We start from the raw sequence: 57,671 nt of genomic DNA, 5'->3' as shown, positions 1-57,671 counted from the left end.
AGGCCGCGCCGGCGACGCCGGCGATACCGCACCCCAGGGCAAAGGTGATCCGGTCCACTTTGCCGGTATCGATCCCCACCGCTTCCGCCATGGGCCGGTTCTGCACCACCGCGCGCACCTGCCGCCCCCAGCCGGAACGGAACATCAACAGATAGACCAGAGTGGCGATGACCAGCGTCAGCACCATCACGATCAATCCGTTGATGGGAATTTCCACCAGGTCGGTGACGGCGATGGAGCCCATCATCCAATCCGGCAGACTCACGCCCACTTCCCGGGCGCCGAAGATCGATCGGTAGGCCTGCTGCAGAATCAGGCTCAGCCCCCAGGTGGCCAACAGCGTATCCAACGGCCGATGATACAGATGACGTATCATCAACCATTCCACCAGCATGCCGAGCAAAGCGCTGGCAATGAACGCGAGGAACATGGCGACAAAGAAATAAATGCCGTACAGACCGGGCATCACATTTTCAAACAGGCCGGCGGTCAGGTAAGTGGTGTAGGCCCCCAGAATCATGAACTCACCGTGGGCCATGTTGATGACGCCCATCTGGCCGAAAATAATCGCCAGCCCCAAGGCCATCAGCACGAAGATGGAAAACAACGACAAGCCGGCAAAGCCTTGCATGGCGAAAATCGACATCAGCTCCGGCATGGAATAATCAGCGAACATGGCGTTCTCCCGGGCAACCTTTCGCGTCGAATCGGGCCGGCACCCTCACGGGTGCCGGCGGTCTGCTTACTTGTAGCCTTCGGGGAACGGATCCGGCTCCATCAGATCCTCGGTCTCGTACACCACTTTGTACTGACCGTCTTTTTGCGCCTGGCCGATGCGTGCCTTGGACCACAGGTGATGGTTCTCGTGGATGCGGACATAACCTTCCGGTGCCGTTTTCAGTTCGATGCCCGGGAATACTTCGCGGATCTTGTCGACGTCGAAGGAACCAGCCTTCTCCACCGCCGCTTTCCACAGCCAGGGGCCGAGATAAGCCGCCTGGGTCACGTCGCCGATCACGATGTCATCGCCCCAGCGTTCCTTGAACGCCTTCACGAAGGCTTCGTTGTTCGGGTTGTCCAGACTCTGGAAGTACTTCATGGAAGCATAGGCGCCCTCCACGTTCTCGCCGCCGATGCCCAGGATTTCATCCTCGGTGACGGAGATCGTCAGCAGCAGCGGCTTTTCCTTGGTCAGATCAATGCCGGCGGCTTTGAGCTGCTTGTAGAAGGCCACGTTGGAACCGCCCACCACGGAAGCAAAGATGACGTCCGGCTTACGCAGCTTGATCTTGTTGATCACCGAGTTGAACTGAGTGTGGCCCAGCGGGTAGTACTCCTCCCCCACCACTTTCAGACCTTTCTTCTCGATATGCTTGCGGGCGATCTTGTTGGAGGTGCGCGGCCAGATGTAGTCGGAGCCGAGCAGATAGAAGGTCTTGGCGCCCTTCTCCTTCACCACCCAGTCGATGCTGGCGAGGATCTGTTGCGTCGCTTCCTGGCCGGTGTAGATCACATTGGGCGATTGCTCCAGCCCTTCATAGAAGGTCGGGTAATAGAGCATGCCGTTGTATTGCTCGAACACCGGCAGGACCGCCTTGCGGGAAGCGGAAGTCCAGCACCCGAACACCGTCGCCACTTTGTCGTTGACCAGCAACTTGCGTGCTTTCTCGGCGAAGGTGGGCCAGTCGCTGGCGCCGTCTTCCTGGATATACTCGATTTTGCGTCCAAGCACGCCGCCCTGGGCGTTGATCTGCTCGATGGCGAGTTTTTCCGCCTGCACCGAACCGGTTTCACTGATCGCCATGGTGCCGGTGATGGAATGCAGGATCCCCACTTTGACGGTGTCCTCGGTCACCGCCAGGCCGGTGCTGTTGACGTCATCGGCCGCACTTATCCCGGGCAACCCCAAGGTGGCCCAGGCCAGCAGACCGGCCCACCCCAATCGCCGCTTCAACCCCGGCGCCGTTACCTTTGCTCTCGTCATGGTCTTCCCCTCGTCAGCGGTTCGGACCGACCGGCCCCAGGACCGGCGGTCATTGGCAACGAGTATGGGAAGGGGCCGGCGGGCGGCCCATTCGGTGATTGGGTCAGGTCCCTACGTCATTCTCCCCATAGGCGGCCCGTCACTCGGAGGGTACCGTCAGGCCCGGGGAATAAAGACAGCCCATGATCAAAAGTTGGGCACGAATCCTGCTTCTTTCTGTTTGAAGAACGTTGATTCAAAGAGGCTTTGACGCTGTGCACGGTGTTTCGGAACCGCGCACCACTTCCATTCGGGTGGGTGAACGACGCTGACATGCAGCAACGAATCTTTCCGGTGCGGCGCAATTACAACCAATGGGTCGCCAACCAGACTCTGGAAGACTACGCCCTGCGGTTCACCGCCAAGTCCGCCCGGCGCTGGTCACCGGGCAGAGTGGCACTGACCGCCCTGGGCGCGATTTCGTTTCTTGCCCTGGAGGCCATTGGCGCCGCCATCACCCTGAACTATGGTTTCACCAACGCCGCCTGGGCCATCGCCGTATTCAGCGTCACCATCTTCCTGCTCGGCATCCCGGTCAGTTACTACGCCGCCCGCGACGGCGTCGACATTGATCTGCTCACCCGCGGCGCCGGCTTCGGCTACCTGGGCTCGACCATCGCCTCGCTGATCTACGCATCCTTCACTTTCATCTTCTTCGCCCTGGAATCGGCCATCATGGCGATGGCCCTGGAAGTCCTGTTCGGCCTGCCGCTGACGCTGGGCTACGTAGTCAGCTCCGTGGTGGTGATTCCACTGGTGACCCACGGCATCACCCAGTTGACCCGGTTCCAGGCCTGGACCCAGCCATTCTGGGTGATCCTGCAGCTGCTGCCGTTCGTGTTCATTCTCTGGCAGGACCCGCAATCCCTGGACCGCTGGTTCCAGTTCCCCGGGGGCGATACCCGCCATGGCGGTTTTGACCTGTTGCTGTTCGGCGCCGCCTCCACGGTGTTGTTCTCGCTGGTGGCGCAGATCGGCGAGCAAGTGGATTTTCTGCGTTTCATGCCGGAGAAGACCCCCGCCACCCGGGTCCGCTGGTGGGCGGCCATGCTCGCTGGCGGCCCCGGCTGGATCGTGGTCGGCGCCCTCAAGGCACTGGCCGGTTCCTTTCTGGTGGTATTGGCGATTCATCACGGCCTGCCGCAAAGCCAGGCCCAGGAACCGATGCACATGTACCTGATGGCGTTTGCCCACGTCACCAGCCATCCGGCCACCCTGCTGGCACTGGCCGGTATTTTCGTGGTGCTGTCGCAGTTGAAGATCAACGTCACCAACGCCTACGCCGGCTCCATCGCCTGGTCCAATTTCTTCTCGCGCCTGACCCACAGCCACCCCGGCCGGGTGGTCTGGCTGGTATTCAACGTGATGATCGCTTTACTGCTGATGGAGATCGGTATTTACCGGGCGTTCGAGTCGATTCTGAGCAGTTACGCCATGGTGGCGGTGGCCTGGATCGGCGCCCTGGTGGCGGACCTGGTGATCAACAAACCGCTCGGTCTGAGCCCCAGGCACATCGAGTTCAAACGCGCCTATCTGTATGACCTCAACCCGGTGGGCTGCGGTGCCATGCTGCTGGCCACCCTGGTGGGCCTGGCCTGCAAGGCCGGCGTGCTGGGCGCCGCCAGCGAGGCGCTGGCCTCGTTCATCACCTTGTTCGCCGCCTTCGTCTTCGCGCCGCTGATCGCCGTGGCCACCGGAGGGCGCTACTACATCGCCCGGCCGCCGTCACGGCCGGAGTCGGTGGAGGGCAAACCCTGTTGTATCTGCGAACACGCCTTCGACCAGGAAGACATGGCGTTCTGCCCCGCCTACAACGGGCCGATCTGTTCGCTGTGCTGTTCCCTGGACGCCCGCTGCCACGACAGCTGCAAGCAGGATGCCCGCTTCCAGCAGCAACTGATGGGCTGGCTCGCGGGCATCCTGCCGGATCGTGCCCTCAACCACCTGCGCACCCGCATAGGGCATTTTCTCGGGCTGTTGCTGGTGGTGACGTCACTGCTGGCCGCCTTTCTGACGCTGGTCTACTACCAGGCCGCCGCCGGCGAACCGCCGGCACGGGCGGTGCTGGCCGCCACCCTGGCCAAGCTGTTCGTGATTCTGGTGATCATGAGCGGTGTGGTGGCGTGGCTGTTCGTGCTCGCCCACGAAAGCCGCCGGGTGGCGGAAGAAGAAACCCAGAAGCAAACCCGCGCCCTAATGGCGGAGATCAAGGCCCACGAGAAGACCGACCGCGAACTGCAGAAGGCCAAGGAACTGGCGGAAGCCGCCAATCAGGCCAAGAGCCGCTATCTCACCGGCCTCAGCCACGAGCTGCGCTCACCCTTGAACGCCGCCTATGGCTACGCCCAGTTGCTGGAGCACGACCCAGCCATCCCGGACAGCCGCCGCGAGGCCATCGTCGCCATCCGCCGCAGCACCGGTCATCTCTCCGATCTGATCGAAGGGCTGTTGGAGATCTCCAAGATCGAGGCCGGCAGACTGGAGCTGTACCGCAATCGGGTGCGGGTACCGGCGTTGATCGACGAACTGGTGACCATGTTCCGGCTGCAGGCGGAGGACAAGGGCATCGGCTTCGAGTTCATGCCACAAGGGCGCATTCCGGAATGGGTGGCCACCGATGAGAAACGATTGCGCCAGATCCTGATCAATCTGTTATCCAACGCCATCAAGTTCACCGACCGGGGCCGGGTCACTCTGCACTTCCGCTATCGCTCGCAAGTGGCGGAGTTCACCGTGCGCGACACCGGCGTCGGCATCGCCGAGGAAGATCAGGCGCGCATCTTCCGGCCGTTCGAACGGGTGCGCAAACCGGGCATGCCGGTGGTTCACGGCACCGGTCTGGGCCTGACCATCACCAAGCTGCTCGCCGATATCATGGGCGGAGACATCCAGGTCAGCAGCATCCCGGGACAAGGCAGCGAATTCCGGCTCTCGGTCATGCTCTCCAGCCTCGAGCACGGCAACAGCCAGGACCGCGAACCAACCCGTCCGGTGCACGGTTACCGGGGCCCACGCCGGACCTTGCTGGTGGTGGACGACGATCCCTCCCATCGAGGCTTGATCAGCGATCTGCTGACGCCACTGGGCTTTCAGGTGCTGGAGGCGCCGGACGGCCGCACCGCCCTGGCGATGCAAGCCCAGAGCACACCGGATCTGATTCTGATGGACGTGGCCATGCCCGGGCTGAACGGCTGGCAAACCACCCAGGCTCTGCGCCAGGCCGGCTGCCAGGCGCCGATCGTGATGCTGTCCGCCAACGCCCGCGAAGCCGCCCGCGCCAACACCTTCAACGACGGTCCGCACGACGACTATCTGGTGAAACCGTTCAAACTGAGCACGCTGTTGGAAATCCTGGCCCGCCACCTCCGTCTGGACTGGGAACACCGCCCGCCGGCGGCACCGGCCGGGGATGCCCCCGCGCCGCCGTTGGACAAGGCACTGCGTGACGAGCTGGTGGCCCTGGCGGAAATCGGTCACTTGCGGGGGCTGCGGGAACGTCTGGAACGCGCCCGCCGGGACCGGCATCTGCCGGCGCCCCTGGCCGAGACTCTGACTGCCTCCCTGCGCCGCTTCGATTTCCATCAGGTGATACAAGTGCTGGAGCGCGCGCCATGAGCCAACCCGATCGCAAGGACCTGGTTCTGGTGGTGGACGATTCCCCGGACTCCCTGGGCATGATCCACCAGGCCCTGGAACAGGCGGACCTGACCGCCCTGCTCGCCCTGGACGGCCAGCAAGCGCTCAACATCGCCGAAAAGATGGTGCCGGATCTGATCCTGCTGGACGCGATGATGCCGCGGATGGACGGCTTCGAGACCTGCCGGCAACTGAAAAACCGGCCGCCGCTGGCGCCCATTCCTGTGATTTTCATGACCGGGCTCAGCGATGCCGAGGACGTGGTGCGGGGGCTCGAGGCCGGCGGCGTGGACTATGTCACCAAACCGGTGCGCCCCTCGGAGCTGATCGCCCGCATTCGCGTGCATCTGACCAATGCCCGCCAGACTCAGAGCGCCCGCAGCGCCCTGGACCGCTTCGCCCAGGCCGCCTTCTCCACCGGCCGCGACGGCCGCTGGCAGTGGGCCACCCCCCAAGCGGAGCAGTTGCTTAATGACGACACCGGCAATCGCGACAAACGGCTGGCGCTGCTCGCCCGGCACATCGAAGACTGGCTGGCCCGGGCGCCGCAACCGTCGGATCTGCACACCGTCAGTGATGGCGACACCGCCTTTCGCCTGCGTTTTCTGGGCGAGGTCACCGCCGGCGAGTTCCTGTTCCGTATCCATCAGCACGACGAGGAGGAAGGCGCGGAACGCCTGCGCGCCCAGTTGCGGCTGACACCCCGGGAAGCCCAGGTGCTGCTGTGGATCGCCCAGGGCAAGACCAACCGGGAAATCGGCCAGATCCTGACCCTGAGCCCGCGTACCGTGAACAAGCACCTGGAGCAGGTGTTCCGCAAACTGGGGGTGGAAAACCGCACCTCGGCGGCGGCCATGGCGCTGGGGTGCCTGGGGGTGTAGGCGCCTCTTGCAGACCTGGATGCAGAGATGTCTACAAGGCCGCTGTGGGAGCTTGCCTGCAAGCGAATGGGCTTCCGGACCCCAAGATTCGCTTGCAGGCAAGCTCCCACAGCGGCTTCGTAGTCCAGGCGGCGCGTTAGCGGTTCAGCACCTCCGGCATGAACGCCGCCAGCGTCATGTAGGTGAGAATCAGCAGGGAGAACGCCAGCGCCAGCCCCAGCAGCGGGCTGACATCCAGGGAACGGTGATAGATAAAGCTCTGCACCGCCAGTTGCCAGCTCACCAGCATGAAGTAGAGGCCGTCGATGATCGGAATCGGCTGCGCCGCGGCCATGTTGACGATCAGCAGCGGCAGCGCCACCAGGGACAACAACAGGTCCAGCCCCAGCAGCGCCATCATGGTCTGCACCCAACGTGTCAGCAAACCCTTGAAGGCCAGCGCGGCGGTGGTCACGGCGGTGACCAGCGACAGCGAAATCCACTGCACGGCGATCAACTGGCCGGCGGGCAGGCTAGTCTGCAGATTGGCACTGAGCCCTTGCATGATCAGCCAGGCCACCAGCAGGATCACAAGCAGCGGCGGCGTATAGGGCATATCCTCCGGCCCCTTGCGAAACAGACTCAGGCGCCAGAACAGGCGAATCAAAGCGTTCATATCTCCTCCCGGAGCGCTATTGTTCCAGAGCCGGCAGCCGGACACCATCCTGGGGAGCAACCCGGGGGACAGGCCGGTGCCTTTTCCGCTAGAATGCGCGCGATTTCAACGGTAGGCCGCCGCGCCGGCGCGGCCAGCTCAGGGAGTTTGCAATGGGGTCCAGAAACGCCTTTTACGCACAGTCCGGCGGAGTTACCGCCGTGATCAATGCCTCCGCGGCGGGAGTGATCGAAACCGCCCGCGCCCACAAAGACGTGATCGGCAAGGTCTATGCCGGTCGTAACGGCATCATCGGTGCCCTCACCGAGGATCTGATCGACACCAGCAAGGAAAGCAAAAGCGCCATCGCCGCGCTCAAGCACACCCCCGGCGGCGCCTTCGGTTCCTGCCGCTACAAGCTGAAGGACCTGAAAACCTCCCAGCGCGAATACGAGCGTCTGATCGAGGTGTTCAAGGCCCACGACATCGGCTACTTCTTCTATAACGGCGGTGGTGACTCCGCCGATACCTGTCTGAAGATTTCGCAGCTGTCCAAGACCATGGGGTATCCGATCCAGGCGATTCACGTACCGAAAACCGTGGACAACGACCTGCCGATCACCGACGTCAGCCCGGGCTTCGGCTCCGTCGCCAAGTACACCGCGGTGAGCTGCCGCGAGGCGGCCCTGGACGTGGCCAGCATGTGCGCCACCTCCACCAAGGTATTCGTGATGGAAGTGATGGGCCGCCACGCCGGCTGGATCGCCGCCGCCGCCGGTCTCGCCAAGGAACAGAACGAGGACGCCCCGCATCTGATCCTGTTCCCGGAAATCGCCTTCGACCAGCAGGCGTTCCTGAAGAAAGTGGACGAGACGGTGAAGAAGGTAGGCTACTGCGTCATCGTCGTCTCGGAAGGGGCCCGCACCGCCGACGGTACCTTCCTGGCGGACGCCGGCACCACCGATGCCTTCGGCCACAAACAGCTGGGTGGCGTGGCGCCGGTGCTGGCGCAGATGGTGAAGAACGAGCTGGGCTACAAATACCACTGGGCGGTCAGTGATTATCTGCAGCGGGCGGCGCGTCATATCGCCTCCGCCACTGATGTGGAGCAGGCCTACGCGGTGGGCCGCGCGGCGGTGGAATTCGCCGTGGCCGGCAAGAACGCGGTGATGCCCACCATTGAGCGCAAGAAAACCAAGAAGTACGGCTGGACCATCGGTGAGGCGCCGCTGAAGAAGGTGGCCAACGTGGAAAAGAAAATGCCGCGTAAATTCATCACCAAGGACGGTTTCGGCATCACCCCCTCCGCCCGCGACTATCTGGCGCCGCTGATCGAGGGCGAGTCCTACCCGCCTTACAAGAACGGCCTGCCGCAATTCGCCAAGCTGAAACTGGCCGCGGTGGCGAAAAAGCTGAACGATAAGTTCGAGGTATAAGCCGTCTCGAAGAGATCGTGGTCCACGGACCGCTTTGGCTCGCTTGACCTGTATTCGCACAATATTCGCCGCCAAGGCAGCTCCCACAGCGGCTTCGTGGTTCCTCTGTGGGAAGCTGGCTTGCCAGCGAATTACGGGGCAACAGTGCTCCAGGGGCGGCGATATTCTTGGTGACCGGCTCGCCACTAAAGCAAACCATTCTCATTATTGCTACAATTCCCCTGCTCACCTGGACAACCAACCATAACGGGGATCACCATGCGACCAACCACTTTGCGGCTTTCCTCCCTCTCATTGTCCCTGCTTGCCATCGGCGCCTTCCCCACAGCACAGGCGCAAACCTCGGATGAAGACGGCGGCAGCCCCCATCTGCTGGCGCCAGTGGAAGTACAATCCAGCGCCGACGCTTCCGCCGAGGGCCTGAGCAAGGCGTACGCGGGCGGCCAGGTGGCGGAAGGCGGCTCCGTCGGTATTCTCGGCAGCCAGTCGGTGATGGAGACGCCGTACAGCTTCACCAGCTACACCGAGCAATTGATCGAGGACCAGCAGGCCGCCAGTGTCGGCGAGATACTGCTCAACGATCCGGCGGTGCGGGTGGCCCGGGGCTTCGGCAATTACCAGCAGGTGTATCTGGTGCGCGGCCTGCCGGTGTATTCCGATGACATGACCTACAACGGCCTGTACGGTCTGCTGCCGCGCCAGTACCTGGCGTCGGAATTCGTCGAGCGGGTGCAGGTGTTCCGTGGCGCCAATACCTTCCTCAAAGGCGCCGCTCCCGGTGGCAGTGGCCTTGGCGGCGGCGTCAACGTGCTGCCCAAACGCGCCCCCAACGAGCCGATCAACCAGATCACGCTGGGAGTACAGAGCGGCGGTCAAGCCATGGTTGCCGCCGATGTGGCCAACCGCTCCGACGACGGCCGCTTCGGCATTCGTGTGAACGCCGCCCGCCGTGACGGTGACACCGCCGTGGACGGCGAGGAATCGGAGCTGTCCATGGCCCATATCGGCCTGGATTATCGCGGTGACGCCCTGCGCGTCTCCGCCGACCTGGGTTTCCAGAAGCATCGTATCGACGGTGGGCAACCGAATGTCACCTTCGCCCCTGGTGTACCGATTCTGGATGCCCCGGACGCCGACGAATCCCTCGGCCAGTCCTGGACCTATTCGGACTCCAACGACTTATTCGGCACCTTGCGCGCCGAATATGACTTCGCCGATAACATCACCGCCTGGGCCGCACTCGGTGCCCGGCAGGGCGAAGAGAATTCCACCTTCGCCAATCCCACGGTTAACAACACCAGTGGCAACTATACGGCAAGCCGATTCGATACGGCCCGGGAAGATAGCGTCATCACCGGCGAAACGGGAGTGCGTTTCACCTTCAATACGGGAGCGATCGGCCATACCGTCAGCGTGTCCGGCTCCACTTATGAATTGAAGTCGAAGAACGCCTACGCTATGTCAGACGCCAGCGTACCCGGCAATATTTATCAGCCCTCCGATGTCGCCCGTCCGCCTGCTGATTCCTTCTCTGGCGGCGACCTCGACAGTCCCGGCCGCACCATCAAAACCCGCTTCCAGAGCATCGCCATCGCCGACCAGCTATCGATGCTGAACGAACGCCTGCTGGTCACCCTTGGTGGCCGCTATCAAACACTCAAGGACTATAGCTACGACTACGACAGCGGCGATCGCCTCGCTAACGCCAGCTACGACGACAGCACCTTTACCCCATCGGCCGGTGTGCTGTACAAACTCACGCCGTCCGTTTCGCTCTACGCCAGCTACATCGAAGGCCTGCAAAAAGGCGGGCGCGCGGGCATCAACAGTGGCGCGGTGAACACCGGCGAAGCACTGGAACCCTATGAAACCAAACAGCAGGAAGTGGGGGTCAAATTTGATCGCGACCGCCTGGGAGGCAGTGTCACGGTTTTCCGCAGCCGCATCCCCATAGCCGGTCTCAACTCCGCCAATGTCTATGAGATCGTCGACCACCAGGAAAATACGGGCGTGGAATTGATGGCCTATGGCAATCTCACCCGCGATCTCAGCGTACTCGGCGGCGTCAGCTTCCTGGACGCGGATGTGGACGGCAACGACGCCATCGGTTCACCGGAAACCCAGGCCAACCTGAATCTGGAATACCGGGTTCCACAACTGCCGGATCTGGCGTTGGACGGCCGGGTGATCTACACCAGCTCGCAGTATGCGGACGAGGCCAACACCCAGAAAGTCGACTCCTGGACCCGCCTGGATCTGGGCGCCCGTTATCTGATCGCCCTCAGCGACTCCATGTTCCTGACCCTGCGTGGACGGGTGGAGAACGTCACTGGCGAGGACTATTGGGCATCGGCGGGTGGCTTCCCGGGCTACGGCTACCTGACCGTCGGCGCACCCCGCACGGTCCTGCTGTCGGCGACCCTCGACTACTAACCCGACAACCCAGGCGCCCCGCCCCGGGCGCCCAGGCAGCTCTCCGCTATGAAACAGAAAACCCTGACGCTCTGGTCCGCCATCCACAAGTGGACCAGCCTGATCTGCACCGCCTTCATGCTGATGCTGTGCCTCACCGGCCTGCCGTTGATTTTTCATGATGAGATCGACGCCCTGACGGACAGCGGCGATTGGCAACCCGCCAATCCGGACGGTCCCCTACTGTCTCTGGATCAGTTACTCGACGCCGCCCTCGCCCACCGCCCTGGCGAAGTGCCCCTGTTCATGAGCTTCGATACCGACCGGCCGGTGGTCAACGTCACCACCGGCCCCACCCCGGACGCCGCCGCCGGCGACATGCATTTCGCTTCCTTCGACCGCACCAGCGGCGAGGTGGTGCCCGGGCACGAAGGCGGTATCATGGATTTCATTCTGCAGTTGCACACCGATTTGTTCCTGGGCCTGCCCGGCATGTTATTCCTGGGCGCCATGGGGGTACTGCTGGTGCTCGCCATCGTTTCCGGCGTGGTGCTCTACGCCCCGTTCATGCGCAAACTGGACTTCGGCACGCTGCGATACAACCGCTCAAAGCGGCTTAAATGGCTGGACTATCACAACCTGCTCGGCATCGTTACCGTGGCCTGGCTCACCGTGGTGGGCCTCACTGGCGTGGTCAACACCCTTGCCACCCCGATCCTGGAAACCTGGCAGAACCGGTCCCTGGCCGATCTCACCGCCGGCTATCAGGGCGCTACCGTGCCCACTCCCCAGGAGATGGCTTCCCTGGACGACGCCGTGGCCCAGGCTCAGGAAGCCGCCATGAACATGACCTTGCAGTTCGTGGCTTTCCCCGGCGGCGATTGGTCCACGGACTATCACTACGCGGTGTTTCTGCACGGCAACACACCGCTGACCTCTCACATCGTCACGCCGGCACTGGTGGACGCCCGCACCGGAGCGTTCGCGGCCATGCGCGAAATGCCCTGGTACAACAAAACCCTGGCACTGTCCGGACCGCTGCATTTCGGTGATTACGGCGGTTTGCCGCTGAAAATCCTCTGGGCGCTGCTCGACGTGATCACCATCGTGGTGCTGATCAGTGGCCTTTACTTATGGCTCGCCCGCCGCTCCCCCGTCGCGGGCGCGGCACACCGCCAGACACAAGCGTCCCCCACGGGAGGCGCCTCATGAGCCGGCTGTCACCCAACCGGCGCCACAATACGCCGGCGCGCATTTTCGCGGTGCCTGTGCTGATCGCCCTCACCAGCCTGATCGGCCTGGTCGCGGCGCTACTGGGAGATGGCGTCCTGGATGTGGTGTCGTGGGTGGGGTTGGCGGTGCCGGTGGTGATGATCGGATGGGCGATGAAAAGACGGCGCTGACCGCGCCAGGCAGCCGCTGTGGGAACCTGCCGAAGGGCGGCCCTTTGTGTGGAACAAGGGCCGCGATTCCGGCGGGAAGGGCTTCAATTAGTTGAAAACGGTGAAGCTTTCCGCGTTCAGCCACAGGTGAGCGAGCACACTGGCGATATAGCCCAGTGCAATCACCGGGCTCCACTTCAGGTGTCCCATGAAAGTGTAAAGGCCTCGTGCCTGCCCCATCAGCGCCACCCCGGCGGCGGAACCGATGGACAGCAGGCTGCCACCCACGCCCGCGGTGAGGGTGATCAGCAACCAGTGGCCGTGGGACATTTCCGGCTCCATGGTCAGCACCGCGAACATCACCGGAATATTGTCCACCACCGCGGAAATAAGGCCCAAAGCGATATTGGCCCAGGTCGCGTTCCAGCCGGTATAGAGAGCCTCGGATAACATGCCCAGGTAACCCATGAAGCCCAGGCCGCCCACGCACATCACCACGCCATAGAAGAACAGCAAGGTGTCCCACTCCGCCCGCGCCACACGATTGAACACATCAAAAGGCACGATGCTGCCCAGTTGAGACAGGCGTTTGTCATCACCACGGCGCAGGTAATGGCGGCGCTTCTTCTCCAAGGAGCGCGGCAGGGTCCGGCGCAGGAAATAACCGAAGAATTGCAGATAGCCCAGACCGGTCATCATCCCCAGCACCGGCGGCAGATGCAGCACGGAGTGACAGGCCACCGCGGTGGCCACGGTGAGCAGGAACAGAGCGATGATACGACGGGCACCGCGCTTGAGCTCGACCTCTTCCTTCACGCCGCTGGGCTTACGGCTCTTGATGAACAGGCTCATTACCACCGCCGGGATCAGATAGTTGATCAGCGACGGGATCAGCAGATCGAAGAATTCAGTGAAATGAATCAGGCCCGCCTGCCACACCATCAGAGTGGTGATATCGCCGAACGGACTGAAGGCGCCACCGGCGTTGGCGGCCACCACGATATTGATACAAGCCACGTTGATGAAGGGTTTGTCCCCTTCCGCCACCTTCGTCACCACCGCGCACATCAACAGCGCGGTGGTCAGGTTATCGGCGACCGGCGAGATCAGAAAGGCCAGGATACCGGTGATCCAGAACAGTTGCCGGTAGCTGAACCCCTTGCGCACCATCCAGGCACGCAGGGCATCAAACACCCGGCGCTCGTCCATGGCGTTGATGTAGGTCATCGCCACCAGCAGGAACAGCATCAGTTCGGTGAATTCGAGCAGGGTATGGCGGAACGCATGCTCGGCCTCATCGGGCATGCCGGACTGGACGTAAACCCAGCCGATCAACGCCCAGATAATACCGGCGGCCACCAGTACCGGCTTGGACTTGCGCATGTGCAGCTTTTCTTCGGCCATCACCAGGGCATAGGCGAGGACGAAGATGGTGAGGGCAATGAACCCGGCCACCGAGCCGGTCAGATCAAGGCCGCCAGTGGCGGCCAGGGCACCGGGAGCAAACAGCAGAGCCAGGATGGCGAACAGGATCCGGCCTGCTCCGCCGGGAAGGAATCGATATTGGGAGATGTCCAGAGGTCTCAACATGACAAGCCTTTCTGAATCAGAGATACGCGCACGGAAACAAAGCGGGGCGATGCTACCATGGATTGGTGTCTTCCAGTATTGATATGGGACCGTTCCGTAACGGAACCCGCCAGATCATGAAGCTCTTGTTGGCGACTGTCTTGCTGATCCTTGCCGTGCCGGCGGCCCACGCCGACCACGCAGAACCTCTGCTGGTGGTGCGGCACCGCTGGCATACCGGTCTGGTGGTACCCGCTGACAAGCTCGACCCTCATCTGCGGTTTCTGCGCGATCATCTGCCGGATACCGGCTATTACGAGTTCGGTTGGGGCGACGCCGACTTCTACCAACACAACGACAGTGTTCCGCGTCTGCTCAAAGCCCTGTTCTGGCCCACCGACAGCGTGCTGCACGTGGTGGCTCTGGAACGGCATCCGGCGCAACTGCCGCACAAGGATCTGGCCGCCCTGTGCCCGTCACCGGATCACTGGCACCGCCTGACCCGGGCACTGGCGGCGGACTTTCAGCGGAACACGGACGGAACGGTACGTACGGAGGGTCCCGGCTTATACGGCGCCAGCCTGTTCTTCCATGCCGAGGGCACCTTCTGGCTCGGCCGCACCTGCAATCGCTGGAGCTCGCAACGGCTGCGGCAAGCCGGAGCGCCAATACGCGGGACCCTCACCGCTGGCGGCCTGATGCGTCAGCTCAAAGCACTGCCGGCGACCTGTGATGCGGGCCACCGAAACGGCCGGCGCCTTCCTGAAAATAATTAACCTTTTGGTTGACAATTAAAACACCCATCCCCATATTCAACCACATGGTTAACAATAATCCCGACACACTCGATGCCGTTTTCCAGGCCCTGGCCGACCCCACCCGCCGCGCCATGCTGGCACTGCTCGCTGATGGTGAGCGCAAGGTGGGAGAGCTGGCGGCGCCTTTCTCCATGAGCCTGGCCGGTGCCTCAAAGCACATCAAAGCGCTGGAACAGGCGGGACTGCTGACCCGGGAAAAGCAAGGGCGCGTCCACGTCTGCCGGCTGAATGCCGCTCCCATGGCCGGGGCCATGGACTGGCTACGCCATTATCAGGCGTTCTGGAGCGAACGGCTGGACGCTCTGGAACAGGCCCTGCGCCAGGGCGATTGACCTTCAACCCGACCCGGGCCCCACTCTTCAGGAGAACACCATGGATGATTACGCCAAGCTGACCAAACCCGACACTCTGACACTGGAGCGGCTGCTGCCGGGCCCGGTGGAACGGATCTGGGCCTTTCTGACCGAGTCCGAAAAACGCGCCCGCTGGCTGGCCGCCGGCCCCATGGGACTGTTCGCCGGCGGCGCGGTCACCCTGGAATTTCATCATAATGAACTGTCGGAACCCGGCGATACCGCCCCCGAATACCATGCCGACGCCGAGGGCGCGGTGCTGAAAGGCACGGTTACCCGCTGTGAGGCCCCGCATCTTCTGGCATTCACCTGGGGAGAAGGCGGTTCGGAAGTGACCTTCGAGCTGACCCCCGAAGACAACCAGGTGCGCTTGCGGATTACCCATCAACGCTTGACTGGCATGCAAAAAACCAGCGTGGCGACGGGCTGGCATACCCATCTGGCGATTTTGGTGGCGGAGCTGAACGAGATCACACCGCCATCATTCTGGGCGTTGCACACTGAACTGGAAGCCCATTACCGGAAGCAGTTGTCGACCAATTGATTCCAGCGCGGACACCGCCATGGATTCAGCGGTCAAGTGCCGGCGCCTCCTGGCCTTTGACTCGGGCGCGGATCCGTTTGGACCGGGTGCGCGCCCGGCCGGCCAATTGCCGGGCCAGCTTCTCGCAATCGCCCAGATACTGTTCCGGCTGCAAAGCGGCACCAAGCCGCTCCGCCTGAATCACGCCGGCAACACCAGGCACCTCCGCCAGAACCTGGTCCAACGGACGGCCATCACGCAGGGACTCGAGCGATGCCGCGTGCACCAGATCATGGGCCCGCTGGCGCCCCATGCCATGACGCGCCAGTTCCATCATCACGTTCTCACTGTTGATCAGGCCACCGGTCAGCGCCAGGTTCCGTCGCATTTTTTCCGGAACGGTACGCAGTTTGTCCAGCAGTTCCACCAGTGACGCCATCATTTCCAGTGCCAGGGGACAGGCCGTTTCCAGAGAGGTGTACAGCATTTTGCTGGAAGCCGCGTCCCCTTCATGACTGACCTGAACCGCATCCAGCGCCAGGCTGACCTGAGCCCGTAACTGGGCGGCAACGGCGATCACGTTAACGGAAATTTTCGGATTGACCTTCTGTGGCATGGTGCTGCTGCCCACCACCAGATCGCCCAGTTCCTCGTAAACCTCGCCATATTCCTCCGACATCAGGACAAACAGCTCCTGAGCAATCTTGGAACAGGTCGCCGCCAGCAATGCCAGCAGCAATACATACTCCACCATGTGGTCGTTCACTGACCGGCTCGGCACTTCGAAGCAGCCCAGGCCCAACTGTCCGGCAAGGCGCCGGCCGAGTGCTTCCCCTTCGTCGCCAAACGAATGCCTCGCCCCGACCGCGCCCCCGAACACCAGGGTGAACACTCTGGGCTCAGCGGCGCGCAGGCGCTCCTCGTGCCGGAGCAGCTCATCAATCCAGGTCGCCACCTTGAAACCGAAAGTGATCGGCAGAGCATGCCGACGCTGGGTACGGCCCGCCATCACCTGCGCGGCACCGTTATCCGCCAGCCCCGCCAGGGAATCCAGACAGGTGGCCAATCGCGTCAGCAACCGACCGTGCGCTTCGCGTACCAGCAGGACTTCCCCGGCCTGCATGACATTCTGGGTGGTGGCGCCCCAATGCACATAATCTCCCGCATCGCCGTCACAGGCCGCGGCCAGAAAGCGCACCAGGGAAACAATCGGTGCTTTGGTCCGCGCCATGTCCCGGAGTAGCGCATCCAGGTCGATGCAACCAAGATCGCCCTTGCGCGCGATTTCCTCGGCGGCCGATGGCGGGATCATGCCCAGATCCGCCTGGCTGCGAGCCAGCGCCACTTCAATGTCCAACCACGCCTGAATTTTCCGTGGCATGGCGAACAGCGCCTCGGGGCTCTCGCGTTCTTCCTGATTCGCCTGGGTCATACTCTCAGCCCTTCTCTCAGCCCTTCATCGCTATTTACCCGCTGGCGTCACGCCGCAGCAGGAAATCGGTCAGCGCCGCGTTATAGCGGCGGCGATCTTCCATATAAGGGGCATGGCCGAGCCCGTCCAGGGCCAGGTGGCGTACATCGGCGATGCCGTTCAACAGTGGCTCGGCCTTGCTCAGCGGCGCCACCCTGTCCTGATCGCCGGTGATCACCAGCGATGGCGCGAGGATGCGGCTCAACTCCGCCTGCAGACTGGCGCGCTGAATCGCCAGGGCGGCCCGGCCCATGCCTTCCGGCCGGGACTGAGCGGCGATCCGCGCCACTTCCCGGAATACCGCCGGATCAGCGTTGGCCGGCAACATGCCCCGGGCGCGGCGTTCCCCATAAACCGGGCCGGGCAATTCCTGAAGTTCCCGCAGCCGTCGCTGGTAGCGCTGGTCGGAGGCAGCCGCGCCGCTCAGGCCGTGTCCCGGATGCGTACAGGACAGCACCAACCGCCGCACCAGGCCGGGTTCCAGCATGGCCACACGCATCGCCACCAACCCGCCCATGGAGTGTCCCACCAGATTCACCGGCCCCGATGCGATCCGCTTGATGAACCCGATAGCAACGCGGGCCAGATCGTCCAGGGTTTCGCCGGCGATGTCGGAATCGCCGTAACCGGGGGCATCCCAGGCCCACATTTCCAGCTCACCGGCCAGGTCGTGCAACTGATATCGCCAGCTTTCCGCATTGCCGTTGAGGCCATGGAATAGCACCACCGGCGCGCCCCTGCCGGCATGCAGAAAGCTCAGTTCCCCATGTTCCAGGCGGAGGCTGCTTCGCCTTTCGCCATGATCCACCTTGCTCATAATGCCTCTCGCCATAAAACGGTCATGTTCAGAACGGCGACACTTCGCCGTCACCGGAGCCGCGTAGCAGATCCCTGGATTTTTCCGAGCCATCCCGGCGCTCCCCGTCACGGCCCTGCCCGGTGGTTTCATCACGCCGCAAGGGAAACAGTGGCTCTTCCGCCTTGCCCGCCAGCAGATAGCGGGCACCCGGTTCGGACATCTTGCGGCCGCTATGACCGATGTCGTACACCGTGCGTAACTCCCAGTTGTAGGGCACCCCCAGCTTTTCCGCCTGACGCTGGTTGGCGGCATGGAAGTTCTTGCCTTTGGCCAAGCGATGGGCGCCCTGGGCCAGGGCGATATCGAGCTGACTGAGCAGCCGGTGCGAGGGGTCGTTATCGGCGGTGCCCAGCATGATGACCAGGTGATGGGCATACGCCGCCGCCAGATCCTCCGGCCCGACACCGGTGTTCTTGAGCCCATAGCGCAGTGGCAGACTCCAATCCGGAAAAGTATAGGTGCCGGAGTTGGCGGCCACCGCCGTGCGCACCTTGGCCTGCGGATACAGCATGATCATTCTCGCCACGAACTGGGCGCCGCTGCCGTGCCCCCAGATGTCGTATTCGGTGGCGTTCAACCCGAACCGTTCGCACAACCGATCAAAGGCACGATTGACGGCGGCGAAGGAGGATTGCTCCGGCGGATTCCGGTGCCCCTTGCCGGCGTCCACCGAGGAAGAGTCCGGCGAAACCCAGTTGCCGGCCTGATACCCCCAACCGGTGGGAAAGTCCTTTTGCGATACTTCCGGTGCCACCACCAGAACATTGTATTTGTTGGCGTAAGGCCCCCAGAAATCCCGATAGTTGTCCGCGTCACGACGGCCGCCGTGCATCACCAGCACCACCGGCGTGTCCGCCGTGACCCGATCCGGCCGTGCATACCAGAGCCGCATGTTCACCGGTTTTTCCGCCGTACCCGCCGGCACCACGATGGAACCGTAACGCTCGAACGTTTCCGGTTGCACGCTCTCCTGCTCGGTGTTCTCCGAGTACACCATTGGTGCCGGAGGCGTCGACTGGCAGGCGGCAAGCAGAGCTATCAATCCGAGGGTCAATATCAGCCTTTTCTTCATGGCGCGGATTCCTCTTTATTTATTTTTGGGGGGTCTGGCCAGTTTTCGGGGGTCTGGCCAGCGGAGAGCTGGGAGAAAGCGCCGGCAGCGTCTCCGGCCCTCCAGCATTTCACCAGAGTGCCGTCGGCCGCCCACTCCACTTCCGGCGCACGGCTGCGGCATTGCGCATCGGCAAGCGGACAACGTGGATGGAACGGGCATCCGGCCGGCCGGTTCATGGGATTGGGGAAATCGCCGGTCAGACGCGGCTCGGGGACGTCCAGCTCCGGCGCGATACTCAGGGCCGAGTCCAACAGAGCCCGGGTATAGGGGTGTTTCGGATGGGTCAGCACCGTATCGCGATCGCCGCATTCGACGATCTCGCCCAGATACATCACCGCCACCCGGTCGGCCAGATGAGCGACCACGGAAAGATCGTGGGTCACGAACAAATAGGTCAGATCCAGTTCATCACGCAGGTCCAGCAGCAAATTCAGAATCTGCGCCTGCACCGATACATCCAGCGCCGAAGTGGGCTCGTCGCAAATGACGATCTCCGGATCCAGAATCAAGGCCCGGGCAATGGCCACGCGCTGGCGCTGGCCGCCGGACAGTTGATCCGGAAAACTGTTGAACACCCGTGCCGGCAGCCCCACCAATTCCATCATGCGCCGCACCCGGGTTCGTTGTTCCGCCTTGGCACCCAACTGGTTCACCTGCAACGGCCGGCCGATAATGTTGCCAATGGTCTTGCGTGGATTCAGTGACGAATAAGGGTCCTGAAAAACAGGCTGGATCATGCGCGCCCGTTGCCGTGGCGGCAGCGCGCCAACAGGCCTGCCGGCCAGGGTCACGGTGCCGCTGTCCGGTGTTTCCAGACCCAGGATGGTGCGGGTCAGAGTGCTTTTGCCGCAGCCGGACTCCCCCACCAATGCCAGCACTTCGCCTTTACGGATCTCCAGACTGATATTGTCCAGCGCCCGCAACGACTTGCGTTTGCCAAACATTCCCCGGCGTACCGAGAAGGTGCGGCTGACGCCGGCCACTTTGAGCACGCTCTCCTTGGCCGGCTTATTGACCGGCGTTTGCTCCCGGTCGTGCCCTTCCAGCAACGAACGACTCCGGGTTTCCTCCGGATCGTGACACACATAGGTCCGCGCCGGCCCCAGGGGCCGGGTGGGCGGCGAATCGATGAAACACTCTTCCGCCGCGCGAGGGCAGCGCGCGGCAAAAGCGCAGCCGCGAATGTCCCCCGTCATGGAAGGCACCACCCCTGGGATCGATCCAAGCCGGTGCGCCGACGCTTCGCGGTAGCCCGGCACGCACTCCAGCAGGCCGCGGGTATAAGGGTGGCGGGGATCATTGAGCACCTGTGCGGTGGTGCCGGTTTCGACGATGTCACCGGCGTACATCACGGCGATGCGATCGGCGGCCCGGGACACCACACCCAGATCGTGGGTGATCAGGATCATCGACATGCCCAGCTCCGTTTGCAGCCCGCGAAGCAGATGCAGAATCTGAGCCTGAATAGTCACGTCCAGTGCCGTGGTAGGCTCGTCGGCGATCAGCAGTTCCGGTTCGTTCATCAATGCCATGGCGATCATTACGCGCTGGCGCTGGCCGCCGGACAGCTCGTGAGGGTACTGCTTGAGGCGACTGGCCGGATCCGGCAGCCCCACTTTCTCCAGCAACTGAATCGCACGCCGCCGCGCCTGCGCGGCGGACACCTCACCGTGCAGGGTCATCGCCTCGGTCAGTTGGCGCCCGATGGAGTAGACCGGGTTGAGGCTGGTCATCGGCTCCTGAAAGATCATGCCGATCTTGCGGCCGCGTACCTGTCCGGCCAGTTCCTTTTCGCTGACCGTGCTCAGATCGGTGCCGGCGAAGTTGACGCACGCCGCCGAGCGTCGCGCCGCCGGCGGCAGCAGGTTCATCAGCGCCAGCGCCGTCATCGATTTGCCGGAACCGGACTCTCCGACAATGCCGAGGGTTTCGCCCCGACGCAGCTCCAGGTCCACTCCCCGTACCGCCCTGAGCGTGCTGGTCTCAGTGGGAATTGCCACCGACAGATCGCGAATCTCCAATAAGGATTCCGTGCTCATCTCAGCTTCTCCGATTGGTCACGGTGACATCGCGAACGCCATCACCAAGCAGGTTGATGGCAATCACCAGCACAAACAGAGCAATGCCGGGCAGGATCACCAGCCAGGGTTGGAAGAACATGGCGGTCTTGCCTTCGGCGATCATCAACCCCCAGGACGGGGTCGGTGACGGCACCCCCAGCCCCAGGAACGACAGCGTCGCCTCATTGAGAATCGCCACTGCCACTTCCAGGGTGAAGATCACCAGGATCTGGTTGAGCAGGTTGGGCAGGATTTCCTTAACCGCGATCTGCAGCCGGCTACAGCCCATGGCACTGGCGGCGGCGACGAAATCCAGCTCGCGAATACGCAACGTGGCGGAGCGCGTCACCACCAGATAGAACACCCAGTGGGTGGCGCCTATCACGAAGATCACCACAGTGATCGATTGGCCGATCACGAACACCAGCGCCATGATCAGCAGCAGGCTGGGCACCGCCAATTGGCAAGTCACCAGAAAGTTCACCGCCTGATCCAGCCAGCCGCCGAAGTAACCGGCGATCACGCCGAGCGTGACACCGATGATCGCGCCGATAGTGGCGGCGCCGATGCCGATCATCATGGAAATACGCGCGCCATAAATGATGCGGCTAAGGTAGTCCCGGCCAAGGTGGTCGGTACCCAGTAGATGGCTCCATTGCCCGCCCTCGACCCAGGCCGGTGGCAGCAGGCGCAAGGACAGGTTCTGCAGATAGGGATCGTGAGGCGCCAGCCAGGGTGCCAGCACGGCGAACAGCGCCATCACCAGCAGAATGCCAAAGCCCACCAGCAACCCCGGGTGCCGACGCGCGCGCTTGATTGCCACTTGCCCTGGCGTCAGCCCGAGCTGGGCCTGTTCGCGCTCCGCCTCGGATGTCAGTTCGTTGCCGCCAACGGATTCCGTTATTGTCATGTTCATCCCATCCTGATCCGAGGGTCGAGCCAGGCGTTGATCAGGTCCGCCGCCAGCGTGAGCAACACGAAGGTCAGTACGAACAACAGGATCAAGGACTGCACGGTCGGTATGTCGGAGTTGAAAATGGACTCCACCGCCAGCCGGCCCAGGCCGTTCATGCTGAACACCGATTCGGTGACGATGGAGCCGCCCAGTTTGTGCCCCAGCTGTACCGCGAGCACGCTGACGATGGGCAACAGCGCATTACGCAGCGCCTGGCGCAGGATCAGCCGATAGCCGGTAAACCCTTTGGCGCGGGCGGTGCGGATATAGTCCGAGCCCAACACGTCAAGCAAACCGGTACGGGTCAACCGCATTACCGCGGGCACCGAACTGGTTCCCAGTACGAAGGCAGGCAAAACATAGTGTCGCCAGCTCGAATCACCGGACACGGGGAAGATCGGGAAGGTCACCGCCAGCAGGATGATCAGCATCAGCCCCAGCCAGAAGTTGGGGATCGCCTGGGCCGACACCGCCGTCGTCAGGGCAAACCGGTCGACCCAGCTGTTCGGCCTGAGCGCGGCGCTGATCCCCAGGGGCAAAGCAATCACCACAGTCACCACCAGCGCCAACAAGGCCAGCATGATGGTGACCTTGGCATGCTCCTGGATCAGCTCCACCACCGGCTGCTTCCAGAAGTAGCTCTGGCCGAAGTCGCCTTGCAGCACACTGCCCAGCCAATCCACGTATTGCACCGAGACCGGCCGGTCGAACCCGTACTGCTCGCGGATCGCGTCCACCATTTCCTGGGGCGCGTCCTCACCGGCGATGGTCTGCGCCGGGTCGGTGGCGAAGTAGAACAACGCGAAAGTACCGAACGACACGGTCAGGGCCACCAACAACGCCATCAGGGCTCTGCGCAGGACATAGTTGATCATGATCACTGCCTCCAGGCGGCTTGCCAGAGCCGCGGAACACCGTCCTCGGACACCGGCAGCGACAACGCCGGCGTGAGCAGGTAGTTCTGGCTGTAGGAAAACAGGGGCACCCAGTAAGCCTGCTCGGCGATACGATTCAGTGCCTCGCGATACAATCGGCGCCGCTCATCCCGATCGATGGTGCGTTCCGCCGCCAGGACCGTTTTCGACAGCGCTTCGTCGCCTGAATAGTTGCGGTTGGAGTTGGCGGTGAAATGCACGCCGGTGGACGCGGACGCATCCGCCGTGCCGCCACTGCCATAAGAGGCAAAGAACGCCCCCATCCGGTGGTCGTTGCGCATCTTGGAGAAGACGTTCAGCTTCACGTAACGCAGATCCACATCCAGGCCCACCGCTTTCAGATCGCTGACGATCGCCTCGGCGATGATCTTTTCCCGGTAGGCCCACAGCTTGAGGGAAAAGCCCTCCGGGTAACCCGCTTCCGCCAGAAGCTGCCGCGCTTTTTCCGGATCGTAGGGGTAACGCGGTCCGTCCGCCTGGCAGCCAAACTGGCGGGGATGGCAGGCATAGGGAATCGCCCGTGCACTGCCACGCACCAGATAACGGGAGATCGCCTCGCGATTGATGGCGTGATTGATCGCCTGCCGCACTTTCAGGTGGGTCATCGGTGAATCGGGATCGGCATAGCCGGCGGCGTCCAGAGTCAGATAACCAATGCGGATATCATTGCCCTCCAACCGTTCGACGCCCGGCAGGGCACTGACGTTGTCGGCCACATCCGGCGGCACGTCCATCATCAAATCGATACCGCCACTGAGCAGTTCCGCCTGCTGGGTACCCTCATCCGGAATCACCCGGAACACCATGTTCCTGATCCGGGCGCCGGCCTTCGGACTGTCCGGATAGTAGTCCTCGAAGCGTTCCAACACGATCCTGCGCCCCACATCGAACTGCTTGACGCGATAGGGGCCGATGCCATTGAGCGGCTGGTCACCACCGCGCGGATCGTCATAGGTTCCGCTCTTGCGCAACGGAATACTGATCGCCATATCACGCAACGCCATCGGGTACGGCATCTTCAGATTGAAACGCACCTTGAGCGGACCAAGTTTCTCGACACTGTCGAGCCAGCCGCGAATCACCGCGCCACGGCTGGTGTCGGAGTCCTTGTTCAGCACCCAGCGGAAGGTGTACACCACATCATCCGCGCTCAGCCGACCACCATCGTGAAAGCGGACGTTATCGCGCAAGGTGATATCCAGACGGGTGTCGCTTACCCATGTATAGGAAGCGGCGGCCAGAGGCTCGAATTCAAGGGTATCGGGGTCGACGAAGAACAGACCGTCATCGGTGAGACGGGACAGAATCAGCCCTTCCCTCTGAATCGAGTAGAGGCGGTCCACGGTGGTCAGCGCCTTGGAGAAGGCCACCACCAGGGTATCGTCGCTCGGCCCCGCGCTGGCACTCAGCGGCAGTAAGCTCACCATCATGCCGACCAGAAAAGCGCGCACCCGGACCGGGTAGCGAATCGTCATTGCTCCTCCCGTTATCGTTATTCGAATGCCGGATCAGAAGATCAGGAACTGGCGTCAGTCTAGTCGGGGGCAATACATCTTAAAATTGAATATATGGCATATTTAGATGCGTTTTATGCATCTTTTTAGGCCAACCACGATTCACCCCGTCATGATGGCGTGCCGCCCCAGTGATGCCTCCACCTGGGCACGCAGGCACTGCACCAGGGCACTGGTGGCCGGTGTTTCCTCGAAGCCCGGCGGGAACAGCAGCACGAATTCCAGACGGTAGGCAGGCCGTAGCGGCCGCAGGGAAAAACGGCTGGCATCCACCGCCTGCGCCGCCAACCGATCTATGATCGTGACACCCAACCCGTCCACCACCATCTGGCAGGCCAGCGCCGTGGAGGTGGTTTCGATTTTGCAGCTCAGTTCCACACCGGCCTTCTGGAAAATATCCTCCATCTGGAATCGCGGCCGCAGACCCGGCGCCAGAGCAATGATGTCGTGCTTGACCATTTGCGCGGGCGTCACCGAACGCAAGGCTTCCAGTGGATGCCCTTTGGGTACCATCACCATGGCGTCGGTGTCGAAGAATGGCCGCTGGATCACCGATGGATGATTACAAGGTTTGGTCAACGCCACGGCGATATCGTAATGACGGCCGGCCACCCACTGTTCGATATCACGGTGGCCACGCACATCGACACTGAACCGCTGCCCGGGATGTTCCCGCGCGAACCGGGCCAGCGCCGGCGATACCAGGCTTCCCGCCAACCGCGCCAGGGCCACTATGCGCAGCGTGCGTTGTCCGCCTTCCTTGATCTCCTGCACGATGCGCGGCAGATCCTCCAGATTGGCGAGAATTTTTTCCGCTTCCTGATAGAACTGTTTGCCCTCCGGCGTCAGCACCAGCCGTCGCTTCTCGCGCTTGAACAGCTTCAGTTTGAGCTCGTCTTCCAGGGTGGAAATCAAACGGCTGGTGGCCGGCTGACTCAGGTTCATCACCGACGCGGCGGACACCAGCGAACCGTGAATGACCACCGCGCGAAAGCACTTCAGTTTCTTGATATTCATCGTTTTCCGCCTTGCCTGCCACGCTCTGTTCGCATCCATTCAGCGCCATGGCGGCAACCATAAGATGCATAAAACGCATATATCTATACGATGTTTTCAATTTACATAAGTATCAACGATAACCGATAAAGTAAATCAGCATCGCACCGACAGGCGGCGCGCCAACATCAAAAATATTTGATCGGACTGGCCCTTTCTCACATCACAGGCCCGGACGAACGACGATAAAACAACAAAACCCGGAGGAATTATGGGATCCCCGAACTCGCTGCTGGCGATCACCGTATCGAGTCTGATCGCCGCACCGGCGCTTGCCGCTGAATTCGACGTGGGCGGTCAGGTGAACCGGGCGGTAATGTACGTGGAAGACGGCTACGCCGCCGGCTACCTGGGCGTGGGCTCGAGCACCGAGTTCTATCACGTGGACAACCGCAACAGCCCGACACGCTTTCACGTCGGCGGCACTCAGCGGCTGATGGAAGGATGGACGGCGGGTGCCCTGGTGGAAGTCGGTATCTACTCCAACTCCTCCAATGACGTCGACCCGGATAACAAATCCGTGGACGGCGACCTGGAGGAAAGGATTACCGACGCCTTCATCGACAGCCCGTTCGGCAAGATCACCGTCGGCCATGGTGAAGGGGCCGCCTATAACACCGGCCGCCTGGACTATTCCGGCACCGGCGTGATCAGCTTCCGCAACCCGGCCTTGATCGGTGGCAATCTGAGCTATGCTCTGAAGTCGTCCTCCTACAAAAGAAAATTCGACGCCGACGGCAACTTCACCGGTATCGAGAGCTTCGACCTGCAGGAAGGCGACAACAATCGCACCTCGATCAGCGGCAGCATCCGCGATTACAACTTCGAAGGCCGCCACGACCGCATTCGCTATGACAGCCCGCGCCTGGGCCCGGTGACGTTATCCGCCAGTGCCGGTCATGACAGTGGCTCCGATGGCCACGAATCAATCCTGCAGGCGGGTTTGAAATCCGGCCTGCGCGTGCCTGGCGGCCGCATGCTGATCGGCCTGGGCTACTCCGTGGCCACCCGCAACGCCGACGAGCTGGATCAACGCTTCGATCCCGATTCCAGTGTCGATCCAGATATCACCACCTACGGTGGTTCGATCTCCTACTTTCATAACGACACCGGTTTCAATCTCACCCTCGCCGCCATCAACCGCGAAGAAGAGCTCACTACCGAGGAAAAAACCGGCACCTTCAGCGCCACCCGTTCGGAGCTGGGCCAGTTCCGCTATATCAAGCTTGGCTACCGGCCCAGCCGCCATCACGCCTTTGATATTCACTATGGCGAGACCCGCAACCGTAACAAGGACGATGAAAAAGGCAGCGTCATCGGCATGGGGTATGTGTGGAGTCCCACCGAGATGTTCGACCTTTACGCTGGCGCCAAGATTCACAGCTTCGAGCGCGGTGAATGGTGCACCGCCTCGGGCAGGACCTGCTACAACCCGGAATATGAAGACATCAAGATCGTGACCACCGGCGCCCGGGTGAAGTTCTGAGGCGCCCTTGCAGACCCGCTGTGGGAGCTTGCTTGCAAGCGAATACTACAAACCGCCCGAGCGAGTCCCATTCGCTTGCAGGCAAGCTCCTACAGCGACTTCGTAGCCCCTTCTTTGCCAACGGTCCACGGTGCTGGAACCCGAAGCGTAGCGGTTCACTCGAAGCGGGCCGGTGCGGGAGCCTACATGGGCGTATCCACGGCGTCTCCGATGGAGAGCAATCCTGTTTCCCTCCAGACCACTACGACTCTTTCCGGGACCGTCTCTGGCGCTGCTCTTTCAACCAACGCTGCGCCAATAGCCGGCGGGACCCCGGATAACTTTCCTCGGTGACCCGCAAATCAACGATACGATCGGTACGGAAGTGGCGGAAATCCTCGCGCAGCTCGCACCAGGAAGCCAGCACCCGGGCGCCTTCGAAAAAGGCCAAAGTCAAAGGCCAGACGGTTCGCTCGGTTTCCCTACCCTCCACATCCCGGTAGACAATTCGCAGCTTCAGCTCCTCACGCAGAGCACGGCGCAATACGAACAGCGGTTCACCGCGCCGGGGAGCGCTGGAGGGGCCCGCCCACAGTCCGGTGTCCTCCAGCACTTCACGCAACGCCGGAGGTACCGCCGTGGCGATCTTGTCCAGTGCGCTGTTGGCGGCATCGGCCAGTTCCTCGTCGCCCTGCTGCCCGACCCAGCGAGCGCCAAGCAACAGCGCCTCCAGCTCCACCGGACTGAACATCAGCGGCGGCATGAAAAACCCTTTGCGCAGCAGATAACCCACCCCGGCTTCACCATCGATCGGCGCGCCCAGGCCGATCAGACTCTGGATGTCGCGATAGATGGTGCGGGTGGACACCCCGAGCTGCTCGCTGAGAGCACCGGCGGTCACCGGCCAGCGATGCCGGCGCAAAGTGTCGATCAATACGATCAACCGCTCCGCTCTTTGCATGGTCTCAATCCTTGGAACGGGCCTTGGAACGGGTGTGCTCGATAAGATCATCCACCACCGCCTGCTCCTGGCGCAGATCGGTGGCCACCGGATCACGGCCGGGCAACAGCAGGTTCAGCACCACCGCCAGCACCCCGCACAAGCTGATCCCCTGCAGCGTGAAGCCGCCGCCGCTGATGACCATGCCACCGATGCCGAACACCAGCGTGGTGGCCACGATCACCAGGTTGCGCTGGCGCGCCAAGTCTACCCTCGCCTTGATCAGGGTGTTCATGCCAACACTGGCGATGGAGCCGAACATGAGAATCAGGATGCCGCCCATCACCGGCGCCGGGATACTCTGCAACAACCCGCCGAAGCGGGACAGGAAGGACAATACAATGGCGAAAACGGCGGCCCACACCATCACCCGGGGATCGAATACCCGGGTCAGCATCACCGCCCCGGTCACTTCCGAATAGGTGGTATTGGGCGGCCCCCCGACCATGGCCGCGCCCATGCTGGCGACACCGTCCCCGAGCAAGGTGCGATGCAAGCCGGGCTTGCGCACATAATCCCGCCCGGTGACGTTGCTGATGGCGAGCACATCGCCAACATGTTCGATGGCCGGCGCCAATGCCACCGGCACCATGAACACGATCGCCTGCCATTCGAAAGTCGGCAGCACGAACTGCGGCGGTGCCAACCAGGCGCGCTCGGTGACCACGGCGAAATCCACCATGCCCAGCATCAGGGCGGAAAAATAGCCGCACAGCACCCCCACCATGATCGGCAACAGCCGGAAAAACCCCTTTGCCAGGGTGGCCACCAGCAAAGTGGTGACCAGCGACACCATCGACACCGTCAGTGCCCGCCCATACGGAAACAAGGTCTCCTGGCCGGTGCCGTCCATGCCCATGGCCATGTTCACCGCGGTGGGCGCCAGACTGAGGCCGATCACCATGATGATCGGTCCGGTCACCACTGGCGGCATCAGTACATGAAGAAAGCCCGGCCCACGCCAGCGCACCAACGCCGCCAGCACCACATAGACCACGGCGGTGACCATCAGCGCGCCCATGGTGGCCGGCAGGCCCCAGGCCTGCACGCCGTGGGATATGGGCGCGATGAAGACAAAGGAGGACGCCAGGAATACCGGGATCGAGAAGCCGGTGATGCATTGGAACAACAAGGTGCCGACCCCGGCGGTGAACAGCGCCACGCTCGGATCCAGTCCGGTGAGCAATGGCATCAATACCAGAGCACCGAAGGCAACGAACAACATTTGCGCCCCCACCAGAACGGTGCGGGGCGCGAAGAAACCGGGAGTGGCGGACATGGAGGCTCCGTGACGTGATCGGTTAGCGGGTACCGAAAATACGGTCCCCGGCATCGCCCAGGCCCGGCACGATATAGCCGTCCTGGTTCAAGCCCTCGTCCACCGAGGCGGTATAGATGTCCACGTCCGGGTGGGCCCGCGCCACCTTTTGGATGCCCTCCGGGGCCGCCACCAACACCAGCGCGCGGATCCGCTCACACCCCGCCGCCTTCAGCATATCGATGGTGGCCATCAGCGAGCCGCCAGTGGCCAGCATCGGATCGATGATCAGGGCGGTGCGCTCATGAATGTCGTGGGCCAGCTTCTCGAAATAGGCCACCGGCTGCAGGGTTTCCTCATTGCGATAAAGGCCCACCACGCTGACCTTGGCGCTGGGGATCAGTTCCAGCACGCCATCGAGCATGCCGATCCCGGCACGCAGAATCGGCACCACGGTGACCTTTTTACCCTTGATGCGCTGCACTTCCACCGGTCCGGACCAGCCTTCCACCGTGGCCGGCTCCAGCTCCATGTCGGCGGTGGCTTCATAGGTCAGCAAGACCGCCAATTCACTGGTGATCTGGCGGAAACTGCGGGTACTCAGTTTGTGCTGCCGCAGCAGTCCCAACTTGTGCTTCACCAGCGGATGGGCAACTTCTTTCACACTCATCGAATGGAGGCTCCGTTTTCAGCGCTTCGGGTAAGGTCGAGAGCCTGTTCATGATCTTTACGTCGCCGCGTTGCCGCTGGAAAAGCCGCCAGAGGGCGTTGCGGACTGCAGGCTCTGGTGGGTCCAAAGTCAAAGGCCGCAACGCCCTCTGGCGGCTTTTCCAGCGCAACCCGAAGGGCCGGGCCCCTTTTGCCGCCAGGCCGCGATTACGCTTGTTTATGTAGATTGACTACACCGCACAATCGGAATCACGACCTGACGACAAAATGAACTCCGGCGCGGTGGCGTAAAGATCATGAACAGGCTCTAGCGCTATTGTGTCGGGTTATCCGCCGCTGAACAAACCCCGAGGCCGGGCATGCCGGGCATTTGCGCTTTTTGCCCGGTCATTTTGACCAGGTATGAGGTCGGTACTTTTGGCTATTAGCCAGCGCCGCTTCACGGTTGCTATAATCCGCGCCCATTGTCGATTTGAAACCTCGCTGAAAGGACCGATTCATGGATTTTACCAAGGTACCCGCCGGGAAAGAGATTCCCGAAGACATCTACGTGGCGATCGAAATCCCGGCCAATGCCGATCCGATCAAGTACGAGATCGACAAGGACAGCAACGCCGTCTTCGTCGACCGCTTCATGGCCACCCCGATGTTCTACCCGGCCAACTACGGCTACATCCCCAACACCCTGTCCGAGGACGGCGATCCCCTGGACGTGCTGGTGGTGACCCCGTACCCGGTGGTACCCGGCTCCGTGATCCGTTGCCGCCCGGTGGGCATCCTCAACATGACCGACGAAGCCGGTAAGGACGCCAAGCTGGTGGCGGTACCGCACAGCAAGCTGACCAAACTGTACGACAACGTCAAAGACATCAACGACCTGCCCGAGCTGCTGCTGGCCCAGATCAAGCACTTCTTTGAGCATTATAAGGAGCTGGAAGCGGGCAAATGGGTGAAAGTGGACGGCTGGGACGGCGCCGAGGCCGCCAAGAAGGAAATCCTCAAATCCGTGGAAGCCTTCAACAAGGCATAAGCACCCGGATTCCGCGGCCGGGCTCCCGGTCGCGGCACGCCTTCCCGGTATCCGCTTTTCAATACCCCCGTTCCCGGAATTGTTTTGGCGTCTCCCCGCTCCAGCGTTTGAACGCCCGGGAAAAGTTCGCCACATCGTTATAGCCCAAGGCATAGGCCACATCGCTGACCCGCTGATGGCGATCCTTGAGCAGCGCCCGGGCCCGTTCATAAAGCACTTCGTCCTGGACTTGCCGGTAGCTTGACCCGGCCTGTTGGAGATGCCGTTTCAGCGTCCGCGGCGATACCGCCATGCGTTCCGCCATGGCCGCCAGATCCGGTAACGGTGCCGCCGTATCACGCAGCACCGCCCTCACCCGCTCGGCCAGCGGCCCCTCCTGCTCCAAACGCCAGCGGCTGACTTCCGCCTCGCATTGTTCCCGCGCCAGTGCCGCGGTCTGCGGATCCGCCAGCAGCGGCGCCACCGACAACAGTGCTTGCGGCAAAACCAGCGCGTCCTCATCCTGATTGAAGCGAACCGGCACCGGCACTTCCCCCCTCAGCGCCATGGCATGGGCCGGTGGCGGTTGCCGGAAGTGCAGCTCCGCCCCTTCAGGTACCGCTTCCAGCAGCTGTTCCAACATGTGGATGAACCCCACCAGCATGGCCTCCACCACGAAGGCATGGATCCGTCCGGGGTCGGCCGTGGCCACCAGCGGGAAAATCACCCGGCCCGCCTCCTCACGCCGGTCCATGTGCCAGAACGGCGCCCGCAGCCCCAGGTAGCGCCGGGCGGCATCGAGACCATCCCCGAGAGTGGCGCTGGACAGCGCCAGCAGGCCCACCGGACCATGCAGAGTAATGCGCATGGCCCGGGCATAACGGAACCCCAGCCCGGCGGAGCCGGCCATGTCCAGGGCCTGCTCGGCGCATCGCTGGGCCTGCTCCAGCGGCACCCGGCTCTGCGGCGCCAGCAGCTGCTCACGGCTTTCACCGACGCCCCCCAGCAAAGCGGCGGGGTCCTTACCCAGCCCTTTCATCACATCACACAACAGCACCACATAAATGCCGGGGATACCGGCATCGAACCAGGCACGGCCCAAAGTCACCACAGGTTGGCCCTCCACGACAAGACCCGTCACCGCTACTGGAGCATATTGACGTACAACCAACATTGGCAGAATCGCCAGGAGATCCCGATGCGATTGTTTTCCCGTCGACGTAGCGCATCACGCCAGCCGATCAAGGTGCGGCGCATGAACTTCGATTTCAAAGGTCTGGAGAAAGCCGGCTATTGGTATGGCGATGATCCGGTGGCCACCCATCTTCTCAACGTCCTCTCCATCACCTTTCCCGACGGCGAGCGCTTTTTCGTGGACGCGGTACGCGCCTTCCGCGACCGCGTCGACGACCCGCAACGGCAGAAGGACATCTCCGGCTTCATTGGCCAGGAGGCGATGCATTCCCTGGAGCACAAGGCCTTCAACGATCTGGTGGCGGGACAGGGTTACGATATGCTGGTCGAACGCGCCCTGAACGTCACGCAGAAGCTGCTGGCCGGCGCCCGCAAGCATTTGCCACCGGAGCGGCAGTTGGCCGCCACCGCCGGCCTGGAACACATCACCGCGATCCTCGCCGACACCATTCTCGGCCACAAGGACGTGATTGCGAGCATGGATCCTTCCGTGCGCCCCTTGTGGGTCTGGCACGCCATCGAGGAAACCGAACACAAGGCCGTGGCCTTCGATCTGTACCAGGATGTGGACGGCGACTACTGGCAGCGCCAACGCGCCTTCCTGATCAGCACCGCCTATCTGATTACCTTCACCAGCTATTTCACCTGGCAGTTTCTGAAGCAGGACGGTGTCCACCGGCAACCACTGACGCTGGCCAAGGGCCTGTGGCGTCTGTTCGGTTACCGTGGCGTGATCAGTTCCACCGTGCCGGCCTGGTTCCGCTATCTGAGCCCACGCTTCCATCCCTGGGACGACGACAACACCGATCTGGTGGAGCAATGGCGGGACACCCTGCCGGAGCCGGCGGTCAGTTCGGTGGCGTGAAAGACAGTTGGCAGTTGATAGTGGACAGTTGACAGCGAAAACAAGAGGCCAGACCTCTGTGGGAAGCTTGCTTGCAAGCGAATATTGCCAAGCGCCTGAGAGAATCCCACTCGCTTGCAAGCAAGCTTCCCTCAGCGGCTAAAGATCACCTGTTTTGTCTTCCCCTGGGCGCGGCCCCGTCTTATGGAACGCTCTAGAACCAGGTGGCGGGTAGACCGATCAGTATCAGTGGCATCCACAGCCCCAGTGCCGCCAACGCCGCGCCGTCGGTTTTCGTGGCCAGAAAGACATGGTCCACATCGGCCTCGGGCTGGTCCGGATCACCGTACAGAAAGGCGGCGGAGAAATAACAGGCCGGCACCAACGCCAGCCACGGCACCGGGGTGAACAGCCAGGCCACGACCAGAGCGATGCCCTCGATCAGACGGCGGAAGCGCACGCTGTTCCAGAGCCCGCGCAGCGTCGCCACCATCAGCATCGCCGCCACCAACAGAATCAGCCACTGCCCTCCGTCCAGATGCCATTCCAGAAGGCGTGGTCCGGACCACAACATATCCACCGCCAGCAGCACCGCCACCATTACCGAAACGATCACCCCCCGGGCCGGATGACGCAACGTCCACAGTGGCAAAATGGAGGCCCGCCTTTTGGTAATTTCACCTGCCGCCCGGGATAGGAAATGGAAGAACAGAAAACCCGCCAGGGCCCAGTAAAATGCGGGGTGGCCTTGCGGCGCCAGTATATCGGTGCCCTTCTGGCCGATCTGGGCGGCGGCGAAGAACAAATAAGGGTAGGACGTCAGCCGGAAGAGACGGGTACAGACACTCCCCCTGTAGATCGGCGCATGTTTGATGGAAAAGGGCTTGTCGTACTCTTTATCCATCGGCGGCTTGTAGGGAATCATGCGCGGAATCCGGGCACGGTACTCCAGGTAGTCCTCCCCAAAAATTTCCACCAGTTGCTGATCTTCCTCCCATAACCGATGCCGATAGGCGATGATCCAGAACGTCATCATCACCAGGGTGAACACCCCGTTATTGATGATCAGGCATAGCCCCAGGTCCATGAAAAAATTGGAGAGATGAAACGGGTCGCGGACCCAGCGGTAGGGACCGGACCGGGTCAGAGTGGCGTTCTTGTCCAAATGCCCCTTCGCCCAAACGTGCAACCAGGCCGCCAGAGCCATGAACAGCGCGCCCACCGAAAACGGCAACGCCGCCATGGTATTGAGCCCCGCCAGGCCGAGCAGCACGCCGCCCCCCACCAGATAGCTGCGCAGTTTGGTGCGCCGGATAGGAAGGTATTTTTCCCACTTATACTTATGCATCGAGGTTTTGGACAAGAGGCCCTCCCGTTCGACTATCGCATCAATTGGGTGTGTACCGCGCGGAATACCCTCTTTCCGCGCGCGCCCTGGATTCCAGCCGTGGCCCCGAAATCAACACAACTGTCATGATCCTGCGGGATACTCCAGGGAGACGGCATGCGCCAGCACATCAGAACCAAGGCAATGACCACCGATCCTGGTTGATTTCGGGGACAACTTTATGACATCCCAAAAAAAGGACCGTCTCTTCGCCGCCGAGGAACAGGCCATCAGCGATTTCGATTTCGGCGAGAACACCGCCGCCGTTTTCGACGACATGCTCGATCGCAGCATCCCTCAATATTGGGAGCAACAGCGGATGATCGGGGAACTGGCCCGGGAATTCGCGGTGCCGGGCTCCCGCATCTACGACCTGGGTTGCTCCACCGGCATCACCTTGAAAACGCTGGATCAAACCGCGGCGCCGGGTGTGGAACTGGTGGGCTGCGATTACTCCCCGGCGATGCTGGAACGGGCCCGGCACAATCTGGCCGAGCAATGCCTGTCCGGCCGTCTCCGTCTGGAATACGCCGATCTCAATGAGGGCGTCCAGGTGCAAGACGCTTCGGTGGTGGTCCTCAATCTCACCCTGCAATTCGTGCGACCGCTTAATCGCGAAGCCCTGTTGCGCTCGATCGTCGAAGGGCTACGGCCCGGCGGCGCCTTGATTCTGGTGGAGAAAGTGCTGGGCAATGACGCCTCCCTCAACCGTCTGTGGATCAAGCTGTACTACGACATGAAGAAGCGTAACGGCTATTCGGAAACCGAAATCGCGCAAAAACGCGAGGCCCTGGAAAACGTCCTGATCCCCTACCGCCTGGACGAGAACCTCAAAATCCTCTCCCGCGCCGGCCTGGACAACGTGGACGTGTTTTTCAAGTGGTATAACTTCGCCGGCTTTCTCGGAACAAAAAAAAGCAGTGAATAGTTAATAGTGAACAGTGAATAGCGCGCGAGACAAGAAAGGTTGATCGGACAGCAAAGAGGCCGCGTCCAAGGGCTGGGCGCGGCCTCTTTGTTTTCAGGAAAAACCATCAAACAGGTTTCTCAGAGAAAGTTGCGGATACACAAACACGCCTTGCGGAACCGCAAACCTTTTTCTTCGCTATTAACTATTCATTATTAACTGTTCCCTGCTTTTCCTACCCCTCCTGCAGCAACTTCCGAAGATCAATCAGGGAAGCGTTGGCGCGGGACAGGTAGTTGGCCATGACCAGGGAATGGTTGGCGAAGATGCCGAAGCCTGAGCCGTTCAGAACCATTGGGCTCCACAGGGTTTCCTGGGTCGCTTCCAGTTCACGCACCATCTGCCGGAAACTGACCGTGGCGTTCTTCTTGCGTAGCACGTCGGCGAAATCCACTTCCAGCGCCCGCATCAGTTGCACCAGTGCCCAGGACGCCCCTCTCGCTTCATAGAAAACATTATCGATTTTCATCCACGGGGTTTTCACCACCCGTTCCTTGCTGTCCAACTGAGTCACCGGGGTATTTTCCTCGGTGTCCAGCGTGGTGCGCCCGACGCTGCGGCTGAGGTCCTGGCTGAGGGCGCCAAGCCGGTTCTGTACTTCGTTGAGCCAGGAATTCAGGTTGTCGGCCCGGGCGTAGAATCGGCCATCGCCACTGCGCAGGCTCTCCAGGTAACGCTCCAGCGCACGGATACCACGGCGGTATTCGCTTTCCGTGGCGGGCATGGCCCAACTGCGGGAGTCGAAATTGAACTGCGGCTCGGCAATCGCCAGATTACGGTCTTCCTGACTCTGGGACTGGGAGCGGCTCATGTCCCGGCGCATCACCCGCACCATATCGCGTAACTGCACCAACACGCCGAACTCCCAGGACGGCATGTTATCCAGCCACAGTCGATGCGGCAGCACGTCGTTGCTCAGATAACCGCCCGGTTTGTCCAGCAGGGTACTGGCCACGTTGATCACTTCCAGCGTAGTGACCTCTCCAGGCTGGGCATTGGCGAGCGCCCGCACTTCCTGGAGATCCGGCTCCCAGCTCCAGTACCAGCCGAGCAGTACGTCCACCAGAAGCAGGATCACGATCAGCCACAGAGCGCCTTTCCATATTCGGTTATTGGCCGGGTCCAGCAACCGGTCGCCCATCTTCTGGGAGAACTTCTCATTACTCATCGGTGATCCCCACTCGCATCCTGTCAGGCCGGCAACGGCCTTTTCCATCATGTCGGAGCCCGGGCTCGGGACTCCACGGCATTGTGCGCCAATATAGCAGCCTTTGTCGCCAACGACAGGGTCCATGCCGCCAGCGGCGGCGGTCTTTGCGTCCATTTCGGCATGGGGGCACAATGCGTTCTTCGCCGCCGCCTGCTATCACTGTCCTGTAGCCTGGAGGCTCTTAAAGCCCCTTTAATCCGCAAGGCGCAGACTGGGAACCGATCCGCGCCGGCGACCTCTATATTTACTCGGGGTATACAGAAAACGGGTAGCGCCAGGGCCGCCGCCGGCAGGTCGGGGCCGTGCTCTTATGTTTGGGGAGACCGGGTCAGGGACAAAACCGGTTATCTGGAGAAATCAATGACACAACGCTTGCGTTCACTATTATCCCTTTTTGTGCTGGGGTTGCTCGCCGGTCCCGCGCTTGCACTGTCTCTGGGAGGCAGCAGCGGATTGGGCAACGACCAGCCGCCCACGGTGGACGAGGCGATCCAGGTGATGGCGGATGCCGACTGGGACAAGCAAACGGTGCTGGTGGGGTTTGAACTTCTCGACGACGTCTATCTGTACCGCCAACGCTTTGAGTTCATTCTTCGCGACACCAACGGCAACGTTCTCGATGACTTCTCCGGTTTCCAGATGCCCGCGGGCAAACCGAAGGTGGACCCGATATTCGGTGACGTCGAAGTGTTCTACCAGCGGCTGGAAGTAACGTTGCCGTTGCGCAGCGTGCCGCTGGCCGATACCGAGCTGGAAGTGCGTTATCAGGGCTGCATCGAGGATTTGCTGTGCTACCCGCCAGCCAGCAAGACCTTCTCCTTCAAGGAGCCCCGTCCCGGCAAGCCCGCCACGGCGCTGAGCGCTGCCGCGCCGACCACCTCCGCAAACGACGAAGGCTTCCTGGAGACGTTGTTTTCAGAGGATGCCAACGCCTTTAATCGCTGGATCTCCGGTCAGAGCCTGGGGCTGGTGATCGGACTGTTTTTCGCCGGCGGTCTGCTGCTGGCGTTCACACCCTGTGTGTTCCCGATGATTCCGATTCTCTCCGGTATCATCGCCGGTGAACAACATCCCAGCGCCCGTCGTGGTTTTCTGCTCAGCAGCGCCTACGTGCTCGGTGTGGCGGTACCCTACACCCTGGCGGGGCTGCTGGTGGCCCTGTTCGGGGCCGGACTGAACCTTCAGTTCCTGCTGCAACAGCCGGCCGCGATCATCACCAGTGTAGTGATCTTCGTGCTGCTGGCGCTGGCCATGTTCGGCCTTTACGAGTTGCAGTTACCGGCGGCATTGCGCGACCGGCTCAACCAGACCGGTCCGAAGCGCAAGGGACTGGCCGGCGCCGCTCTGCTCGGCATGATCTCCGCCCTGGTGGTGTCGCCCTGCGTCACCCCGATCCTCGCCGGCGCCCTGATCTATGTGGCCGGCAGCGGCGACGCCCTGACCGGGGCCGCCAGCCTGTTCGCACTGTCCATTGGCATGGGCGTGCCGCTGATTCTGTTCGGCACCGGTGGCGGCCATTTTCTGCCCCGGGCCGGCCTGTGGATGGAGGAGATCAAACGCTTCTTCGGTGTGGTCATGCTCGGGGTCGCCATCTGGCTGCTTGACCGCATCGTGCCGGCGCCGGTGACCCTGGCGCTGTACGGTCTGTTGCTGGCCATTTACGGCGTCCAACTGGGCGCCCTGGAACCGGTGAAAGAAGGCGGCTCCCGTCTGCAACGGGGCCTTGCCCTGGTGCTTACGTTGTACGGGGTGATTTTGTTGATCGGCGCCGCCTCCGGCGCCCGCGACCCATGGCAACCGCTGGCCCACTGGCAGCAACCGGCGGCACCGGTCACCGCCGCCACTTCCGGTACGGCGCAACCCGCCGCGGCCGCGGAAGACCACGGCCCCTGGCGCACGCTCACCGGTCAGGCGGCATTGCGTCAGGCCCTGGCGGAATCCTCCCGGGCCGGCCGGCCGGTGCTGGTGGACTTCTTCGCCGAGTGGTGCGTGGCCTGCAAGGTGCTGGAGGAAACCACGCTGAGCCATCCGGATGTGCTGGCCACCATGGAGGGATTCGATCTCTATCGGGTGGATATCACCGACATCAACAGCGAAAACCAGGCGATCATGACCGAATACAACATTTTCGGTCTGCCCAGTCTGGTGTTCTTCACCCCCGCTGGCGAGGAAGTCCCGGAATCCCGGGTACTCGGAGAGATGGGGCCGGAGCGGTTCATCCGCCATCTGGAGCAAACCGTTTTGCCAGTCACCGCCTCCTGACCCGCCGCCGTGACCGGCGTCCCGATCCCATCATCAGGGGCGCCGGTACATGTAACGAATAGTGTAAAGTTCTTTTTTCGCCGGGCGATTCCCCCTAGACTGCAAACTTCGGGAAAAGCCCCGGCCTGATGCCGTTTTTCCCTCCTGTTCACCGCAGATAACGACACATTCAGGGGTATCCATCTTGGCCACCATTCTGGTTCTGCACGGACCCAACCTGAATCTGCTCGGCCAGCGCGAGCCGGACAAATACGGTGCCACTAATTTGGCGGAAATCGACCAGGCCCTGCAGATCCGGGCCCGGCAGGCCGGCCATCATCTGCAGCATATGCAAAGCAATGCGGAATACGAGTTGATTGAGCGCATCCATGCCGCCCGCGGGGAAGGCGTCGACTTCATTCTGATCAACCCGGCCGCCTTCACCCACACCAGTGTGGCGCTGCGTGACGCCCTGCTGGCGGTGAGCATCCCGTTTATCGAGGTGCACCTGTCCAACATTCACCGGCGCGAAACCTTTCGTCATCACTCTTATTTCTCGGACATCGCCGAGGGAGTGATCTGCGGTCTCGGCGCCGACGGTTACTCTTTGGCGCTGGACGCGGCCATCCGCCGTCTGGGCACCGACGACGACCTTTGACTTTTAACATCAACAGCTCCCAACAGGACTGGACATGGATATTCGAAAAATCAAGAAATTGATCGAGCTGCTGGAAGAATCCGGAATCGAAGAACTGGAAATCCACGAAAACGAAGAATCCGTACGCATCACCCGGGGCGGCTGGCGCAATGCCGCGCCGGCACCCATCGCCCCGGTGGCACCCGCTCCGGCAGCCCCGCAACCCGCCGCGGCCCCGGCGGCCGAACCGGAACCGGCATCCCCGGCCGGTCATCTGGTGCGCTCTCCCATGGTGGGCACTTTCTACCGGGCCTCCTCTCCCGGCGCCACCCCGTTCGCCCAGGTGGGCCAGAAGGTCAACGCCGGCGACGTGCTGTGCATCGTCGAAGCGATGAAAATGATGAATCAGATCGAAGCGGACAAATCCGGCACTATTGATGCCATCCTGGTCGAGGACGGCGAACCGGTGGAATTCGACCAGCCGTTGTTCTCCATCGTTTAACGGAGGTCGAAATGCTGGAAAAAGTCGTCATTGCCAACCGCGGCGAGATCGCCCTGCGCGTGCTGCGCGCGTGCAAGGAAATGGGCATCCGTACCGTGGCGGTGTACTCCAAGGCGGACCGCGATCTGATGCACGTGCGTCTCGCCGATGAAGCGGTGTGTATCGGCCCGGCGCCGTCCATCGATTCCTATTTGAACATCCCCGCCATCATCAGCGCGGCGGAAGTAACCGACGCGGATGCCATTCACCCCGGTTACGGCTTCCTGGCGGAAAACGCCGACTTCGCCGAAAGCGTGGAACGTTCCGGCTTCACCTTCATCGGACCGCGCGCTGATACCATCCGCCTGATGGGCAACAAGGTGTCCGCCATCGAGGCGATGAAAAAAGCCGGCGTACCCACCGTCCCCGGCTCCAATGGTCCGGTGGGTGATGACCCCGAAGCCACCCAGGCCATGGCCGAGCAGATTGGCTATCCGGTCATCATCAAGGCCGCCGCCGGCGGTGGCGGGCGTGGCATGCGCGTGGTGGAGCATGCGGATCAATTGCTCAACGCGGTGACCCTGACCCGTTCCGAAGCGAAAAACGCTTTCGGCGATGCCACCGTGTACATGGAGAAATTCCTGCAGAAGCCACGCCATGTGGAGATTCAGGTGCTCTCCGATGGTGCCGGCCACGCCATACACCTCGGCGACCGGGACTGCTCCCTTCAGCGCCGTCACCAGAAAGTGGTGGAAGAGGCTCCGGCCCCCGGCATTCCGGCTCACCTGAAGGAAGAAGTGGCGCAACGCTGCGTCAATGCCTGCAAGGAGATCAACTACCGGGGCGCCGGAACCTTTGAGTTCCTGTACGAGAATGAAGGCTTCTACTTCATCGAGATGAACACGCGCGTGCAGGTGGAGCACCCGGTCAGTGAGATGATCACCGGCGTCGATATCGTCAAGGAACAGCTGCGTATCGCCGGCGGCGAAGGCCTGACGTTGAAGCAGGAAGACATCACCTTTCTTGGCCACGCCATCGAGGTGCGGATCAATGCCGAGGATCCCAACACCTTCGTCCCGAGCCCCGGCAAAATCAGCTACTTCCATGCGCCGGGCGGCAATGGGGTGCGGGTGGATTCCCACGTCTATGGCGGCTATACCGTACCGCCCTACTACGACTCACTGATCGGCAAGATCATCACCTGGGGCGAGAACCGCGACGTGGCGTTTGCCCGCATGCGTAACGCTCTGGACGAGATCGTGGTGGAAGGCATCAAGACCAACGTGGCCCTGCACCGGGACAAGATCTTCCGCGACACCGCTTTCCAGGAAGGCGGCGTGGATATCCATCACCTGGAAAAGAAGCTGGGTAATCATTAAGGCATCGCGGTCCTTTCTTGTATGGAGTCCTGTATGGAGTCCTGTATGGAGAGAACCGCTACAAAGCCGCTGTAGGAGCTTGCCTACAAGCGAACCTCGGCAAACCGGGCCCAATTCGCTTGCAGGCAAGCTCCCACAGAGCCACCTTGGGTGCGTGTCCTTTAGCCCAGCAAATGCCGGACCCGCTCCGCCACCTCGCCGATCTCATGGGACGGCAGGTCGGCGGCATCCCGGTAGCCCACCAGTAACGCCTCCACCAGATCATCACGCAGATGCGGGCGATCTTCCTCGCAACGCAGGAAGTGCAGCCAGTTACGGCGCCGGGCCCAACGGGACATGGACCAGGGCCGCACCTTCATATCCAGCACATCGATCAGACCAATGCGCAGACCGTCGATGACGATGTTGCCCGGATGCACGGAACGGAAAAACACACCCAGCCGGTGCAGACGGGCGATAAACACGCCCACCCGGTACATCAGTTGGGTGTCCACCTGCCCGCGAGCCAGCATCTGACGCAGCGTCAGGCCCGGCATCGGCTGGTACACCGCCACCGTATGCGGCTCACCGATAATGCGGTGCAGGCTTTCCACCTCCAGGGTGGGGATGCGCAGTTGCGCCAGTTGCCGGGCATGGCGGGCGAACCGTACCGCCGCCGGGGACAACAATTCGCGGTTGAAGAAACGCTTGCGCCGGAAGTATTTCAGGTAGCGACCGTCACGCAGACGCAGCACCTTGATGCCGTGCCCGTCACGTTCGACCACTTCCGAGTGGCTGATCACGTCCTCCAACTGCTGGCGGCGGAGGGGATGAATCCGAATCATGGAAAAACGGCTCCTGAACCGTTTTAAAGGCGACCACCGCTATGGGGGCGCGAAAAGGGAAAATCAACGATAACGTCAACGATAACGAGAGAAACGCGGCAGAATCGCCGGAGTGCGCGCCATATAGTCCAGATAGCGATGACCGTACCGCTCCAGCATACGTTGCTCTTCCCTGGGCAACTGCAGCAAGTAAACCATTGTAAAGGTCAGCGCCGCGGCGGGGCCAGCCAGCCAGTTCTGTAACAGCAGCAATTGCGCCAGGGACCAAAGCAGCATGGCGGCGCAAGCCGGATGGCGCAGATAACGATAGACGCCACTGTCCACCGGCCGTCGAGAGCAGCGGGCCAGATCCTCCTTGGCCCGCCAGAACAGCCACACCGCGGCGCTACCGAGCAGCAGCCCCAACCAGGCCACTTCATCCATGAATACGATGTCGGCGAACTCGAACCAGGGCACCATCATATCCAGGAAGGGAATCACCGCCATGGTGCAGAACATCATGCCGACCAGAATGACTTTCTCGAGATCCGGCGAGGTGCGCGCCGGCACACTCGGACGCCGCAAACGCGGCATCGCGAACCGGTACAGCAAGGCACTGGCGATTACCATCAGCACCAATATCAACTCGGCGGCATCTTCAGTCATAGGCAAGTCAGTCCGATAGACGAATCCGGATAGTACCCCTTAACGGCCGGTGAAAAAATAGCCGACCAGCGAGAATGAATGGCCGTGACGGCCAAGCCCACCACGGCGCAAATTTTTCCCGTCACCGCTATACTGCCGCTTCTCCATGGAGGTGTCATGACCTGGCAACAACTACATCTGGCTTCCGACTCGCAACAGGCGGACGCCCTGCAAGACGCATTGGAAACCCTGGGCGCGGTGGCGGTGACCCTGACCGACGGCGCCGACCAACCGGTATTCGAACCGCCGCCCGGCGCGCGGCCGCTGTGGCGGGCCACCGTGGTCACCGCCTTGTTCTCGGACCAGGACGACCTGCAAAAAGTTCTCCAACGTCTGGATGCGCTGGGCCTGACGCCCCAGGATCACCGTATCGAGCGGCTTGAGGATCAGGTCTGGGAACGGGCCTGGATGGACGACTTTGCCCCGATGCGCTTCGGTGAGCGACTGTGGATCGTCCCCACCTGGTGTGAGCCGCCGGATCCGGAGGCGGTCAACCTGCGTCTGGATCCGGGCCTGGCCTTTGGCACCGGCACCCATGAAACCACCGCGCTGTGCCTGGAATGGCTGGAAGCGGCACCGCTGACCGGGAAACGCGTGCTGGACGTGGGCTGTGGTTCCGGCGTGCTGTCCATCGCCGCGTTGCTGCTTGGCGCCGGGCAAGCCCTGGGCAATGACATCGATGAACAGGCCCTGCTGGCCAGCCGCACCAACGCTGAAGCCAACCAGGTGGGCGACCGGCTCGATCTGTGTCCGGCGGACGCCATGCCGGCCGGCTTCCAGTGCGACGCTCTGGTCGCCAACATTCTGGCGGCGCCGTTGATCGAGCTGGCCCCGACCCTGGCCAGCTATTGCAAGCCCGGTGCGCTGCTGGCGTTATCGGGCATCCTCGCCGAGCAGGCCCAATCCGTGGCGGAGGCCTACCGGCCCTGGTTCGATCTGTCGCCGATCGAGCAGCGCGGAGACTGGGTAAGAGTGGACGGGGTTCGCAAGCTGTCCGCATAACAGTTGCGGCGGGGCACCATGATTCGGTAAAACTCCCTACACAGTCACTACACGAAAAATCCGACCCACGGATCGCCAGCGCATGACCGGCCCCTACAAGACCCGCTGCCCGCATTGTGAGGCGCAATTCAAGATCAGCGAAGAGCATCTGGCCCAGGCCAAGGGTGCGGTGCGCTGCGGTTCCTGCTTGCGGGTCTTTCAAGCCACCGAGCATCTTCTGGAAGGCCCGCCGCTGGTGCGGGAAGAGACGCGGCCGCCGGCGGCGGACTGGTCGGCGGCGCTGCCCGAGGAAGCACCGGCTCCGGCCATCGATGGCCATGACCGCGCCCGCGCGGAAGACGACGGCCAATTGCAGCTGAGCGACAGTTTCCTGTCTCTGGAAAAGGAAGACCCGGTCCCCGATCTGGATCTGGAGCTGGGCAACCATCCCCATGAACAAACCGATGAGTCCTGGGCCGAAGCCCTGCTGCGGGAGCTCGAATCGGATCCCGAGCCAAAACCGGAGCCAGTAGCCGCCGACGCCGAACCCACAACGCCGGAGCCCGACCACGCCGAGCCGGAGGCGGCCACGGACGACGCCTTTGAATTTCTCAACGGACCGGCCACCGCCCGCTCGGCGGCACGCCGCGAACTGGATACGCCTCCCCGCCGCAGTCCGCTGGCGCTGCTCGGCTGGGCAGTGGCTTCACTGGTGGCCCTGGCGATGCTGGCCGGCCAGTATCTGATTTTCCACTTCGACAACCTGAGCCGGGATCCGCGCTGGCGTCCCGCTTTTGCCGAGGCCTGCGCGGTGGCCGGGTGCACCCTGCCGCCAAAGGTGGATGCCAATCTATTGCGCGGCACCAATCTGGTGGTGCGCAGTCATCCACGGTTCGACAATGCCTTGGTGGTGGACGCTCTGCTGTTCAATGAGGCGTCCTGGCCGCAGCCGTTCCCGGAATTGGAACTGACCTTTGTTGACCTGCAAGGCCAACCGGTGGCCCAGCGTCGCTTCCACGCCGACGAGTACCTGCGCGGGGAGTTGGCTGGCGCCGTGGCCATGCCGATCCGGACACCGGTACACGTTTCCCTGGAAATCGTCGACCCCGGACGCAAAGCGGTCAGCTACCATCTGCGGCTGCTACCGGCGGCCGAAACACCAGCGGCGCGCCTTTCCGATGCCCACTGATCCGCGGAACCCCGGCACCGGCCTTTTCTCTCGGCGCCCGGACCTCTATGATTGGCGCCCCCATGCCGGCGTCTCCACCCGGTGAACCTGTTGCGTCCAACCGAGGACAATCATGCGCATCGGCCCCCATGCCCTGCCCAACCCGGTGATCCTGGCCCCCATGGCCGGCGTCACGGACCGCCCGTTCCGGCGGTTGTGCCGGGAACTGGGCGCCGGTCTGGTGGTGTCGGAAATGGTGACCTCGGACACCCGTCTCTGGCAGTCGGCCAAATCGTCGCGCCGTCTTGATCACAGCGGCGAGCCCGGCCCGATCTCGGTGCAGATCGCTGGTGCCGATCCGCGCATGATGGCGGAAGCCGCCCGCGCCAATGTGGATCTGGGCGCCCAGATCATCGACATCAATATGGGCTGCCCGGCGAAAAAGGTCTGCAAACGGGCCGCCGGTTCCGCCTTGCTGTCCGAACCGGAACTGGTGACACGGATACTCGAATCGGTGGTGGCCGCCGTGCCGGTACCGGTCACCCTGAAAATCCGCACCGGTCCCACTCGCGACAACCGCAACGCGGTACTGATCGCCCGCATCGCCGAACAGTCCGGCATTCAGGCGCTGGCCATTCACGGCCGCACTCGCGCCGACCGTTTCAATGGCGAAGCGGAATTCGACACCATCGGCGAGGTGGCACGCTCCGTGGAGATCCCGGTTATCGCCAACGGCGATATCGATTCCCCACAAAAAGCGCAACGGATACTGCAAAGCACCGGTGCCGGTGGTATCATGATCGGCCGCGCTGCTCAGGGTAACCCCTGGATATTCCAGGATACGGTGCATTACCTGGAGCACGGTCGTTTAGCCCCGGCGCCATCGGTGGAAGAAGTACGCGCTCGCGTGCTCGCTCATTTGAGTGACTTGCATGACTTCTACGGCACGTATTCCGGTGTGCGCATCGCTCGCAAACATCTGGGCTGGTACACCCAGAGTCTGCCGGGCGGGGAGCATTTCCGGCGCGGATTCAACAACCTGGAAAAGGCCACCGACCAACGGCGGGCCATCGAGCAGTTTTTCCAACAGATCAGCGCCAGCAGTGACCGGTTGCGCATCGGTTGCTATGGCGGGGTGTCTGCCCGGAACAAAGACGGAGCATTGGCCGCATGACCCTTTCTTCCATGAAGACAGTCACTGCACGGACACTGACAGAAATGAACACCGCTGAATCGCGTAAACCGCATCTGACTCTCGCCCGCAGCGAAACCCACGATACACTGCGTAACTGCGTGCGACGGTCCATCACCGACTATTTCAACCAGCTGGATGGGGAAGCGGTCAGCGACCTGTACCAGATGGTGCTGGCGGAGATGGAAATCCCGCTGCTGGAAAAAGTCCTGGAATACACCCGTGGCAACCAGACCAAGGCCGCTGAGTTACTGGGCCTGAACCGCGGGACTCTGCGTAAGAAACTCAAGCAGTACGGTTTGCTGTAAGGATAACCCAGAATGCCGAGGGCAGTTCAGACTGCCCTTTTTTATTGAGTATCGCTAACACGCAACACGCAACACGCTGGCACGCAACTGACAAACCCCGCTCCGCTGCTCCACACCAGGCGTGCAAGCGTGTAGCGTGTCGGCGTGCAAGCGTCACCAAAGGTGACTCTCCCATGAGCAAGGTGGTAGAACGCGCGCTGATCAGCGTTTCCGATAAAACCGGTATTGTCGACTTCGCCCGGGCCCTGGCCGATCGGGGCGTGGAACTGCTCTCCACGGGTGGCACTTTTCGTGCCATCCAGGAGGCCGGCATCACCGTTCGCGAAGTATCCGATTACACCGGCTTCCCGGAAATGATGGACGGACGGGTGAAAACCCTGCACCCCAAAGTGCACGGTGGCATCCTTGGCCGGCGCGGCCAGGATGATCAGGTCATGGCGGACAATCACATCCAGCCCATTGATCTGGTGGTGGTGAACCTCTACCCCTTCGAGCAGACCGTCGCCAACCCGGATTGCAGCCTGGAAGACGCCATCGAGAACATCGATATCGGCGGTCCCACCATGGTGCGCTCCGCGGCCAAGAACAATGCCCATGTGGGCATCGTCACCGACGCCGGCGACTACGCCCGCGTGCTGGAGGACATGGACGCCAACAGTGGCGCCTTGTCCGATGGGTTGCGCTTCGATCTGGCGATCAAGGCGTTCGAGCACACCGCCGCCTACGACAGCGCCATCGCCAACTACTTTGGCCGCCGGGTCGGCAACGGCAGCGCCGACTTCCCGCGCACCATCAATCTGAATTTCGTCAAAGCCCAGGAAATGCGCTACGGCGAGAACCCGCACCAGAAGGCGGCGTTCTACACCGAGCGGCAACCTGCCCAGGCGTCCGTGGCCACCTCCCGCCAGTTGCAGGGCAAGGAACTGAGCTACAACAACATCGCCGATACCGATGCCGCGCTGGAATGCGTCAAGTCGTTCACCAAGCCGGCCTGCGTGATCGTCAAGCACGCCAATCCTTGCGGCGTGTCGGTGAGCCTGGACGGCATCGGCAAGGCCTATGAGCTGGCTTTCCAGACCGATCCGGAATCCGCCTTCGGCGGCATCATCGCGTTCAACCGTGAACTGGACGCGGACACCGCCAGGGCGATCGTCGACCGCCAGTTCGTGGAAGTGATCATCGCGCCCGCGGTAAGCGAGGAAGCCCTTGCCGTCACCGCCGCCAAGAAGAACGTGCGCGTGCTGGTGTGCGGCGAGATCAGCGGTCCGGCGAGCAGTGGCCTGGACTACAAGCGGGTCAACGGTGGCCTGCTGGTGCAGGACCGGGACGTCGGCATGATCACCGAGGGGGATCTGAAAGTGGTCACCAAGCGGGCGCCGACGGAAGCCGAGATGCACGACCTGATCTTCGCCTGGAAGGTCGCCAAGTTCGTCAAATCCAACGCCATCGTCTATGCCAAAAACCGGCAGACCGTGGGTGTTGGCGCCGGTCAGATGAGCCGGGTGAACTCCGCCCGCATCGCCGCCATCAAGGCGGAACACGCCGGCCTGGAAGTGAAAGGCTCGGTGATGGCGTCCGACGCCTTCTTCCCGTTCCGCGACGGCATCGACAACGCCGCCGAGAACGGCATCCGCTGTGTGATTCAGCCGGGCGGATCGATCCGCGACGAGGAAGTCATCGCCGCCGCCGACGAGGCGGACATGGCCATGGTCTTCACCGGCATGCGGCACTTCCGTCACTAACCGGCCAGCAACGGAGACACACGGATGAAAGTTCTGATCATCGGTTCCGGCGGCCGTGAACACGCCCTGGCCTGGAAAGTGGCCCAGCCGGAGCACGTGGAAAAAGTGCTGGTGGCGCCGGGCAATGCCGGCACCGCCCGCGAAGCCAAGCTGGAAAACGTGGCGGTGGACGTGCTTGATCTGCCGGCCCTGGCTGACCTGGCTGAGCGCGAGCAGGTGGCTCTGACCATCGTCGGTCCGGAAGCACCGCTGGTGGCGGGCGTGGTGGATTACTTCCAGGAACGCGGCCTGCGCTGCTTCGGCCCGAGCAAGGCCGCCGCTCAATTGGAGGGCTCCAAGGCTTTCACCAAGGATTTTCTCGCTCGCCACCGGATCCCCACCGCCGCTTACGGCAACTTCACTGATGTGGACGAAGCCCTGGCCTACGTTCGTGAACAGGGCGCGCCGATCGTGATCAAGGCCGACGGCCTGGCCGCCGGCAAAGGCGTGATCGTCGCCATGACGCTGCAAGAGGCGGAAGACGCGGTGCGCGACATGCTCGCCGGCAACCGTTTCGGTGACGCCGGCCACCGCGTGGTGGTGGAAGAGTTTCTCGACGGCGAGGAAGCCAGCTTCATCGTCATGGCCGACGGCGAGCACATCCTGCCGATGGCCACCAGCCAGGACCACAAACGAGTGGGCGACGGCGATACCGGCCCCAATACCGGCGGTATGGGCGCCTATTCGCCGGCGCCGGTGGTCAGCGACGAAGTGTACCAGCGCATCATGGATCAGGTGATTCGTCCCACCGTGGCCGGCATGGCCGCGGAAGGCATGCCCTATACCGGTTTCCTATACGCGGGTCTGATGATCGACGCCACCGGCCAGCCCAAGGTGATCGAGTACAACTGCCGTTTCGGCGACCCGGAAACCCAGCCGATCATGCTGCGTCTGCAATCGGATCTGGCCGGGCTCTGCCAGGCGGCCCTGGATCGCCGCCTGGACCAGGTGGAAGCCCAATGGGACCCGCGCCCGGCACTGGGCGTGGTGCTGGCCGCCGGTGGCTACCCGGATGACTACGACAAAGGGGACGCCATCGAAGGGCTGGACCAGGCCGATTCCGATCTGGTGAAAGTGTTCCACGCCGGCACCCGTGAGCAGGGCGGCCAGGTGGTCACCAACGGCGGGCGGGTACTCTGTGTCACCGCCCTGGGTGACAGCGTAGCCGACGCGCAACGCAACGCTTACCAGGGGGTTGCCAGGATTTCCTGGAAAGACGCCTACCACCGTACCGATATCGGCTATCGCGCCGTGGCCCGGGAACAGAACTAGTTTCCGGGCCGATTACCCCGGCGGCCTGACCGGCCGCCTTCAGCTCACGCAGGGAGTTCCATGCCTGAATCGCTGCCGTTGTTTCTGCTGGCCGTTGCCATCGGCACCTATATTCAGGCCGTCACCGGTTTCGCTCTCGGCATCTTCTTGCTGGCCGCCGTGACCCTGCTCCATCTTGGCTCGATCCCCGCCACCGCCACCGCGCTGAACATCATGAATCTGGCCCTGGGCGCGGTGGTGGTGGTTCCCCAGCTCAGAAAGGCGGATGGCCGTATCGTCGCACAGAGCCTGATCGGACTGGTGCCGGCCATGGTCATCGGTGTACTGCTGCTCAGCTATCTCAACAGCAATGCCCAGAACCTGCTCAAGGCCCTGCTGGGCGCCGTCATCATCGCCGCCGGCCTGGTGCTGGTGTGCCGCCCCGATCCGCTGCCACGACGTTCCTCGCCGGCCGCCTTTGTCGGCACCGGCTTCCTGGGCGGGTTCTTTGGCGGCCTGTTCAGCGTCAGCGGTCCACCCATCGTCTATCAGCTCTATCGTCAGCCGATCCCGGTCCAGACCATCCGCATCACCCTGCTGACCCTGTTCTCGCTGGCTTCACTGGGGCGACTGGTGGTGGTCGGATTGCACGGCGACCTGACCCTGGATGTGGTCAAAATCGGGCTGCTGTCGCTGCCAGTGGTGGCGGCGATGGCCTGGATCGGCAACCGGTTCCCGCCACCGGTCAGCGAGCGCACCCTGCGCCGCGGCATCTTCGCCCTGCTGATGCTTTCCGGCGGCGGCACCCTGCTGATGGCACTGACCGCCTGAGCCGCCGCCTGCCATAGGACCCTTATCACAAAACCGCGGCCCACTGTGCAGCACGGCGGGAAAACACTTAGAGTAGCCGCTATCATCAGCCCAGGCGCGACGCTTCGAGGCAACCCGCCTCATCACAACCATAATGATCGTCGCCGGTGCACCGTCCGCGGCCTCTTCTGATGCCGTGCGTTTGTTCAGGGGGGAAGTATGTCCATCACCACGCCGGATCCGTCCCGGCTTGCCGAGTTTATTCCGTTCGACAGCCTCAGCCACACTCACCTGCACGCCATCCAGGGCCAACTGGAAGTGCTGAACCTGCCGCCCGGCCGGATGGTGTTCAAACGGGGCCGGCACAGTGACAAGGCCTACTTCCTGGTGGACGGCGAGCTGGATCTGATCGATGCCGGTTTCAGCGTGCGGCCCTTCTCCGCCGCCGATGACGAGAATTATCTTGCCCTGGACAACTACGCGCCTCATACCGTCAACGCCATTACCCGCACCGACGTCACCCTTTACACCCTGGATCGGGACAAACTGGATTTGTTGATGGCCTGGACCGGTGCGGTTGATTTGCTACCACCACCAGGCCAGGACGAGCAACGGGACTGGACCGACGCGCTGCTGGCCTCCGGCCTGTTCGCCCGCATCGCGCCAGCGAAACTGCATACGCTGTTCATGAAGTTCCAGCCCCGGGAGGTGGAGATGGGTACGATCGTGGTCCGCGAAGGGGATGTCGGCGATACCTTCTATGTGCTCAAACAGGGCCAGGCCATGGTCACCCGCGGCCAGGCGCGCGGCACCGATACCCTAGCCACACTGGGACCGGGCCGGTTTTTCGGCGAAGATGCTCTGATCAGCGACCAGCCGCGCAACGCCACCGTTACCATGACCAGCGATGGCGTGTTGATGTGCCTGGGGCAGGATGATTTCCAGGAAATTCTGCAAGCCTCGGTGATCCGCCATCTGAATGAGGCTACCCTCAACGACATGGTTCGCGACGGCGATCACGCCTGTATTTTGCTCGATGTGCGGCTGGCGGCGGAGTTCCGGCACGACCGGACACCCGGAGCCCGTAATGTTCCATTGGGAGAATTGAGACAAAGAGCCCCCGCGCTGGAGCGGGATTTCACTTATATACTGTGTTCCGCCGGTCGACGCAGCGAGTTGGGAGCCTATATCCTTTCCGAAGCCGGCCTGGATGCGTATGTGCTGGATCGGGAAACGACGACGGATGATGCCACCAAGGACGTTTTGGCCACGGAATAACACACCAGGGCGATGGCTGCCGCTGATACTCGGCCTCCTCTGGCTGGTCGCCGGTCGCGCCTGGGCGGCTCCCCCACCGCCGTTCGTGGTCAACAGCGAGCCGGACAACGCCCGCATCACCATCTATTCCGAATACCTGCCCGACCCGGACAACCACTATTCCCTGGAGGATGTGGTCAGCGGCGGCCTGGACCACCGTTTCCAGCCGGCGTCCCGTTTCGTTGAACGGCTCGGGCTGAGTAACCACGACTGGTGGATCCGCGTTTCCATTCACAATGAGCTGTCCGACCAGCAGCGCTTCGCGCTGGTGATGGCCCCTCGCGCCTACCAGGACAGCCAGTTCTACCTTCCCGATGGCCCACCCGGCACCACCCGTTATCGTACGCCACTGCCGGATGAGTCCTTTGTCCACCGCTACCCGATCCAGGTGCTCGACCTGCCGCTGGGCCAGCCCCAGGTGTTCTATTGGCGAGTGAATCCTCATGGTGAACTGGTCTATTCGTTGACGCTCACCACCATGCAGAAAGCGCTCGGGGACAACCCGCTGTACGGCGTCTACTGGTTGTTGATCGGTATATTGCTGGCCATGTCCCTGTACCATCTGGCCCTGGCCTTCATGCGCTCCGCCACCAGCCATGGCTATCACGCCCTGTTCGGCTTCTGTGTCATCGGCCTGATCGTCATCGGCAGCGGCTTCCTGGGCCATCTGGACGATCTCAGCAGTTGGGATCACCCGCTGCGCCTGACCCTGCTTTCCGGCGCCCTGTTCGCCGCCTGCGGCGCCGGGCGCACCTTCGTCGACAGCCGCCAGCACAGCCCGGCGCTGCATTACATTCTGCTGGTACTGGGCGCTCTGGCCCTGGTTCAGATCCCATTGCTATTGATTCTGCCGTCACCGGCGGCGATGGGACTGTGCTGTGTACTCGTGCTGCTCACCGCGCCGTGTTTGATCGCGCTGGGCTACCAGGCCTGGCATCGGGAGGTGCCCGCCGGAGCCCTGTTCTTCTTCACCAGTATCCTGGTGGGAGTGCCGGTGGCCATTCTGTGTCTGGTCACCCTGGGCCTGCTGCATACCAGCCTGGACGTGCCCTTGACCCTGCTTCTGGTATTCACTGTGGCGGGCACCCTGCAAACCGCCGGCCTGCGTCTGCAGCATCAACGCCGCCAAAGACTCAAGGCGGAACAGTTACGCAATCAGGCCGTCGCCGAGACCGTCGAAACCACCCGGCGCGAAACCCTGGCGCGCATGGGGCATGATGCCCGCACCCCGCTCAGCGGCATCCTCGGCATGGCGGAATTGCTCGACGATACCCCGCTAACGCCTAACCAGAAGGAGTGCGTCAGCGCCATTCACAATGCCGGCGAAAGCCTGTTGAAGATCATCAACGATGTGCTGGAGTACTCCCAGCTGTCGACCTCCGGCGCCGAGATCAGCCACGAGGCCCTGGATGTACACGAGCTGCTGGTGGACGCCGTGGACCTGTTCCGCGAGCGGGCCGAGGAAAAGCAGGTGGAACTGATCACCCACGTGCACACCAATGTGCCGGCGCGCATGGAGGGAGACCCCGGACGCCTGCGCCAGGTGCTGACCAACCTGATCGGCGCTTTCATCCGTCAGGCCCAGCACGGCGAGTTGATCATCGATGTGTCGCTGGAACCCACCGGCCAGGCCGGTCAGGTGCGCTTTGAATTCTCCGGTACCGCTCTGCGTGCCGGCACCCTGCACGATCTGCGGGAAAACGGCGCCCGTCAGGACAGCAGCACGCTGAATCTGGCCATCGCAGAACAACTGGTGGAAGCCATGAGTGGCCGTTGTGGACACCGCGACGGGCACAACCAGGAAACGGCCTACTGGTTCATCGTGCCGTTGTCGGCGCTGGATGATCCGGCGCCGGACAATCCGGCGGACCGGGTGCCCTTGCTGGGCCGCAGCATGCTGGTGGTGGATGACTCCACCACCGTGACCCGGGTGATCCGCCATCTGGCCCTGAGCTGGGGTATGCGCGTCACCGCCAGCAACGATCCACGCGAGGCGCTGGCCTCCTTGCGCACCCAGGCCAACATCAACGAGCCCTACGACGTGGTGCTGCTGGACCACCAGATGCCCGGCATGACAGGCGTGCAGCTGGCGGCGCGGATCCACGAGGATCCGGTTATCACCCACTCGCCGGTATTGATCATGCTCACCGGCATCAGCAGTTCCCCCACCGATGTGGATGCGCGTAACGTCAGTATTCATCGGGTTCTGACCAAACCGGTGTCGGCGCCGCGCCTCAAACAGGTACTGAGCGAGGAACTGGGCTTGCAGCGCCCCTCGGCGCCCCGCCAGCGCAGCGAGAGCCCGGACCCCGGCCTGCAGGTGTTGGTGGTCGAGGACCACAAGCTGAGCCAGAAAGTCATCCGCGGCATGCTCAACAAGCTGGGCATTACGCCGGAACTGGCCGCCAACGGCCTGGAAGCCCTCAACCGCGCCACCCAGAAGCGTTATGACCTGATCCTGATGGATTGCGAAATGCCGGAGATGGACGGGTTCGAGGCCACCCGGCGGATTCGTGCCCACGAGCGGGAAAACGGTCTGGTGGCGGTCCCCATCGTCGCCCTTACCGCCCATATCCTGCGCGAACACCGGGAACGCAGCCTGGCCTCCGGCATGAACGCCCACATTCCCAAACCGGTGGAACTGAATGTGCTTCGTGACGTGCTGATCCGGTTTACCCGGCGCGGCCAGGTCGAGGAATCCGGGGAAGAACCCTGACCCACTCAAGGCGGGCCGCCGCGACGATGGCGAGTGTTGCCTGCTACACTATCGGCCCGGCCATACCGGCGTCCGCCACGGACATCGGCATGGCCGGATTACCATCCGCCCCGTGAGCATCGTGGAGAAGTCGTGATGACGGGTCGTCACCTGACGCCAGTGGACCAATTGCTCAGCCGCGTGGACAACGCGCTGCGTACCCTCACTCCCGGGTCCACCCGGGCCTCCCGGCAGCCCGCCGCCCAACCCGGCGATGACGAAGCCGCCATCAAGGACCGGAGCGTCCCCCTGGACGCCCGGCAGCAGCGCCATATCGCCGGCCTGATGCGCATCAATCACACCGGCGAGGTCTGTGCCCAGGCTCTGTACCAGGGCCAGGCCAGCACCGCTACCTTGCCCCACGTGCGCCATGCCATGGAGGAAGCCGCCCGGGAGGAGGAAGACCATCTGGCGTGGTGCGAGGACCGTATCCGCGAGTTGGGCAGCGTACCCAGCCGTCTGAATCCGCTGTTCTATGCCATGAGCTACACCCTCGGCGCGGGCGCCGGGCTGGCCGGAGACCGCTGGAGCCTGGGTTTTGTCTCGGAAACCGAGCATCAGGTGGTACGCCACCTGGAACGGCATCTGTCCGAACTGCCCGCCGACGATCACCGCACCCGTGCCATTCTCGAGCAGATGCGCGAGGACGAATTGAAACACGCCGTCACCGCCGAAGACGCCGGTGGCGCTCCCCTCCCCACCCCGATCCGCCGCGCCATGACCCTGATGAGCAAGGTGATGACGCTCACCACCTACAGGATCTAGTGAACAGTGAATAGTTAACAGTGAATAGCGCGCGGATGAATTTCTCCGTACGCTGCAACGAAAGAGGCCGCGTCCAGGTGTTGGGCGCGGCCTCTTTATCTTTTGATTTTCGCTGTTAACTGTTAATTGTTAACTCTTCACTGCTTTTTTTACATGTTCCGGCTGTAGAAAATCTCCAGCATTTCGGTCTGCAGGCGTTCCTTGATTTCGGCCAGTTCGGCGTCGTCAAATTCGTCGCTGCCGGCGCCGAACAGGTAGTTTTCGATGTCGAAGTCCTTGAGCAGCATCTTGGTGTGGAAGATGTTCTCCTGATACACGTTGACGTCGATCATCTGGTAGGCGTTCTGCGTGTCCTCCACCAGGAAGTTCTGGATCGAGGTGATGTCGTGATCGATGTAGTGCTTGGTGCCGTCCAGATCCCGGGTCATGCCGCGGACCCGATAGTCGATGGTGACGATATCGGAGTCGAAGCTGTGGATCAGGTAGTTCAGCGCCCGCAGCGGTGAGATCACGCCACAGGTGGACACATCCACATCCACCCGGAAAGTGGAGATACCGTTGTCCGGATGGGATTCCGGATAGGTGTGGACGGTCACATGGCTCTTGTCCAGGTGCGCCACCACCGTGTCCGGCAGCGGCCCGGGCGCTTCTTCGTCCCAGTCAGTACCGCTCGGTGGGGTTTCGTGTTCCGCGATCAGCATGGTCACACTGGCGCCCTGCGGATCGTAGTCCTGGCGGGCCACGTTGAGGACGTTGGCGCCAATGATGCGCGTCACATTGGTAAGGATTTCAGTCAACCGCTCCGCATTGTAAAGCTCATCGATGTACTCGATGTACTCCTTGCGGTGCTGCTCGGTCTTCGCATAGGCGATGTCGAAAATATTGAAACTGAGCGACTTGGTCAGGTTGTTGAAACCGTGTACCGAAATCTTGGGATTGGGATCTTTTACCACCGCATTTCCCCGTTGGCGGTCGTCACCGCCCGTGGTTAACTCTCACTCAACCCCGGATACGGCTGACCGCACCGGGAATCCGCAGGTTCTTTTGGCGCCGGCCCAGGTCCGCCCGGCACCTCGCCGCCTTGGCGAAGGGTATCCGCTCAGGCTTCGATGGTATAGCTGTGGGAGACCTCCACACCACCACGGGTGAGCATGATCGACGCGGAGCAGTACTTCTCCGCCGACAATGACACCGCCCGTTTCACCTGCGCCTCCTTGAGATCCTCGCCGGATACCACGAAGTGCAAATGAATTTTGGTGAATACGGCGGGGACTTCGTCCTCCGCCCGCTCCGCGCTCAGCTCACAGCGGCAGCCTGTCACGTTCTGACGGGATTTACGCAGAATATGCACCACATCGAACGCGGAACAGCCGCCAACGCTCATCAGCAGGACTTCCATCGGGCGCGCACCGCGATTCTGACCACCATGATCGGGCGGACCGTCCATTAGGATGGTGTGACCGGAACCGGATTCCGCCTGGAAACAGGCTTCGCCCTGCCATTCAACCACAGCTTTCATCACCTACTCCTGCTCGGCACCGGAGCGGCCCGCCGGGCCCGCCCCCAAATGGGCGCGCAGATTACCACAGAGCGGCCCCGCGACCATACCCTAAGCGCCCTGTTTACCGCCTCCGCCCGCCCCCGACAGCGGACCGGCGTCACCCCTTTGCGCTCTCGCGGGCTCCCACCCTTGGCAGCGATGTGAAAAACAGGCAATATCCTTGAGCTTAATCGGCTAAGACATTCTTCTGGCTTAAGCAGAGACCCCATGAGCGACGGCAACAAGATTATTCCCAATCTGGACCACTTTCTGGCCAACTGCCACCGTCGGCGGTATCCGGCGAAGAGCACCATTATTTACGCTGGCGATGAGTCCGACGCCCTTTATTACATCCTCCGTGGCTCGGTCACGGTGATGATCGAGGACGACGATGGTCGCGAGATGATCATGGCGTACCTCAACGAAGGTGACTTCTTCGGTGAAATGGGCCTGTTCGAGAGCGACCCTTCCCGTTCCGCCTGGGTGAAAGCGAAAACCGAGTGCGAAGTAGCCGAGGTGAGCTACGCCAAATTCCGCCAGTTGACCCGGGAAGACGCCGACATTCTGTTCGCCGTATCGGCGCAACTGGCCGGCCGCCTGCGCGCCACCACCCGCAAGGTGGGCGACCTGGCGTTCCTGGACGTCACCGGCCGGGTCGCCGGCACCCTGCTGGACCTGTGCAAGCAACCTGACGCCATGACCCACCCCGATGGCATGCAGATCAAGGTCACCCGTCAGGAGATCGGCCGTATCGTCGGCTGCTCCCGCGAGATGGTCGGCCGGGTCCTGAAGAATCTGGAAGAACAGGGTCTGGTGTCCGTGAAGGGCAAGACCATGGTGGTTTATGGCACGCGCTGATGAAGGCAGTGAATAGTTAATAGGGAACAATGAATAGCTCGCGGATAAAGCACCGCGGACACTGA

At 62.3% G+C, this 57,671-nt stretch carries 50 protein-coding genes (1 of these 50 running past the window's edge); 28 read left to right on the top strand and 22 right to left on the bottom strand.

Annotation, left to right across the window (positions count from 1 at the left end; all coding sequences use genetic code 11):
* Both urtB and urtA read right to left on the bottom strand, forming a co-directional pair.
* Window positions 1-676 carry the 5' portion of an urea ABC transporter permease subunit UrtB gene (urtB, locus tag MA04_RS02650; protein ID WP_262459364.1) on the bottom strand. It extends 251 nt beyond the left edge of the window, so 676 of the gene's 927 nt are visible here — the first part of the coding sequence; the start codon lies at window positions 674-676; the stop codon falls past the left edge of the window.
* Between the two features lie 66 nt (window positions 677-742).
* Window positions 743-1,984, bottom strand: a complete 1,242-nt coding sequence (urtA, locus tag MA04_RS02645; RefSeq protein ID WP_163125099.1) for an urea ABC transporter substrate-binding protein — start codon at window positions 1,982-1,984, stop codon at window positions 743-745.
* 312 nt (window positions 1,985-2,296) lie between these two features.
* Between urtA and MA04_RS02640 the strand changes: the two genes are divergently transcribed.
* Window positions 2,297-5,638: a hybrid sensor histidine kinase/response regulator gene (locus MA04_RS02640; RefSeq protein WP_262459363.1), complete on the top strand. Its 3,342-nt coding sequence runs from the start codon at window positions 2,297-2,299 to the stop codon at window positions 5,636-5,638.
* A complete protein-coding gene (locus tag MA04_RS02635) occupies window positions 5,635-6,540 on the top strand; it encodes a response regulator transcription factor (protein ID WP_262459362.1) in 906 nt (301 codons plus the stop codon). The genes MA04_RS02640 and MA04_RS02635 overlap by 4 nt, the downstream gene beginning before the upstream one ends.
* 136 nt (window positions 6,541-6,676) lie before the next feature.
* On the opposite strand, the gene MA04_RS02630 is transcribed toward MA04_RS02635, so the two are convergent.
* Entirely contained in the window at window positions 6,677-7,195 is a 519-nt protein-coding gene (locus tag MA04_RS02630) for a hypothetical protein (protein WP_262459361.1), read from the bottom strand.
* A 152-nt stretch (window positions 7,196-7,347) separates the two neighbouring features.
* On the opposite strand from MA04_RS02630, the gene MA04_RS02625 reads away from it, so the two are divergent.
* The 4 genes from MA04_RS02625 (at window position 7,348) to MA04_RS02610 (ending at window position 12,425) form a co-directional block, all read left to right on the top strand.
* Window positions 7,348-8,610 carry a 6-phosphofructokinase gene (locus MA04_RS02625; protein WP_262459360.1) on the top strand — a complete coding sequence of 421 codons (1,263 nt, stop codon included), beginning with the start codon at window positions 7,348-7,350 and terminating at the stop codon, window positions 8,608-8,610.
* 258 nt (window positions 8,611-8,868) lie between these two features.
* Window positions 8,869-11,043 (top strand): TonB-dependent receptor, encoded by a 2,175-nt coding sequence (locus tag MA04_RS02620; RefSeq protein ID WP_262459359.1) that lies wholly within the window; start codon window positions 8,869-8,871, stop codon window positions 11,041-11,043.
* A 48-nt stretch (window positions 11,044-11,091) separates the two neighbouring features.
* On the top strand, window positions 11,092-12,234 hold the full coding sequence (locus MA04_RS02615; RefSeq protein ID WP_262459358.1) for a PepSY-associated TM helix domain-containing protein: 1,143 nt from the start codon (window positions 11,092-11,094) through the stop codon (window positions 12,232-12,234).
* Window positions 12,231-12,425, top strand: coding sequence for a hypothetical protein (locus MA04_RS02610; RefSeq protein WP_163125114.1), 195 nt, complete (start codon window positions 12,231-12,233; stop codon window positions 12,423-12,425). The genes MA04_RS02615 and MA04_RS02610 overlap by 4 nt, the downstream gene beginning before the upstream one ends.
* 87 nt (window positions 12,426-12,512) lie before the next feature.
* Here the strand turns inward: MA04_RS02610 and nhaD are convergent, their stop codons facing one another.
* The gene (gene nhaD / locus MA04_RS02605) at window positions 12,513-13,994 is read right to left on the bottom strand and encodes a sodium:proton antiporter NhaD (protein ID WP_262459357.1); all 1,482 of its coding nucleotides are present in this window, start codon (window positions 13,992-13,994) and stop codon (window positions 12,513-12,515) included.
* Window positions 13,995-14,110: 116 nt separating this feature from the next.
* On the opposite strand from nhaD, the gene MA04_RS02600 reads away from it, so the two are divergent.
* Genes MA04_RS02600 through MA04_RS02590 form a run of 3 tightly spaced genes read left to right on the top strand, consistent with a single transcriptional unit; the run spans window position 14,111 to window position 15,688 of the window.
* Window positions 14,111-14,749, top strand: a complete 639-nt coding sequence (locus MA04_RS02600) for a DUF2459 domain-containing protein (protein ID WP_262459356.1) — start codon at window positions 14,111-14,113, stop codon at window positions 14,747-14,749.
* Window positions 14,750-14,793: 44 nt separating this feature from the next.
* Window positions 14,794-15,123, top strand: coding sequence for an ArsR/SmtB family transcription factor (locus tag MA04_RS02595; protein ID WP_063140395.1), 330 nt, complete (start codon window positions 14,794-14,796; stop codon window positions 15,121-15,123).
* A gap of 40 nt (window positions 15,124-15,163) precedes the next feature.
* The gene (locus tag MA04_RS02590; RefSeq protein ID WP_262459355.1) at window positions 15,164-15,688 is read left to right on the top strand and encodes an SRPBCC family protein; all 525 of its coding nucleotides are present in this window, start codon (window positions 15,164-15,166) and stop codon (window positions 15,686-15,688) included.
* 25 nt (window positions 15,689-15,713) lie between these two features.
* Here MA04_RS02590 and MA04_RS02585 read toward each other — a convergent pair whose 3' ends face one another.
* From MA04_RS02585 to MA04_RS02550, 8 genes are all read right to left on the bottom strand, one after another.
* The gene (locus tag MA04_RS02585; RefSeq protein WP_262459354.1) at window positions 15,714-17,099 is read right to left on the bottom strand and encodes a class-II fumarase/aspartase family protein; all 1,386 of its coding nucleotides are present in this window, start codon (window positions 17,097-17,099) and stop codon (window positions 15,714-15,716) included.
* Between the two features lie 34 nt (window positions 17,100-17,133).
* On the bottom strand, window positions 17,134-17,955 hold the full coding sequence (locus tag MA04_RS02580; protein ID WP_262459353.1) for an alpha/beta fold hydrolase: 822 nt from the start codon (window positions 17,953-17,955) through the stop codon (window positions 17,134-17,136).
* 28 nt (window positions 17,956-17,983) lie between these two features.
* Window positions 17,984-19,069 (bottom strand): hypothetical protein, encoded by a 1,086-nt coding sequence (locus MA04_RS02575; protein WP_262459352.1) that lies wholly within the window; start codon window positions 19,067-19,069, stop codon window positions 17,984-17,986.
* Window positions 19,066-21,150, bottom strand: coding sequence for a dipeptide ABC transporter ATP-binding protein (locus tag MA04_RS02570; RefSeq protein ID WP_262459351.1), 2,085 nt, complete (start codon window positions 21,148-21,150; stop codon window positions 19,066-19,068). Before MA04_RS02570 ends, MA04_RS02575 begins: the two co-directional genes overlap by 4 nt.
* Window position 21,151: 1 nt before the next feature.
* Window positions 21,152-22,081, bottom strand: coding sequence for an ABC transporter permease (locus MA04_RS02565; protein ID WP_262459350.1), 930 nt, complete (start codon window positions 22,079-22,081; stop codon window positions 21,152-21,154).
* 2 nt (window positions 22,082-22,083) lie between these two features.
* Complete coding sequence (locus MA04_RS02560) at window positions 22,084-23,001, bottom strand: ABC transporter permease (protein WP_262459349.1); 918 nt, start codon at window positions 22,999-23,001, stop codon at window positions 22,084-22,086.
* 2 nt (window positions 23,002-23,003) lie between these two features.
* Window positions 23,004-24,536 (bottom strand): ABC transporter substrate-binding protein, encoded by a 1,533-nt coding sequence (locus MA04_RS02555; protein ID WP_262459348.1) that lies wholly within the window; start codon window positions 24,534-24,536, stop codon window positions 23,004-23,006.
* Between the two features lie 141 nt (window positions 24,537-24,677).
* Window positions 24,678-25,592, bottom strand: a complete 915-nt coding sequence (locus MA04_RS02550; RefSeq protein WP_163125137.1) for a LysR family transcriptional regulator — start codon at window positions 25,590-25,592, stop codon at window positions 24,678-24,680.
* A 250-nt stretch (window positions 25,593-25,842) separates the two neighbouring features.
* Here MA04_RS02550 and MA04_RS02545 point away from each other — a divergent pair, with 250 nt between their 5' ends.
* Entirely contained in the window at window positions 25,843-27,117 is a 1,275-nt protein-coding gene (locus MA04_RS02545; protein ID WP_163125139.1) for a porin, read from the top strand.
* Window positions 27,118-27,358: 241 nt separating this feature from the next.
* On the opposite strand, the gene MA04_RS02540 is transcribed toward MA04_RS02545, so the two are convergent.
* From MA04_RS02540 to upp, 3 genes are read right to left on the bottom strand one after another with little or no spacing between them, the layout of a single operon-like run.
* Window positions 27,359-28,057, bottom strand: a complete 699-nt coding sequence (locus MA04_RS02540) for a helix-turn-helix transcriptional regulator (RefSeq protein WP_163125141.1) — start codon at window positions 28,055-28,057, stop codon at window positions 27,359-27,361.
* A 4-nt stretch (window positions 28,058-28,061) separates the two neighbouring features.
* Complete coding sequence (locus MA04_RS02535; protein WP_262459347.1) at window positions 28,062-29,375, bottom strand: uracil-xanthine permease family protein; 1,314 nt, start codon at window positions 29,373-29,375, stop codon at window positions 28,062-28,064.
* Between the two features lie 22 nt (window positions 29,376-29,397).
* Complete coding sequence (gene upp / locus MA04_RS02530; RefSeq protein WP_163125145.1) at window positions 29,398-30,024, bottom strand: uracil phosphoribosyltransferase; 627 nt, start codon at window positions 30,022-30,024, stop codon at window positions 29,398-29,400.
* 498 nt (window positions 30,025-30,522) lie between these two features.
* On the opposite strand from upp, the gene ppa reads away from it, so the two are divergent.
* The gene (gene ppa / locus MA04_RS02525) at window positions 30,523-31,053 is read left to right on the top strand and encodes an inorganic diphosphatase (RefSeq protein ID WP_262459346.1); all 531 of its coding nucleotides are present in this window, start codon (window positions 30,523-30,525) and stop codon (window positions 31,051-31,053) included.
* A 58-nt stretch (window positions 31,054-31,111) separates the two neighbouring features.
* On the opposite strand, the gene MA04_RS02520 is transcribed toward ppa, so the two are convergent.
* Window positions 31,112-32,143 (bottom strand): AraC family transcriptional regulator, encoded by a 1,032-nt coding sequence (locus MA04_RS02520; RefSeq protein WP_262459345.1) that lies wholly within the window; start codon window positions 32,141-32,143, stop codon window positions 31,112-31,114.
* Between the two features lie 87 nt (window positions 32,144-32,230).
* On the opposite strand from MA04_RS02520, the gene MA04_RS02515 reads away from it, so the two are divergent.
* On the top strand, window positions 32,231-33,091 hold the full coding sequence (locus MA04_RS02515; protein ID WP_163125185.1) for a metal-dependent hydrolase: 861 nt from the start codon (window positions 32,231-32,233) through the stop codon (window positions 33,089-33,091).
* Window positions 33,092-33,284: 193 nt separating this feature from the next.
* Here the strand turns inward: MA04_RS02515 and MA04_RS02510 are convergent, their stop codons facing one another.
* Entirely contained in the window at window positions 33,285-34,433 is a 1,149-nt protein-coding gene (locus MA04_RS02510) for a methyltransferase family protein (RefSeq protein WP_163125187.1), read from the bottom strand.
* A 205-nt stretch (window positions 34,434-34,638) separates the two neighbouring features.
* Between MA04_RS02510 and cmoA the strand changes: the two genes are divergently transcribed.
* Entirely contained in the window at window positions 34,639-35,385 is a 747-nt protein-coding gene (cmoA, locus tag MA04_RS02505; RefSeq protein WP_233924482.1) for a carboxy-S-adenosyl-L-methionine synthase CmoA, read from the top strand.
* A 214-nt stretch (window positions 35,386-35,599) separates the two neighbouring features.
* Here cmoA and MA04_RS02500 read toward each other — a convergent pair whose 3' ends face one another.
* Window positions 35,600-36,592: a DUF2333 family protein gene (locus tag MA04_RS02500; protein ID WP_022994102.1), complete on the bottom strand. Its 993-nt coding sequence runs from the start codon at window positions 36,590-36,592 to the stop codon at window positions 35,600-35,602.
* 402 nt (window positions 36,593-36,994) lie between these two features.
* Here MA04_RS02500 and dsbD point away from each other — a divergent pair, with 402 nt between their 5' ends.
* The 4 genes from dsbD (at window position 36,995) to accC (ending at window position 41,372) form a co-directional block, all read left to right on the top strand.
* Window positions 36,995-38,896, top strand: coding sequence for a protein-disulfide reductase DsbD (gene dsbD / locus MA04_RS02495; RefSeq protein ID WP_262459344.1), 1,902 nt, complete (start codon window positions 36,995-36,997; stop codon window positions 38,894-38,896).
* Window positions 38,897-39,080: 184 nt separating this feature from the next.
* Entirely contained in the window at window positions 39,081-39,533 is a 453-nt protein-coding gene (gene aroQ, locus MA04_RS02490; protein ID WP_262459343.1) for a type II 3-dehydroquinate dehydratase, read from the top strand.
* Between the two features lie 34 nt (window positions 39,534-39,567).
* Window positions 39,568-40,014, top strand: a complete 447-nt coding sequence (gene accB / locus MA04_RS02485) for an acetyl-CoA carboxylase biotin carboxyl carrier protein (RefSeq protein WP_063140386.1) — start codon at window positions 39,568-39,570, stop codon at window positions 40,012-40,014.
* An 11-nt stretch (window positions 40,015-40,025) separates the two neighbouring features.
* A complete protein-coding gene (gene accC, locus MA04_RS02480) occupies window positions 40,026-41,372 on the top strand; it encodes an acetyl-CoA carboxylase biotin carboxylase subunit (protein ID WP_163125193.1) in 1,347 nt (448 codons plus the stop codon).
* A gap of 161 nt (window positions 41,373-41,533) precedes the next feature.
* Here accC and MA04_RS02475 read toward each other — a convergent pair whose 3' ends face one another.
* Both MA04_RS02475 and MA04_RS02470 read right to left on the bottom strand, forming a co-directional pair.
* Window positions 41,534-42,196, bottom strand: a complete 663-nt coding sequence (locus MA04_RS02475) for a BUD32 family EKC/KEOPS complex subunit (protein WP_063140384.1) — start codon at window positions 42,194-42,196, stop codon at window positions 41,534-41,536.
* 75 nt (window positions 42,197-42,271) lie between these two features.
* Window positions 42,272-42,841, bottom strand: a complete 570-nt coding sequence (locus tag MA04_RS02470) for a methyltransferase (RefSeq protein ID WP_063140383.1) — start codon at window positions 42,839-42,841, stop codon at window positions 42,272-42,274.
* 156 nt (window positions 42,842-42,997) lie between these two features.
* Here MA04_RS02470 and prmA point away from each other — a divergent pair, with 156 nt between their 5' ends.
* The 10 genes from prmA (at window position 42,998) to coq7 (ending at window position 55,208) form a co-directional block, all read left to right on the top strand.
* A complete protein-coding gene (gene prmA / locus MA04_RS02465) occupies window positions 42,998-43,882 on the top strand; it encodes a 50S ribosomal protein L11 methyltransferase (RefSeq protein WP_163125195.1) in 885 nt (294 codons plus the stop codon).
* Window positions 43,883-43,964: 82 nt separating this feature from the next.
* Window positions 43,965-45,050 carry a zinc-ribbon and DUF3426 domain-containing protein gene (locus MA04_RS02460; protein WP_262459342.1) on the top strand — a complete coding sequence of 362 codons (1,086 nt, stop codon included), beginning with the start codon at window positions 43,965-43,967 and terminating at the stop codon, window positions 45,048-45,050.
* 112 nt (window positions 45,051-45,162) lie between these two features.
* The gene (dusB, locus tag MA04_RS02455) at window positions 45,163-46,203 is read left to right on the top strand and encodes a tRNA dihydrouridine synthase DusB (RefSeq protein ID WP_262459341.1); all 1,041 of its coding nucleotides are present in this window, start codon (window positions 45,163-45,165) and stop codon (window positions 46,201-46,203) included.
* Window positions 46,204-46,247: 44 nt separating this feature from the next.
* Window positions 46,248-46,529, top strand: coding sequence for a DNA-binding transcriptional regulator Fis (gene fis / locus MA04_RS02450; RefSeq protein WP_014993375.1), 282 nt, complete (start codon window positions 46,248-46,250; stop codon window positions 46,527-46,529).
* 173 nt (window positions 46,530-46,702) lie between these two features.
* Entirely contained in the window at window positions 46,703-48,271 is a 1,569-nt protein-coding gene (purH, locus tag MA04_RS02445; RefSeq protein WP_163125201.1) for a bifunctional phosphoribosylaminoimidazolecarboxamide formyltransferase/IMP cyclohydrolase, read from the top strand.
* Window positions 48,272-48,295: 24 nt separating this feature from the next.
* On the top strand, window positions 48,296-49,582 hold the full coding sequence (gene purD, locus MA04_RS02440; protein ID WP_262459340.1) for a phosphoribosylamine--glycine ligase: 1,287 nt from the start codon (window positions 48,296-48,298) through the stop codon (window positions 49,580-49,582).
* A 60-nt stretch (window positions 49,583-49,642) separates the two neighbouring features.
* Window positions 49,643-50,392 (top strand): sulfite exporter TauE/SafE family protein, encoded by a 750-nt coding sequence (locus MA04_RS02435; protein WP_163125204.1) that lies wholly within the window; start codon window positions 49,643-49,645, stop codon window positions 50,390-50,392.
* Window positions 50,393-50,590: 198 nt separating this feature from the next.
* Window positions 50,591-51,649, top strand: coding sequence for a cyclic nucleotide-binding domain-containing protein (locus MA04_RS02430; protein ID WP_163125206.1), 1,059 nt, complete (start codon window positions 50,591-50,593; stop codon window positions 51,647-51,649).
* Window positions 51,615-54,404 carry a hybrid sensor histidine kinase/response regulator gene (locus MA04_RS02425; RefSeq protein WP_262459339.1) on the top strand — a complete coding sequence of 930 codons (2,790 nt, stop codon included), beginning with the start codon at window positions 51,615-51,617 and terminating at the stop codon, window positions 54,402-54,404. Before MA04_RS02430 ends, MA04_RS02425 begins: the two co-directional genes overlap by 35 nt.
* Before the next feature lie 135 nt (window positions 54,405-54,539).
* On the top strand, window positions 54,540-55,208 hold the full coding sequence (coq7, locus tag MA04_RS02420; RefSeq protein ID WP_262459338.1) for a 2-polyprenyl-3-methyl-6-methoxy-1,4-benzoquinone monooxygenase: 669 nt from the start codon (window positions 54,540-54,542) through the stop codon (window positions 55,206-55,208).
* Between the two features lie 149 nt (window positions 55,209-55,357).
* Here coq7 and speD read toward each other — a convergent pair whose 3' ends face one another.
* Window positions 55,358-56,161 (bottom strand): adenosylmethionine decarboxylase, encoded by an 804-nt coding sequence (speD, locus tag MA04_RS02415; RefSeq protein ID WP_022994118.1) that lies wholly within the window; start codon window positions 56,159-56,161, stop codon window positions 55,358-55,360.
* Window positions 56,162-56,307: 146 nt separating this feature from the next.
* Complete coding sequence (locus tag MA04_RS02410) at window positions 56,308-56,727, bottom strand: OsmC family protein (RefSeq protein ID WP_262459337.1); 420 nt, start codon at window positions 56,725-56,727, stop codon at window positions 56,308-56,310.
* A 249-nt stretch (window positions 56,728-56,976) separates the two neighbouring features.
* Here MA04_RS02410 and crp point away from each other — a divergent pair, with 249 nt between their 5' ends.
* Window positions 56,977-57,606 (top strand): cAMP-activated global transcriptional regulator CRP, encoded by a 630-nt coding sequence (crp, locus tag MA04_RS02405; protein ID WP_014993366.1) that lies wholly within the window; start codon window positions 56,977-56,979, stop codon window positions 57,604-57,606.
* Window positions 57,607-57,671: the final 65 nt, after the last annotated feature.

Source organism: Alloalcanivorax balearicus MACL04 (genome assembly GCF_025532145.1).
Classification (GTDB): domain Bacteria; phylum Pseudomonadota; class Gammaproteobacteria; order Pseudomonadales; family Alcanivoracaceae; genus Alloalcanivorax; species Alloalcanivorax balearicus.
This window is presented reverse-complemented; position numbering and strand designations above follow the sequence as displayed.

Coding starts and splice junctions, on each gene's coding strand:
- urtA (WP_163125099.1), bottom strand. CDS start 1,984: ATGACGAGAGCAAAGGTAACGGCGCCGGGGTTGAAGCGGCGATTGGGG.
- MA04_RS02640 (WP_262459363.1), top strand. CDS start 2,297: ATGCAGCAACGAATCTTTCCGGTGCGGCGCAATTACAACCAATGGGTC.
- MA04_RS02635 (WP_262459362.1), top strand. CDS start 5,635: ATGAGCCAACCCGATCGCAAGGACCTGGTTCTGGTGGTGGACGATTCC.
- MA04_RS02630 (WP_262459361.1), bottom strand. CDS start 7,195: ATGAACGCTTTGATTCGCCTGTTCTGGCGCCTGAGTCTGTTTCGCAAG.
- MA04_RS02625 (WP_262459360.1), top strand. CDS start 7,348: ATGGGGTCCAGAAACGCCTTTTACGCACAGTCCGGCGGAGTTACCGCC.
- MA04_RS02620 (WP_262459359.1), top strand. CDS start 8,869: ATGCGACCAACCACTTTGCGGCTTTCCTCCCTCTCATTGTCCCTGCTT.
- MA04_RS02615 (WP_262459358.1), top strand. CDS start 11,092: ATGAAACAGAAAACCCTGACGCTCTGGTCCGCCATCCACAAGTGGACC.
- MA04_RS02610 (WP_163125114.1), top strand. CDS start 12,231: ATGAGCCGGCTGTCACCCAACCGGCGCCACAATACGCCGGCGCGCATT.
- nhaD (WP_262459357.1), bottom strand. CDS start 13,994: ATGTTGAGACCTCTGGACATCTCCCAATATCGATTCCTTCCCGGCGGA.
- MA04_RS02600 (WP_262459356.1), top strand. CDS start 14,111: ATGAAGCTCTTGTTGGCGACTGTCTTGCTGATCCTTGCCGTGCCGGCG.
- MA04_RS02595 (WP_063140395.1), top strand. CDS start 14,794: ATGGTTAACAATAATCCCGACACACTCGATGCCGTTTTCCAGGCCCTG.
- MA04_RS02590 (WP_262459355.1), top strand. CDS start 15,164: ATGGATGATTACGCCAAGCTGACCAAACCCGACACTCTGACACTGGAG.
- MA04_RS02585 (WP_262459354.1), bottom strand. CDS start 17,099: ATGACCCAGGCGAATCAGGAAGAACGCGAGAGCCCCGAGGCGCTGTTC.
- MA04_RS02580 (WP_262459353.1), bottom strand. CDS start 17,955: ATGAGCAAGGTGGATCATGGCGAAAGGCGAAGCAGCCTCCGCCTGGAA.
- MA04_RS02575 (WP_262459352.1), bottom strand. CDS start 19,069: ATGAAGAAAAGGCTGATATTGACCCTCGGATTGATAGCTCTGCTTGCC.
- MA04_RS02570 (WP_262459351.1), bottom strand. CDS start 21,150: ATGAGCACGGAATCCTTATTGGAGATTCGCGATCTGTCGGTGGCAATT.
- MA04_RS02565 (WP_262459350.1), bottom strand. CDS start 22,081: ATGACAATAACGGAATCCGTTGGCGGCAACGAACTGACATCCGAGGCG.
- MA04_RS02560 (WP_262459349.1), bottom strand. CDS start 23,001: ATGATCAACTATGTCCTGCGCAGAGCCCTGATGGCGTTGTTGGTGGCC.
- MA04_RS02555 (WP_262459348.1), bottom strand. CDS start 24,536: ATGACGATTCGCTACCCGGTCCGGGTGCGCGCTTTTCTGGTCGGCATG.
- MA04_RS02550 (WP_163125137.1), bottom strand. CDS start 25,592: ATGAATATCAAGAAACTGAAGTGCTTTCGCGCGGTGGTCATTCACGGT.
- MA04_RS02545 (WP_163125139.1), top strand. CDS start 25,843: ATGGGATCCCCGAACTCGCTGCTGGCGATCACCGTATCGAGTCTGATC.
- MA04_RS02540 (WP_163125141.1), bottom strand. CDS start 28,057: ATGCAAAGAGCGGAGCGGTTGATCGTATTGATCGACACTTTGCGCCGG.
- MA04_RS02535 (WP_262459347.1), bottom strand. CDS start 29,375: ATGTCCGCCACTCCCGGTTTCTTCGCGCCCCGCACCGTTCTGGTGGGG.
- upp (WP_163125145.1), bottom strand. CDS start 30,024: ATGAGTGTGAAAGAAGTTGCCCATCCGCTGGTGAAGCACAAGTTGGGA.
- ppa (WP_262459346.1), top strand. CDS start 30,523: ATGGATTTTACCAAGGTACCCGCCGGGAAAGAGATTCCCGAAGACATC.
- MA04_RS02515 (WP_163125185.1), top strand. CDS start 32,231: ATGCGATTGTTTTCCCGTCGACGTAGCGCATCACGCCAGCCGATCAAG.
- cmoA (WP_233924482.1), top strand. CDS start 34,639: ATGACATCCCAAAAAAAGGACCGTCTCTTCGCCGCCGAGGAACAGGCC.
- MA04_RS02500 (WP_022994102.1), bottom strand. CDS start 36,592: ATGAGTAATGAGAAGTTCTCCCAGAAGATGGGCGACCGGTTGCTGGAC.
- dsbD (WP_262459344.1), top strand. CDS start 36,995: ATGACACAACGCTTGCGTTCACTATTATCCCTTTTTGTGCTGGGGTTG.
- accB (WP_063140386.1), top strand. CDS start 39,568: ATGGATATTCGAAAAATCAAGAAATTGATCGAGCTGCTGGAAGAATCC.
- accC (WP_163125193.1), top strand. CDS start 40,026: ATGCTGGAAAAAGTCGTCATTGCCAACCGCGGCGAGATCGCCCTGCGC.
- MA04_RS02475 (WP_063140384.1), bottom strand. CDS start 42,196: ATGATTCGGATTCATCCCCTCCGCCGCCAGCAGTTGGAGGACGTGATC.
- MA04_RS02470 (WP_063140383.1), bottom strand. CDS start 42,841: ATGACTGAAGATGCCGCCGAGTTGATATTGGTGCTGATGGTAATCGCC.
- prmA (WP_163125195.1), top strand. CDS start 42,998: ATGACCTGGCAACAACTACATCTGGCTTCCGACTCGCAACAGGCGGAC.
- MA04_RS02460 (WP_262459342.1), top strand. CDS start 43,965: ATGACCGGCCCCTACAAGACCCGCTGCCCGCATTGTGAGGCGCAATTC.
- dusB (WP_262459341.1), top strand. CDS start 45,163: ATGCGCATCGGCCCCCATGCCCTGCCCAACCCGGTGATCCTGGCCCCC.
- fis (WP_014993375.1), top strand. CDS start 46,248: ATGAACACCGCTGAATCGCGTAAACCGCATCTGACTCTCGCCCGCAGC.
- purH (WP_163125201.1), top strand. CDS start 46,703: ATGAGCAAGGTGGTAGAACGCGCGCTGATCAGCGTTTCCGATAAAACC.
- purD (WP_262459340.1), top strand. CDS start 48,296: ATGAAAGTTCTGATCATCGGTTCCGGCGGCCGTGAACACGCCCTGGCC.
- MA04_RS02435 (WP_163125204.1), top strand. CDS start 49,643: ATGCCTGAATCGCTGCCGTTGTTTCTGCTGGCCGTTGCCATCGGCACC.
- MA04_RS02430 (WP_163125206.1), top strand. CDS start 50,591: ATGTCCATCACCACGCCGGATCCGTCCCGGCTTGCCGAGTTTATTCCG.
- MA04_RS02425 (WP_262459339.1), top strand. CDS start 51,615: ATGATGCCACCAAGGACGTTTTGGCCACGGAATAACACACCAGGGCGA.
- coq7 (WP_262459338.1), top strand. CDS start 54,540: ATGACGGGTCGTCACCTGACGCCAGTGGACCAATTGCTCAGCCGCGTG.
- MA04_RS02410 (WP_262459337.1), bottom strand. CDS start 56,727: ATGAAAGCTGTGGTTGAATGGCAGGGCGAAGCCTGTTTCCAGGCGGAA.
- crp (WP_014993366.1), top strand. CDS start 56,977: ATGAGCGACGGCAACAAGATTATTCCCAATCTGGACCACTTTCTGGCC.